This window comes from Streptomyces sp. NPDC001204, from assembly GCF_053598035.1.
Map to the genome: position 1 here is coordinate 1 of NZ_JBSFJL010000007.1, position 54483 is coordinate 54483.

At 71.4% G+C, this 54483-nt stretch carries 57 protein-coding genes, 1 rRNA gene and 1 pseudogene (1 of these 59 only partly in view); 33 read left to right on the forward strand and 26 right to left on the reverse strand.

Annotated elements, in window-relative coordinates; translation table 11 throughout:
- Both rrf and ACWC91_RS11865 read left to right on the forward strand, forming a co-directional pair.
- Positions 1-93: ribosomal RNA gene (gene rrf, locus ACWC91_RS11860) — 5S ribosomal RNA — on the forward strand; the annotation flags it as partial.
- A 68-nt stretch (positions 94-161) separates the two neighbouring features.
- Positions 162-728 carry a GNAT family N-acetyltransferase gene (locus ACWC91_RS11865; protein WP_225074478.1) on the forward strand — a complete coding sequence of 189 codons (567 nt, stop codon included), beginning with the start codon at positions 162-164 and terminating at the stop codon, positions 726-728.
- 9 nt (positions 729-737) lie between these two features.
- Here ACWC91_RS11865 and ACWC91_RS11870 read toward each other — a convergent pair whose 3' ends face one another.
- The 6 genes from ACWC91_RS11870 to ACWC91_RS11895 form a co-directional block, all read right to left on the reverse strand.
- The gene (locus ACWC91_RS11870) at positions 738-2324 is read right to left on the reverse strand and encodes a type IV secretory system conjugative DNA transfer family protein (RefSeq protein ID WP_450644603.1); all 1587 of its coding nucleotides are present in this window, start codon (positions 2322-2324) and stop codon (positions 738-740) included.
- A 13-nt stretch (positions 2325-2337) separates the two neighbouring features.
- Positions 2338-3762 (reverse strand): ATP-binding protein, encoded by a 1425-nt coding sequence (locus ACWC91_RS11875; protein WP_225074480.1) that lies wholly within the window; start codon positions 3760-3762, stop codon positions 2338-2340.
- A 14-nt stretch (positions 3763-3776) separates the two neighbouring features.
- Positions 3777-5336 carry an SCO6880 family protein gene (locus ACWC91_RS11880; protein WP_225074481.1) on the reverse strand — a complete coding sequence of 520 codons (1560 nt, stop codon included), beginning with the start codon at positions 5334-5336 and terminating at the stop codon, positions 3777-3779.
- Positions 5333-6670: a hypothetical protein gene (locus ACWC91_RS11885; protein WP_450644600.1), complete on the reverse strand. Its 1338-nt coding sequence runs from the start codon at positions 6668-6670 to the stop codon at positions 5333-5335. Before ACWC91_RS11885 ends, ACWC91_RS11880 begins: the two co-directional genes overlap by 4 nt.
- Positions 6660-7511 carry a hypothetical protein gene (locus tag ACWC91_RS11890; protein ID WP_225074483.1) on the reverse strand — a complete coding sequence of 284 codons (852 nt, stop codon included), beginning with the start codon at positions 7509-7511 and terminating at the stop codon, positions 6660-6662. Before ACWC91_RS11890 ends, ACWC91_RS11885 begins: the two co-directional genes overlap by 11 nt.
- A gap of 225 nt (positions 7512-7736) precedes the next feature.
- Positions 7737-8045, reverse strand: coding sequence for a hypothetical protein (locus ACWC91_RS11895; RefSeq protein WP_009189392.1), 309 nt, complete (start codon positions 8043-8045; stop codon positions 7737-7739).
- Between the two features lie 480 nt (positions 8046-8525).
- Between ACWC91_RS11895 and ACWC91_RS11900 the strand changes: the two genes are divergently transcribed.
- From ACWC91_RS11900 to ACWC91_RS11910, 3 genes are all read left to right on the forward strand, one after another.
- Positions 8526-9344, forward strand: a complete 819-nt coding sequence (locus ACWC91_RS11900) for a trypsin-like serine peptidase (protein ID WP_225074484.1) — start codon at positions 8526-8528, stop codon at positions 9342-9344.
- Between the two features lie 133 nt (positions 9345-9477).
- Positions 9478-10485, forward strand: a complete 1008-nt coding sequence (locus ACWC91_RS11905) for a C40 family peptidase (RefSeq protein ID WP_376502536.1) — start codon at positions 9478-9480, stop codon at positions 10483-10485.
- A 247-nt stretch (positions 10486-10732) separates the two neighbouring features.
- A complete protein-coding gene (locus ACWC91_RS11910; RefSeq protein WP_376502539.1) occupies positions 10733-11443 on the forward strand; it encodes a phosphatase PAP2 family protein in 711 nt (236 codons plus the stop codon).
- A 58-nt stretch (positions 11444-11501) separates the two neighbouring features.
- On the opposite strand, the gene ACWC91_RS11915 is transcribed toward ACWC91_RS11910, so the two are convergent.
- Positions 11502-13079 carry an FAD-binding oxidoreductase gene (locus ACWC91_RS11915; protein ID WP_376502541.1) on the reverse strand — a complete coding sequence of 526 codons (1578 nt, stop codon included), beginning with the start codon at positions 13077-13079 and terminating at the stop codon, positions 11502-11504.
- A gap of 444 nt (positions 13080-13523) precedes the next feature.
- Between ACWC91_RS11915 and pstS the strand changes: the two genes are divergently transcribed.
- The 4 genes from pstS to pstB all read left to right on the forward strand — a co-directional run bounded on the left by pstS (position 13524) and on the right by pstB (position 17657).
- On the forward strand, positions 13524-14654 hold the full coding sequence (gene pstS / locus ACWC91_RS11920) for a phosphate ABC transporter substrate-binding protein PstS (RefSeq protein WP_281156519.1): 1131 nt from the start codon (positions 13524-13526) through the stop codon (positions 14652-14654).
- A gap of 104 nt (positions 14655-14758) precedes the next feature.
- Positions 14759-15766, forward strand: coding sequence for a phosphate ABC transporter permease subunit PstC (gene pstC, locus ACWC91_RS11925; protein WP_225074489.1), 1008 nt, complete (start codon positions 14759-14761; stop codon positions 15764-15766).
- Complete coding sequence (pstA, locus tag ACWC91_RS11930; RefSeq protein ID WP_225074490.1) at positions 15763-16815, forward strand: phosphate ABC transporter permease PstA; 1053 nt, start codon at positions 15763-15765, stop codon at positions 16813-16815. The genes pstC and pstA overlap by 4 nt, the downstream gene beginning before the upstream one ends.
- A 65-nt stretch (positions 16816-16880) precedes the next feature.
- Positions 16881-17657 (forward strand): phosphate ABC transporter ATP-binding protein PstB, encoded by a 777-nt coding sequence (gene pstB, locus ACWC91_RS11935; RefSeq protein ID WP_225074491.1) that lies wholly within the window; start codon positions 16881-16883, stop codon positions 17655-17657.
- A gap of 130 nt (positions 17658-17787) precedes the next feature.
- On the opposite strand, the gene ACWC91_RS11940 is transcribed toward pstB, so the two are convergent.
- The 3 genes from ACWC91_RS11940 to ACWC91_RS11950 are packed head-to-tail and all read right to left on the reverse strand — an operon-like array spanning position 17788 to position 19646.
- Positions 17788-17988, reverse strand: a complete 201-nt coding sequence (locus ACWC91_RS11940; protein ID WP_141360038.1) for a DUF5988 family protein — start codon at positions 17986-17988, stop codon at positions 17788-17790.
- A 31-nt stretch (positions 17989-18019) separates the two neighbouring features.
- Complete coding sequence (locus ACWC91_RS11945) at positions 18020-19018, reverse strand: inorganic phosphate transporter (protein ID WP_141360039.1); 999 nt, start codon at positions 19016-19018, stop codon at positions 18020-18022.
- Positions 19019-19025: 7 nt separating this feature from the next.
- Positions 19026-19646 (reverse strand): DUF47 domain-containing protein, encoded by a 621-nt coding sequence (locus ACWC91_RS11950; protein WP_026252685.1) that lies wholly within the window; start codon positions 19644-19646, stop codon positions 19026-19028.
- Positions 19647-19861: 215 nt separating this feature from the next.
- Here ACWC91_RS11950 and ACWC91_RS11955 point away from each other — a divergent pair, with 215 nt between their 5' ends.
- Positions 19862-20215, forward strand: coding sequence for a metal-sensitive transcriptional regulator (locus tag ACWC91_RS11955; protein ID WP_281156521.1), 354 nt, complete (start codon positions 19862-19864; stop codon positions 20213-20215).
- 38 nt (positions 20216-20253) lie between these two features.
- Here ACWC91_RS11955 and ACWC91_RS11960 read toward each other — a convergent pair whose 3' ends face one another.
- Positions 20254-20469: a hypothetical protein gene (locus ACWC91_RS11960; RefSeq protein WP_225074493.1), complete on the reverse strand. Its 216-nt coding sequence runs from the start codon at positions 20467-20469 to the stop codon at positions 20254-20256.
- Between the two features lie 119 nt (positions 20470-20588).
- Positions 20589-21389, reverse strand: coding sequence for a hypothetical protein (locus tag ACWC91_RS11965; protein ID WP_281156522.1), 801 nt, complete (start codon positions 21387-21389; stop codon positions 20589-20591).
- A gap of 224 nt (positions 21390-21613) precedes the next feature.
- Between ACWC91_RS11965 and ACWC91_RS11970 the strand changes: the two genes are divergently transcribed.
- The gene (locus ACWC91_RS11970) at positions 21614-21805 is read left to right on the forward strand and encodes a hypothetical protein (RefSeq protein ID WP_225074908.1); all 192 of its coding nucleotides are present in this window, start codon (positions 21614-21616) and stop codon (positions 21803-21805) included.
- Between the two features lie 14 nt (positions 21806-21819).
- Here the strand turns inward: ACWC91_RS11970 and ACWC91_RS11975 are convergent, their stop codons facing one another.
- The 10 genes from ACWC91_RS11975 to ACWC91_RS12020 form a co-directional block, all read right to left on the reverse strand.
- A complete protein-coding gene (locus ACWC91_RS11975; RefSeq protein WP_225074495.1) occupies positions 21820-22248 on the reverse strand; it encodes an NUDIX hydrolase in 429 nt (142 codons plus the stop codon).
- 18 nt (positions 22249-22266) lie between these two features.
- On the reverse strand, positions 22267-23343 hold the full coding sequence (locus ACWC91_RS11980; RefSeq protein ID WP_225074496.1) for a CHAD domain-containing protein: 1077 nt from the start codon (positions 23341-23343) through the stop codon (positions 22267-22269).
- A complete protein-coding gene (locus ACWC91_RS11985; RefSeq protein WP_374113886.1) occupies positions 23324-25723 on the reverse strand; it encodes an RNA degradosome polyphosphate kinase in 2400 nt (799 codons plus the stop codon). The genes ACWC91_RS11980 and ACWC91_RS11985 overlap by 20 nt, the downstream gene beginning before the upstream one ends.
- Before the next feature lie 776 nt (positions 25724-26499).
- Positions 26500-27420, reverse strand: a complete 921-nt coding sequence (gene mshD, locus ACWC91_RS11990) for a mycothiol synthase (RefSeq protein WP_450642868.1) — start codon at positions 27418-27420, stop codon at positions 26500-26502.
- A 56-nt stretch (positions 27421-27476) separates the two neighbouring features.
- Positions 27477-28934, reverse strand: a complete 1458-nt coding sequence (locus ACWC91_RS11995) for a HAMP domain-containing sensor histidine kinase (protein WP_225074499.1) — start codon at positions 28932-28934, stop codon at positions 27477-27479.
- Positions 28931-29665, reverse strand: coding sequence for a response regulator transcription factor (locus ACWC91_RS12000; protein ID WP_225074500.1), 735 nt, complete (start codon positions 29663-29665; stop codon positions 28931-28933). Before ACWC91_RS12000 ends, ACWC91_RS11995 begins: the two co-directional genes overlap by 4 nt.
- Before the next feature lie 117 nt (positions 29666-29782).
- Positions 29783-30001 carry a hypothetical protein gene (locus tag ACWC91_RS12005; RefSeq protein ID WP_225074501.1) on the reverse strand — a complete coding sequence of 73 codons (219 nt, stop codon included), beginning with the start codon at positions 29999-30001 and terminating at the stop codon, positions 29783-29785.
- A 58-nt stretch (positions 30002-30059) separates the two neighbouring features.
- Entirely contained in the window at positions 30060-31190 is a 1131-nt protein-coding gene (locus ACWC91_RS12010; protein WP_225074502.1) for a S1C family serine protease, read from the reverse strand.
- A gap of 146 nt (positions 31191-31336) precedes the next feature.
- Entirely contained in the window at positions 31337-32359 is a 1023-nt protein-coding gene (locus ACWC91_RS12015; protein WP_225074503.1) for a LacI family DNA-binding transcriptional regulator, read from the reverse strand.
- Between the two features lie 85 nt (positions 32360-32444).
- A complete protein-coding gene (locus ACWC91_RS12020; RefSeq protein WP_225074504.1) occupies positions 32445-33221 on the reverse strand; it encodes a winged helix-turn-helix transcriptional regulator in 777 nt (258 codons plus the stop codon).
- Between the two features lie 241 nt (positions 33222-33462).
- Here ACWC91_RS12020 and ACWC91_RS12025 point away from each other — a divergent pair, with 241 nt between their 5' ends.
- The 8 genes from ACWC91_RS12025 (at position 33463) to ACWC91_RS12060 (ending at position 38857) form a co-directional block, all read left to right on the forward strand.
- The gene (locus ACWC91_RS12025; RefSeq protein ID WP_450642865.1) at positions 33463-34365 is read left to right on the forward strand and encodes an alpha/beta hydrolase; all 903 of its coding nucleotides are present in this window, start codon (positions 33463-33465) and stop codon (positions 34363-34365) included.
- Positions 34366-34402: 37 nt separating this feature from the next.
- The gene (locus tag ACWC91_RS12030) at positions 34403-34657 is read left to right on the forward strand and encodes a MoaD/ThiS family protein (protein ID WP_141360053.1); all 255 of its coding nucleotides are present in this window, start codon (positions 34403-34405) and stop codon (positions 34655-34657) included.
- A 3-nt stretch (positions 34658-34660) separates the two neighbouring features.
- A complete protein-coding gene (locus ACWC91_RS12035) occupies positions 34661-35995 on the forward strand; it encodes a hypothetical protein (RefSeq protein ID WP_376502553.1) in 1335 nt (444 codons plus the stop codon).
- 123 nt (positions 35996-36118) lie between these two features.
- Positions 36119-36856: an LmeA family phospholipid-binding protein gene (locus tag ACWC91_RS12040; protein WP_450642863.1), complete on the forward strand. Its 738-nt coding sequence runs from the start codon at positions 36119-36121 to the stop codon at positions 36854-36856.
- A gap of 210 nt (positions 36857-37066) precedes the next feature.
- Entirely contained in the window at positions 37067-37147 is an 81-nt protein-coding gene (locus ACWC91_RS12045; RefSeq protein WP_355139345.1) for a putative leader peptide, read from the forward strand.
- A 139-nt stretch (positions 37148-37286) separates the two neighbouring features.
- Positions 37287-38132 carry a sulfurtransferase gene (locus ACWC91_RS12050; protein ID WP_450642862.1) on the forward strand — a complete coding sequence of 282 codons (846 nt, stop codon included), beginning with the start codon at positions 37287-37289 and terminating at the stop codon, positions 38130-38132.
- A gap of 49 nt (positions 38133-38181) precedes the next feature.
- A complete protein-coding gene (locus ACWC91_RS12055; protein ID WP_100569102.1) occupies positions 38182-38469 on the forward strand; it encodes a DUF1416 domain-containing protein in 288 nt (95 codons plus the stop codon).
- A gap of 130 nt (positions 38470-38599) precedes the next feature.
- Positions 38600-38857 carry a DUF3099 domain-containing protein gene (locus tag ACWC91_RS12060; RefSeq protein ID WP_225074509.1) on the forward strand — a complete coding sequence of 86 codons (258 nt, stop codon included), beginning with the start codon at positions 38600-38602 and terminating at the stop codon, positions 38855-38857.
- Positions 38858-38882: 25 nt separating this feature from the next.
- Here the strand turns inward: ACWC91_RS12060 and ACWC91_RS12065 are convergent, their stop codons facing one another.
- The gene (locus ACWC91_RS12065) at positions 38883-39245 is read right to left on the reverse strand and encodes a DsrE family protein (protein ID WP_225074510.1); all 363 of its coding nucleotides are present in this window, start codon (positions 39243-39245) and stop codon (positions 38883-38885) included.
- A 283-nt stretch (positions 39246-39528) separates the two neighbouring features.
- Between ACWC91_RS12065 and ACWC91_RS12070 the strand changes: the two genes are divergently transcribed.
- From ACWC91_RS12070 to ygfZ, 6 genes are all read left to right on the forward strand, one after another.
- Complete coding sequence (locus ACWC91_RS12070; protein ID WP_225074511.1) at positions 39529-40257, forward strand: hypothetical protein; 729 nt, start codon at positions 39529-39531, stop codon at positions 40255-40257.
- Positions 40254-41069 (forward strand): hypothetical protein, encoded by an 816-nt coding sequence (locus ACWC91_RS12075; RefSeq protein WP_450642860.1) that lies wholly within the window; start codon positions 40254-40256, stop codon positions 41067-41069. Before ACWC91_RS12070 ends, ACWC91_RS12075 begins: the two co-directional genes overlap by 4 nt.
- The gene (locus ACWC91_RS12080) at positions 41066-42109 is read left to right on the forward strand and encodes a hypothetical protein (protein WP_450642858.1); all 1044 of its coding nucleotides are present in this window, start codon (positions 41066-41068) and stop codon (positions 42107-42109) included. The genes ACWC91_RS12075 and ACWC91_RS12080 overlap by 4 nt, the downstream gene beginning before the upstream one ends.
- Before the next feature lie 225 nt (positions 42110-42334).
- Positions 42335-42910 (forward strand): FABP family protein, encoded by a 576-nt coding sequence (locus ACWC91_RS12085; protein WP_225074514.1) that lies wholly within the window; start codon positions 42335-42337, stop codon positions 42908-42910.
- A 113-nt stretch (positions 42911-43023) separates the two neighbouring features.
- Positions 43024-43494, forward strand: a complete 471-nt coding sequence (locus ACWC91_RS12090) for a Fur family transcriptional regulator (RefSeq protein ID WP_225074515.1) — start codon at positions 43024-43026, stop codon at positions 43492-43494.
- A 10-nt stretch (positions 43495-43504) separates the two neighbouring features.
- Positions 43505-44470 (forward strand): CAF17-like 4Fe-4S cluster assembly/insertion protein YgfZ, encoded by a 966-nt coding sequence (gene ygfZ / locus ACWC91_RS12095; RefSeq protein ID WP_225074516.1) that lies wholly within the window; start codon positions 43505-43507, stop codon positions 44468-44470.
- Between the two features lie 36 nt (positions 44471-44506).
- Here the strand turns inward: ygfZ and dtd are convergent, their stop codons facing one another.
- The gene (gene dtd / locus ACWC91_RS12100) at positions 44507-44932 is read right to left on the reverse strand and encodes a D-aminoacyl-tRNA deacylase (protein WP_225074517.1); all 426 of its coding nucleotides are present in this window, start codon (positions 44930-44932) and stop codon (positions 44507-44509) included.
- Between the two features lie 172 nt (positions 44933-45104).
- Between dtd and ACWC91_RS12105 the strand changes: the two genes are divergently transcribed.
- The 4 genes and pseudogenes from ACWC91_RS12105 to ACWC91_RS12120 all read left to right on the forward strand — a co-directional run bounded on the left by ACWC91_RS12105 (position 45105) and on the right by ACWC91_RS12120 (position 48759).
- On the forward strand, positions 45105-45773 hold the full coding sequence (locus tag ACWC91_RS12105) for an RsiG family protein (RefSeq protein ID WP_450642855.1): 669 nt from the start codon (positions 45105-45107) through the stop codon (positions 45771-45773).
- Between the two features lie 210 nt (positions 45774-45983).
- Positions 45984-46097: pseudogene (locus tag ACWC91_RS12110) on the forward strand (asparaginase); the annotation flags it as partial.
- A gap of 90 nt (positions 46098-46187) precedes the next feature.
- Positions 46188-47447, forward strand: a complete 1260-nt coding sequence (locus ACWC91_RS12115; RefSeq protein ID WP_450642853.1) for a GNAT family N-acetyltransferase — start codon at positions 46188-46190, stop codon at positions 47445-47447.
- 394 nt (positions 47448-47841) lie between these two features.
- Positions 47842-48759: a winged helix-turn-helix domain-containing protein gene (locus ACWC91_RS12120; protein WP_281157050.1), complete on the forward strand. Its 918-nt coding sequence runs from the start codon at positions 47842-47844 to the stop codon at positions 48757-48759.
- A 42-nt stretch (positions 48760-48801) separates the two neighbouring features.
- Here the strand turns inward: ACWC91_RS12120 and ACWC91_RS12125 are convergent, their stop codons facing one another.
- Positions 48802-48990: a hypothetical protein gene (locus tag ACWC91_RS12125; RefSeq protein ID WP_225074520.1), complete on the reverse strand. Its 189-nt coding sequence runs from the start codon at positions 48988-48990 to the stop codon at positions 48802-48804.
- 182 nt (positions 48991-49172) lie between these two features.
- On the opposite strand from ACWC91_RS12125, the gene ACWC91_RS12130 reads away from it, so the two are divergent.
- From ACWC91_RS12130 to ACWC91_RS12140, 3 genes are all read left to right on the forward strand, one after another.
- Positions 49173-50051, forward strand: a complete 879-nt coding sequence (locus tag ACWC91_RS12130) for a winged helix-turn-helix domain-containing protein (RefSeq protein WP_225074521.1) — start codon at positions 49173-49175, stop codon at positions 50049-50051.
- A complete protein-coding gene (locus ACWC91_RS12135; RefSeq protein ID WP_450642850.1) occupies positions 50051-50800 on the forward strand; it encodes an HAD family hydrolase in 750 nt (249 codons plus the stop codon). The genes ACWC91_RS12130 and ACWC91_RS12135 overlap by 1 nt, the downstream gene beginning before the upstream one ends.
- 347 nt (positions 50801-51147) lie before the next feature.
- Positions 51148-53331, forward strand: a complete 2184-nt coding sequence (locus ACWC91_RS12140; protein ID WP_281157048.1) for an aminoglycoside phosphotransferase family protein — start codon at positions 51148-51150, stop codon at positions 53329-53331.
- Between the two features lie 50 nt (positions 53332-53381).
- Here the strand turns inward: ACWC91_RS12140 and ACWC91_RS12145 are convergent, their stop codons facing one another.
- Positions 53382-54005 carry a histidine phosphatase family protein gene (locus tag ACWC91_RS12145; RefSeq protein ID WP_450642848.1) on the reverse strand — a complete coding sequence of 208 codons (624 nt, stop codon included), beginning with the start codon at positions 54003-54005 and terminating at the stop codon, positions 53382-53384.
- Between the two features lie 163 nt (positions 54006-54168).
- On the opposite strand from ACWC91_RS12145, the gene ACWC91_RS12150 reads away from it, so the two are divergent.
- A protein-coding gene (locus ACWC91_RS12150) for a helix-turn-helix domain-containing protein (RefSeq protein WP_225074525.1) crosses the window boundary here: on the forward strand, positions 54169-54483 show its 5' portion. It continues 273 nt past the right edge of the window; only the first 315 of its 588 coding nucleotides appear in the window; its start codon is at positions 54169-54171; the stop codon falls past the right edge of the window.

Genomic DNA, 54483 nt, shown 5'->3' on the forward strand with positions numbered 1-54483 from the left:
ACGCCCGGTTACATTCCGAACCCGGAAGCTAAGCCTCACAGCGCCGATGGTACTGCAGGGGGGACCCTGTGGGAGAGTAGGACGCCGCCGAACAAATTTTAAGAAAGGGCCCACACCGAAAAGGTGTGGGCCCTTTTGTTTTGGTGCATTACCGTGGCCCCATGAGCAGCCCCAGCAGCACCGAACAGTACGTCGTCCGTGCCGTGCGCACCGAGGAGTGGCCCGCCGCGAAGGCGCTACGGCTGGTCGCGCTCCAGGACCCGGTGGCCCACCTCGCCTTTCTGGAGACGTACGACGACGCCGTGGCCAGGCCGGACTCGTTCTGGCAGGAGCGGACGGCGGGGGCCGCCGTGGGGTCGGACGAGGCCCGGCAGTTCGTCGTGGAGGGGCCGGACGGCGAGTGGGCCGGAACCGTGACCGTACTCGTGGAGGAGGCCGGCACGACGGACTGGGCCGGGTTCCCGGTCGAGCGGCGGCAGGGACATGTCGTCGGTGTCTACGTGCGGCCCGAGCACCGCGGGTGCGGGCTGACCGAGGTCCTGTTCGACGAGGCCGTGCAATGGGCCTGGGACACCGGCGTGGAGCGGGTGCGGCTGATCGTGCACGAGGACAACGGGCGGGCCCTGCGTTTCTATCGCAGGATCGGGTTTTTGCCGAGCGGGGTCACCGTGCCGCTGACGGCCGGTTCGGCGGAGTCCGAGCTGGAGTACGTCCTCGAACGCCCCTGAGGGCCCTGGTCATGCCGGGAGTTCGTCGTGCGGCCAGCGGGCGCGTGCCTGCTCGCGGGAGCGGAGCAGGGCCAGCGTGGGCAGCCCTTGGTCGGCTCCGTCGGCCAGCAGCCCCGGGAGCTGGGGCAGCGGGGCGACGGCGGCCACGTCGTCCAGGACGAGTGTGAGTGGTGGGTCGAGGCGACCGGAGGATGACCGTTCGGCCATGCGCCGGCCGCGCTCGACCACGCTTGAGGCGAGTGCCGTCAGGAGGGGCATCGCACCCGGGTTGGTCCGGGGATCCTCGAGGGATTCGCCGACCACATAAAGCGTGCCCCCTTCGTTCACGAAGGAATCCAAGGCGACGGCATCAGTTCGGTTTGGAGTGCAGGCCTCGCGGATGTTCACCGTGAACAGTGAGGCCAGCGCTCGACCGGTCAACTCCTGGGCAAGGTCCCGCCGTTCGGGGTGCGAGGTGAGTGAGGCCTCCAGCTCGCCGGCCGATCCGGCGGCGGCCTTGGGGTTCGTACGGAGGATTCGCACGGCCTCCTGGACCTGTGTGCCCTGCGCCCAGCGGTGGACGTGGCGGACGGCGCGGCCGTCTATGGCGGCGGCGTGCAGGAAGCTGCGCAGAAGGGTCTCCGCGGTGTCGCCGGTCGCCTGGTCGACCTTGGCGGTGGGGCGGACCGGGGCGAGCAGCGCGGCGGCCCTGGCGGCCGCCGTCGCCCTGTCCTCGCAGCCCGCCGTGGGGGACCAGTGGAGGCGGGCCGGGGTGTCGCAGAGGTGGACGGGGTCGTAGAGGAGGACCGGGCCCAGCTTGGCCCGGGAGTCCTTCGTGTCCTGCCACACGGCCGGGTTCGACGTGATGACGAGCGCTGGGCCTGCCGCGTCCCGGATCGCCTGCGCCGCGGCCGCCTGCCGGGCCTCTCGCGGCGCGATCAGGACCTTCTCCCGCCCGCCGGCCGGCCCGCCATGGCCGCCGGCGGCGAAGGGCACGAGGGGCTGTGCGAGGGGCGTCGCGGGTGCCGTCCGGTCCGCGGGCCGCGCTGCCTCGACCGGCTGCTGGACATCCACGGTCTGTGGGGCCTCCGCGGCCTGCTGGGCGGCCACGAGCGGCCGTCCGGGCTCCGGGGTCGTCCGCTGGGCGGGGACCTCCTGGGGAACCGGCGCAGGCACTACCTGCGGCTCCGGCGCCGCCGCCCGTTCCTGGGCCGCCTCTCTCTCCGCCCGTCTGCGCGCTCTCCCGGCTCTCCACCGGGCCACCGTGCCCAGCACGAACACGGTCAGCACGAACAGCACCATCAACTGGCCGATGAACAGGCCCCAGAACAGCCCGTATCCCGACAGCCGCTCCGGTGCGGTGTCCGGCCAGGCGCCGGGAATGTCGTGCGAGTCGGCGATGAGGTGGCGCATCGCCAGTGGCGTGCGGGCGAAGGCGACCCCGGAGGGCCAGGAGCCGTTGGCGAACAGGCCGGCGAGTCCGGTGGCCGTCCACACCAGCAGGGTCATGCCGAGCAGGAAGGCCAGGACGCCGACCAGCAGGCTGTCGGGAACGCCGCCCTGGCCGTCCCGCCGGCCCTGGCGGCCCTGTCCGTGGTCGCGGTCGTCCGGTCTCACGCGTGCGTCCCCTCTAGGCCACCGTCGACTCCGAGGAGCCGTCCAGGTCGGCGATGTGCTGTCCCATGAAGGCCGCCGCCCGCTCCTCGGCCTCCAACTCCGCGGCGCGCAGGGTGTCGTCGGAGTGGCGGTCGCTGGAGGACTCCGTCATGGCGCGGTCGGTGAACACCAGCGGCCGTTCGGTCTCGGTGACCAGGTGTTTGACCACCTGGACATTGCCGTTGACGTCCCACACCGCGATACCGGGCGTCAGGGTCGGGATGATCTCGACCGCCCACCTGGGCAGGCCGAGCACCCGTCCCGTCGCCCTCGCCTCGTCCGCCTTCTGGGCGTAGATCGTCCTGGTGGAGGCCATCTTCAGGATCGCCGCGGCCTCCTTGGCCGCCGCTCCGTCCACCACGTCGGACAGGTGGTGGACGACGGCCACGAACGACAGACCCAGCCGGCGGCCGAACTTCAGCAGCCGCTGGAACAGCTGGGCCACGAACGGGCTGTTGATGATGTGCCAGGCCTCCTCGACCAGGAAGATGCGCTTCTTGCGGTCGGGGCGGATCCAGGTGTGCTCCAGCCACACGCCGACGATCGCCATCAGGATCGGCATGGCGATGGAGTTGCGGTCGATGTGGGACAGGTCGAAGACGATCAGGGGCGCGTCCAGGTCGATGCCGACCGTGGTGGGGCCGTCGAACATGCCGCGCAGGTCGCCGTCGACCAGGCGGTCCAGGACCAGTGCCACGTCCAGGCCCCAGGCCCGTACGTCGTCTATGGCGACGTTCATCGCCTCGGCCGACTCCGGTTCGGGGTGCCGGAGTTGCTCGACGATGTCCGACAGCACCGGCTGGCGTTCCACGATCGTCTCGTTGACGTACGCGTGGGCGACCTTCAGCGCGAAGCCGGAACGCTCGTCCAGGCCGTGGCCCATCGCGACCTCGATGATGGTCCGCAGCAGCGCCAGCTGGCCCGTGGTCGTGATCGACGGGTCCAGGGGGTTGAGCCGGATGCCGTGGTCCAGGGCCGCCATCGGGTCCAGCCGGATCGGCGTTATCCCCAGCTCCTCCGCGATGAGGTTCCACTCGCCCACCCCGTCCTCGCCCTGGGCGTCCAGGACGACGACCTGGCGGTCGCGGAAGCGGAGCTGGCGCAGGACGTAGGTCTTCTCCAGCGCCGACTTGCCGTTGCCGGACTCGCCGAGCACCAGCCAGTGCGGCGCGGGGAGTTGCTGGCCGTACAGCTGGAAGGGGTCGTAGATGTAGCCCTTCCCGGAGTACACCTCGCGCCCGATGATGACGCCCGAGTCGCCCAGACCGGGCGCGGCGGTGGGCAGGTAGACGGCCTGGGCCTGGCCCGTGGACGTTCTCACCGGCAGCCGGGTCGTCTCCACCTTCCCGAACAGGAAGGATGTGAAGGCGTCCGTGAGTGCGGTCAGCGGGTCCCGCATCAGAGCATCAGCCCCTACCGTCGGATTCCGGTGGCGAACGGAAGCGTGTTCACGAAGGCGCGGTGGTGCTCGCGGTCGCACCACTCCAGTTTCAGGTAGGACTTTCCGGCCGAGGCTCTGATCGTCCGCTTGTCGCGGGCCAGGGACTCGGGGGAGCGGGAGGACACGGTGATGTAGCCGACCAGGTTGACGCCGGCCGCGCCGCTGGCGAGGTCCTCGCCGCGCTGGTCGAGGCGGCTGTGGGCGGCCACGTCGCGCGGGTCCACGGTGCGGTTCATCTTCGCGGCGCGGCTGGCCTCGGCGACGTCGTTGGTCTTCTCGGTCAGCATGCGCTCGATGGCGACCTCGGTGGGTTCGAGGTCCATCGTGACGGCGACGGTGCGGATGACGTCCGGGGTGTGGACGAGGAGGGGCGCGAGGAAGTTCACGCCGACCGGGGTCATCGGCCACTCCTTGACCCAGGCGGTGGCGTGGCACCAGGGTTCGCGGGTCGCCGACTCGCGGGTCTTGGCCTGGAGGTACGTCGGCTCCATGGCGTCCAGTTCGGCCGGCCAGGCGTTGCGCTTGGTCATCGCCTGGATGTGGTCGATGGGGTGGTCCGGGTCGTACATGGAGTGGATCAGCGAGGCCAGCCGTCCCTGACCGAGCGGCTGCCGTACGCGGATGTCGGCTTCCTGGAGCCGGGAGCAGATGTCGGTCAGCTCGCGGGCCATGACGACCGCGAGTCCGGCGTCCCGGTCCAGTCTGCGGCCCGCCTGGGGCCGGGCGGCCCGTGCCATGGCGTGGGCCTCGGCGGCGAGTTCGCGGGTGTAGTGCATGCAGGCGACGAGGTAGGCGCGGTGCTGCTCGCTGCTGGTGGACACCATGGACTGCAGTTGGTCGTAGGACCCCCGGAGCCACTGCGGCGCCCGCTCGTTCCCGCGTACGGTGACGTCCTTGGCGTGGGCGTCGGGGTCGGCGGGGAGGGTGCGGGCGAGCATCTGCAGGCGGGTGACGAAGCCGTCGCCGTTGGCCACGTGCTTGAGCAGGGTGCCGAAGCGGTCGACGAGGGCCTCCTGGTCCTCGGAGTCGCGCAGGCCGACGCCGGGGCCCTCGATCTCGATGGCGGCGGTGACCGTCTTGCGGTCGGCGTGCAGCAGTACGGCGATCTCGTCCGGTCCGAACGGCGCGGCGAGCCAGGTGATCCGGCCGATGCCGGGCGGCGGCCCGATCTCGACCTCGCGGCCGTCCAGGTCCGTTCCGGCCTCCATCACGCCCGAGCGGTAGACGGCGCCGCTCTTGACGGTGCGCTTGTAACTGCGGTTGATCTCGAACCACTTGTAGAACGTGCGGTGCCGGTACGGCACGTAGACCGCGGCCAGCGACAGCAGCGGGAAGCCGGTCAGCAGCACGATGCGCAGGGGCAGCACCGGGACCAGCAGGCCGCACATCATGCCGATGAACGCGCCCGCGATGATCAGGACGATCTCACCGGTCTCGCGGTTGCGGCCGACGATCGCGTTCGGCCGGGCGCGGCCGATCAGATATGTACGGCGGGGCGTGACCGTGTGGGACACATGGGAATCGGTCGTCAACGCCCTTCACCTCCCGTGCGGTTGGTACTGCTCTTGCGGGTGCTTCCGGCGTGGGGGGTGTTCACCGGGCTGGGTGCGCGGGGAGCGGGCGCGGCGGAGGGGACAGATCCGCCGCCGCCGTCCGGGACGCGCGCGCTGTGCGCGGCGACGCCGCCGGAGACCGGGTTGGCCGGGCGCGCGGACGACTGGCCGCCGCCACCGCCGTTGCTGTCGGCCCGGGTGCTGTGGGTCTTGATGCCCTGTGCGACCAGGCTGGCCGGGGAGCTGATGACCGCGGCGGCCTTGCCCTCGGCGCCCTGCATGATGCGGTTGTTGCGGCCGACTGCGATCTCGTCGCCGAAGCCCGGGACGAACCGGTAGATCATGGCGCTGGCGAAGATGGCCAGCAGGATGATCGCGAGGCCGGAGACGACCGCGGAGAAGGCGCCGGGTCCGTTGTCGCCCGAGGACAGCGCGCCGGCGAGCCCGAGCACGATCACGATGACCGGCTTCACCAGGATCACCGCGATCATGATTCCGGCCCAGCGGCGTACGTGCCCCCACAGGTTCTTGTCGACCAGCCCGGCGTAGACGACGGTGCCGAGCAGGGCGCCGACGTACAGCAGGGCGGCGCGGATGACGAGTTCCAGCCAGAGCACGCCGGCGGCGAGGATGGAGACCAGGGAGACGACTATCAGCATGATCGGTCCGCCGCCGATGTTCTCGCCCTTGGCGAGCGCGGCGGAGAACGTGCCGAAGAAGGTGCCGGCCTGGTCGCCGGTCGCCTTGGCGAGGACGTCGGAGACGCCGTCGGTGGCCGAGACGACCGTGTAGAGGATCAGCGGGGTGAAGGCCGAGGCCAGCACGGTCAGCCAAAGGAAGCCGACCGCCTCGGAGATGGCGGTGGACAGCGGCACGCCGCGCACGGCCCGCTTGGCCACGGCCAGCAGCCAGAGCAGCAGCGTGAGCACGGTCGACGCGGCGAACACGACGGCGTACTGCTGGAGGAACTTCTGGTTGGTGAAGTCGACGTTCGCGGTCTCCTGCACGGCCTTGCTGAGCTTGGTGACGGTCCAGGAGGCGGCGTCGGCACAGCCCTTGGCGAGGGAGGAGAGGGGGTCGAGGGTGGAGGTGGGGTCGGTGGTGAGGCCGTTGGACCGCTGTCCGCCGCTGCCCTTTTCGCAGTACTCCTTGGCAGGACCCCGGATCAGTCCGCACGGGTCCTTGCTGCCCGTCGGCGAGGGGCTCGGGTCGGGCGAGGGGTCGGCGGCGGCACGGGTGGCCAGCAGCACGGCAGCGGTCTGTACGGCGGCGACGGCGGCCGTCACCTTGAGCAAGCGGTGGTTAGCGCGCATACGTGAACCCTCCGTACTCCTCGACGGCCTTCGTCATGTCGTCGGCGGTGGAGGCCTTTTGGTCGCGGCCGACCGGCACGGGGCCGTCCTCCTGCTGGAAGTCGGTGATCTTCCAGTCGTTGTCGACCCACGTCAGCTGGTACGTGGTGGTGTACCAGCTCTCGGTGACGGGGTTGGTCGACGCCTCGCCGGACAGGCCGAAGAGCGAGGTGTACCAGACCGCTACGGTCGCCTCGCTCGAACTCACCGATGTGATCTTGGTACCTACCGGGACGACGCGGGAGATGAACGTCTGGCCGGCCGGTGCGGAGCCGTCCTTGTTGAGGCCGATGTTGCTGAGGAACTTCTCGCTCGAGTACGCGCTGTCCAGGTCCGACTGGCGACGGGTGGCGACCTCGGGGGCGTAGACGGCATTGACGATCCGGTGCCGCTGGTCGGCTCGGAACATGTCCGCCGAGCCGAGTGCCACCGAGTAATTCGCGGCAGCGCTCTGCGCCCCCTGTTCGTCGTGTGCGAACCCCGACGGGATTCCGTTCGTCTTCGTCTGCACCGGCTGTTTGCCGGTGGCCGCGGTCGCCGCCGCCTTCGGTTTGTCGGCGTTGCCGCCGGCGGCGGGGGAGCGGCCTCCCGAGCGGTTCGCGAAGGCGATCGCGGCGATGAGGAGGACGACCACGGCGACCACCGTGATCAGGCTGCGCGAGGACGAGCGGCCGCCGCGCCGCGCGCCGCCGTAGGGGTCGCCGGGCCGGTCCGGGAGCCGGGTGCGGGTCTGCCCGCCCGCGTACGGCCCGTCGTCGGCGCGCGCCGAATCGCCGTACCCGTGCCCGTCTGAGCGACTCATGCGCCTTCCGCCCCCTCGACCTCGTACCGGAATGCGTGGAAGTACGACGGTAGCCGTGCTGGTTCCCGCGTGGACGCGGTGTGGTGACTCGACATCAGGGAAACGCAACCTCGGCCGGTGGGCACGGTGGGTGGGTAGGGGCAGCGGGGGCACCGGGCGCGCCCGGAGGGTCCGGCCGGCGGTGCGCACGGAGCACCGTGCGCGGCATGCGCGGGTGTGCGCCGGTTACACGGCCATGCCGTACACGATGGTGAAGAGCGTGCCGAGTGAACCGATGATGAACACGCCCGTCAGACCGGCGATGATCAGGCCCTTGCCCTGTTCGGCACTGAACGTGTCGCGCAGGGCCGTGGCGCCGATGCGCTGCTTGGCGGCGCCCCAGACGGCGATGCCGAGGCAGAGCAGGATGGCCACGGCCATCACCACCTCGATCATCACCTTCGCCTCGTTGCCCAGGCTGCCGAAGGGGCCCCAGTTCGGAGCGATCCCGCCGATGATGGTGTTGATGTCTCCCTTGTCGGCCGCAAAGAGCATGTAAGTCACCGCCCCTGTTGGGTAGTTCCGCGTCCCCTGCCCTTGTGCAGAGGTCAGGCCCATTCTCGCCGACAATGACGCCGCCGTATGTCGACTTGGCGGCATTGCCTGGTGGGTTTCGTACGTATGGTCACTCTGTGTATCACGGCAGGTCACGCCGGGCAATGAAGTCCGAACGCAACCCGTGGTGTGGTTCCGTCGTTGACGTTTCTTCCGTGCCGGTACGGTTTCTGACGACCAGTCGGGTGAGCGGTCGTCCGTGGCCGATGGTCTCACGCTTTTCCGCGGCGGCACCGCGTTCGCGTGTCCGCCGGATCCGGCGTCGAGCGGGCCGTCGAACGGGCCGTCGAGCGGGCCGCGCCGGGAGGGGCAGGTCGGGAGGGGGTGTGAGGCCGGTCATACGATGAACGGGCGTTTCACAGGAGAATCTCAGGGAAGTCGGGGTCCGATTCTCACCCTCGTCCATCACAGTGGAGCCTGATGAAGCGCACCACAGGTATCAAGAGCACCGCTGATCGCGCACGGCCCGGGCATCGCCGGGCACGTGCGCGGGCGTTGTTCGCCGCTCTGGTGCTGCTGGCCGCGACCTCCGCTTCCGTCGCGGCCGCGCACGACGGCCCCGGCCGGCTCGGGGCGAGCGGGCCGCTCGGAGTGACCGCCGTCACGTCGAAGACCCCGCAGAGCGCCCGGGTCGGGGCGCTCTTCGGCGCGGACAAGGCCGGCGACCTCGCCGGCAACCACTTCTGCACGGCCTCGGTGGTGCACAGCCCCCACCGGAACCTCGTCGTCACCGCCGCCCACTGCCTGAGCGGGGACTCCGGCCTGGTGTTCGTGCCGGGGTACCGGGACGGCCGGGCGCCCTACGGCGTGTGGACGGTCGGGCGGCGCTTCCTGCCCGACGACTGGTCCGCGCACCAGGACGAGGACAGCGACATGGCCTTCGCCGTGCTCGCCCCGCAGGGCGGCAAGGGTGTCGAGGACGCCGTCGGTGCCAACCGCTTCGTCACCGGGGCGTCGACCGGGGCGACCACGGTCACCCTCACCGGCTACCCGGACTCCCGTGAGGCGCCCATCAGCTGCACCAACAGGCCGCAGGCGCACAGCGGCACCCAGCAGCGCATCGACTGCCCGGAGTTCACCGGCGGCACCAGCGGCAGCCCGTGGATCAACGAGCACCAGGAGGTCGTCGGCGTGCTCGGCGGCCACGAGGCGGGCGGTTCGACGGCGGACACCTCGTACAGCGTGGTCCTCGGGGCCGGCGCGGCGGAGCTCTACAAGCGCGCGACCGCCGATCCCTGATCCGCGGCGCGCTCCCGGCGGGGTCGCACGGCGGCCGGCCGCCGTGCCGCCCTGCGCCCGTGTGTGATCACCTCAAAAGCGCGGTGGGCACCTCTACACTGTCGACGGCGGACTCCCGTGCGACGAGGGGCGGTTGACGGTGCGTAAGGCATGGATCGTGGCGGCCGCCGCCGCCGCTTCCGGGCTCAGCTTCGTCACCTTGCTCGTCGTCGGTGTGTACGTCGTCGCGGGGAACATCTCGGGCGGGGCGGGCGGCGGGGCCGTGGGGCTCGCCAAGGGCGCCGTGCCGGCCGCGTACCAGTCCCTCGTGCAGAGGTGGGGCAACCTCTGCCCAGCGATCAACCCGGCTCTGCTGGCTGCCCAGTTGTACCAGGAGAGCGGGTTCAACCCGAACGCCAGGAGCCCCGCCGCGGCGCAGGGGATAGCGCAGTTCATCCCGAGCACCTGGGCCACGCACGGCATCGACGGCGACGGCGACGGGAAGGCGGACGTCTGGAACCCCGGCGACGCGATTCCGTCGGCCGCGTCCTACGACTGCGAACTCGCGTCGTACGTCAAGGACGTGCCGGGCGACTTGACCCACAACATGCTAGCCGCCTACAACGCCGGGGCCTACGCGGTGATCAAGTACGGCGGCGTGCCGCCGTACGCGGAGACCCGGAACTACGTGAAGACGATCACGACCCTGGAGAAGAGCTTCGCCGCCCCCGTCACCCGCGTCGATCCCTCCAAACAGGCCGCCGTGGCCATCTCCTTCGCGCAGAGCAAGCTCGGTACGCGCTATCTGTGGGGCGGGAACGGCACCGCTGAGCAGGGCGGACGGTTCGACTGCTCGGGGCTGACCAAGGCCGCCTACGAGAGCGTGGGGGTCACGCTGCCGCGGGTCGCCAACGACCAGTACAACGCCGGTCCCCATCCCAAGCGGGACGAACTGCTGCCGGGGGATCTGGTGTTCTTCTCCGACGATCCGACCAACTCGCGGGCCATCCGGCACGTCGGCATCTACGTCGGCGGCGGGTACATGATCGACGCGCCGAGACCGGGCGCCGTGATCCGCTTCGATCCCATCGACACACCCGACTACTTCGGGGCCACCAGGGTCACCGAGGATGGCGCGAAAGCGCTCCCCACCGCGGTGTGAACGGGCGCTGAACCAACTCCCTGAGCTGCGGCGACGAGTCTCTCTTCGATAACGTCTGCGTGATCATTCGGTGGAGTGCGGAACGCAGCCATCAGGGTCGTGCGTTGGTGTTGACGTAGCCAAGTGCGCGACCGGTGACGTGTGTGCCCTGCGCGCGCGGCGGAAGCGGATCTACGACCACGGGGGTGGGCAGGGGCGGCGCACGCCGGGTGCGCCCGCGACGACACGACGAAGGGGCCTCAGCAGGATGGCTGGACTCGCCGAATCCGGGTCGAACCCCGACGTCGACCTGCTCTACGACATCAACAGCCTGGCCAAGGACGCGCCGCGCTGGTTCGACCGGGTCATGGAGTACGTCGGTGAGTACGGGCTGCTGCTCGCCATGGTGCTGCTCGTGCTGTGGTGCTGGTGGTCCGTGCGGCGCCGGGGCGGCGAGGGGGCGGCGTCCGCCGTCGCCGCGCTGGTGTGGGCGCCGCTGGCGGCCGGTCTCGCGGTGCTCGTGAACGTGCCGATAAGGGGTTTCGTGCAGCGGCCCCGGCCCTTCCTGGACCATCAGGGCCTGGACGTCCTGGTGCAGGGGAAGACCGACTACTCCTTCGTGAGCGACCACGCGACCATCACCATGGCGATGGCGGTCGCGCTGTTCGTCGTCGACCGGCGCTTCGGCCTGGTGGGCATCGGGCTGGCGCTGTTCGAGGGGTTCTGCCGGGTGTACATGGGCGTGCACTACCCGACGGACGTGGTCGGCGGGTTCGCGCTGGGTACGGCAGTCGCGCTGCTGCTCTCCCCCCTGGCCATGGCTCTGCTCACGCCGCTGCTCAAGGCGGTCGAGAGGTCGGCGTGGGGCGGCCGGCTGGTGCGCGCGCGGGGTGCCGGTGCCGGTGCGGGCGACGCGGTGGTCTGCGACCGCCCCTCCGAGGAGCGGGCGTCGTCGGAGGAGCGGGACCTGGCGGCGTAGCCGGGCGCCCCGGGGCCCGTCGCGGCGCCCCGGCGGTACGGCCGTCCGCGGCCGGGCCTCACAGGCCCTGCGGGTACGAGAAGAAGTCCTGCGGGTCGTACTGGTGCTTCAGCTTGGTCAGACGGGCCGCCGCGTCGCCGTAGTAGGCCGTGCGCCAGTTCCTGAGGGTGGGGTCGCTGTAGTTCTGGTAGGCCGCGCCCGAGGCGTAGGGCCGCATGGCGTTGTGCGCCGACGTCAGCCAGGACTGGGCCGCCGAGCCGGTGGTGCCGGGGCGCCAGGAGGCGACGTACTGGGCCAGCATGCGGGAGCGGCGGTGGACGAAGGCCGTCGCCGTCGGGGAGACCCGGTTGACCGCCCCGCCGAGCGCGGTGAACGCGATGCTTCCCGCGCCGCCCCGCACCGAGCGCAGCCGGGCCAGCAGCGTTTGGATGCCGGCCGAGGACAGGGAGTGGTCGAAGAAGTCCGAGCGGGCCGCGTAGGTCTCGCGGCGGAGCTTGCCCTGCGGGGAGCGGCCGGGGGTCGTGCCCGGCAGGTGGCACTGGGCGTCCACCGGGAAGGACGAGCAGCCGGCGTAGGCCTCCATGGCCTGCTCGAAGGAGTGGCGCCTGAGCGACACGCTCGACGCCGGGGCGCCGACCGCCGAGGCCAGGCGGTCCACCGCGTTCTGCAACGCGCCGTAGGTGCCCAGGGAGAAGGCGGCCACGGACACGGTGGGCGTGCCGCCGGCCGGGCTCTCCAGGTGCAGGGACGACCAGATCTCGTCCGGCTGGCCGGGGCCCCAGTCCTGCCAGGCCTTCACGACCGCCGCCGCCTTCGCCCAGGGCCATTTCAGGTAGGCCGACACGGCCTGGGGCGCGGGGTGGGTCCTGAAGCCCAGTTCGGTGACGACGCCGAAGTTGCCGTTGCCCGCGCCGCGCAGCGCCCAGAACAGGTCCTTGTGCTGGGTGGCGTCGGCGGTCAGCTGCCTGCCGTCCGCGGTGATGAGGGTGGCCCGGGTCAGGCTGTCGCAGGTCAGGCCGTAGGCGCGGGCGACGACTCCGTGGCCGCCGCCGAGGACCAGGCCGGAGATGCCCACGGTCGGGCAGGAGCCGCCGGGGATCGTCACGCCCTTCGCGGTGAGCGCGCGGTAGATGTCGATGAGCTTGGCGCCGGCGCCGATCACCGCCGAGGAGCCGCTCGCCCGGACCTGGCTGAGCCTGGAGACGTCGATGATCAGCCGGCCGTCGCCGGAGGACCAGCCTCCGTAGGAGTGGCCGCCGTTGCGGACGGCGACGCGGACGTGGTGGGCGTGGGCGTAGGACAGGACCGTCCGGACGTCCTCGGCGTGGGCCACGTACGCGACCGCGGCGGGCTTGAGACTGTCGAAGCGGGTGTTGTAGAGCTGCTTGGCGGTCGTCCAGGAGGCGTCGCCGGGGCGGACCAGGGTGCCGTCCAGGGAGCGGGCGAGCGCTGCCCAGCCGGTCACGGCCGGGGGGCTGGTGGTTCTCGGCGCCGTACTCGCGGCGGGGGTGCCGGAGACCGCCGACATCCCCGTGGCGGTCGTCCGGGCCGTCACCCCGCCCCTGCCGCTGCACGCGCTCGTCGCGATCGCGGCGACCGCTGCCGCGCCGCCCCCCAGGAAAGTCCGTCGTTCCATGCCCGCACCTCCTGTCGTTCCTGCGGAACGAGACGACGAGGTGGCCCGGAGGGTTCCGGGGAACCACGCCGCAGGATTGCCACAGTACGGCGGTCGGAGCGTCACCGACACGCGAGCGCGGGCCGCATCGGTCGCGCGGGCCGCCGGCGCGGTGCAGTCTGCGTGGAGGGGAACTCGGCGGACTCCCCGGTGTCCGGCGCGCCCCCGTGTCCGTGGCGACCGGCCTTCCGGCCATGTCTCCTCCGTGGCCTCGACGTAAGCATTCCGTGACCTCACCGCACTGTCGGCAGGGGTTCACCCCGCGTTCACTTCCGGCAATCGGCGGCTTCACCTGTTCTGCCTAATTTCGGCCTTACCCGGTGCTGATGCGCAGGTCGGTGCATCGGTGTCGCTCACACCCTCGCACGCCGCCGGACAGGACGGCGGCTCTTGGAAGGAACTCAAGTGAAGCTTCAGCGCAAGACCCGGCGGGCACTCGCTCTCGGCGCACTCGCCGTCTCCGGCGCCCTGGCCCTCACGGCGTGCGGCTCCGACGACACCGGTGGCAAGAACAACGCCGGCAGCGACAGCAGCACCGCGGCCACCAACAGCTCCATCAAGTGCGACGACGCCAAGGGCCAGCTGCTCGCCGACGGCTCCTCGGCGCAGAAGAACGCGATCGACGCCTGGGTGAAGCAGTTCAGCCAGGCCTGTGGTGTGCAGATCAACTACAAGGGCGGCGGCTCCGGCGCCGGTGTCACGGCGTTCACCCAGGGCCAGGTGGCCTTCGCGGGTTCCGACTCGGCGCTCAAGCCCGAAGAGGTCACCGCCTCCCAGAAGGTCTGCACCGATGGCGGTCAGGGCATCGACCTGCCGATGGTCGGCGGCCCGATCGCGCTCGGCTACAACGTCCCGGGCGTGGACAACCTGGTCCTCGACGCTCCCACCCTGGCGAAGATCTTCGACAGCAAGATCAAGAACTGGGACGACGCGGCGATCAAGAAGCTGAACCCCGACGCCAAGCTGCCCAACCTCAAGATCCAGGCGTTCCACCGCTCGGACGAGTCCGGCACCACGGACAACTTCACCAAGTACCTGAAGGCCGCCACCCCCGAGAACTGGAAGTACGAGGGCGGCAAGGCCTGGCAGGCCAAGGGCGGCCAGGCGGCTCCGCAGTCCTCCGGTGTGGCCCAGCAGGTGAAGCAGACCGAAGGCGCCATCGGCTACTTCGAGCTGTCGTACGCCAAGGACATGTCCACGGTCGACATCAACACGGGCGCCGCGGCTCCGGTCAAGGCCACCGTCGAGAACGCCACCAAGGCCATCGCGGACGCCAAGGTCGTCGGCACCGGCAGCGACCTGGCGCTGCAGCTGAACTACAAGACCAAGGCCGAGGGTGCCTACCCGATGGTCCTGGTCACGTACGAGATCGTCTGCGACAAGGGCAACAAGGCCGACACCCTGCCGGCCACCAAGGCGTTCCTGCGCTACATCGCCAGCGAGGAGGGCCAGAACATCCTCACCGAGAACGACTACGCGCCGATCCCTGACGCGATCATCAGCAAGGTCCGCACCACCATCGACGGCCTGAGCTGATCCGAGTGCGGCCCGGTCCCCCAGCGGGGTCCGGGCCGCACCGTCCGGTGCACCGCCGCCAGGAGACGTACGCCCGCGTACGTCTCCGCAGACCGGAGATCCCGATGGACATATCAACGCATACGACAGGCGCCGACGCGCCTTCCCCACAGCCCGCCGAGGCCGAGCAGAAGCGTGCCGCCCGCGGCGCCAGCCGCCCCGGAGACCGGATCTTCCTCGGTCTCACCCGTGGGTCGGGCATCCTGCTGCTGGTCATCATGGCCGCGATCGCGGTCTTCCTCACCTACCGTGCCTCCCTGGCGATCAGCAAGGACCACGGCAACTTCCTGACCACCTTCGAGTGGAACACCAGCCTTCAGCCGCCGGTCTTCGGCATCGCCGTGCTGGCCTTCGGCACGGTGGTCTCCTCGATCATCGCCATGGTCATCGCGGTCCCCGTCGCGGTTGCCATCGCGCTCTTCCTCACGCACTACGCCCCCCGCCGGCTGAGCGGTCCCATCGCCTACGTGGTCGACCTGCTCGCCGCCGTGCCGTCCATCGTGTACGGCCTGTGGGGCGCGCTGATGCTGGTCCCGCACCTGGACGGACTGTTCGGCTGGCTGAACGACTACCTCGGCTGGACCGGCGTCTTCTCCTGGGAGGGCGGTGCCCCCCGCTCGATGCTCACCGTCGGCATCCTGCTGGCGATCATGATCCTGCCGATCATCACCAACGTCAGCCGTGAGGTCTTCCGTCAGGTCCCGCGGATGCACGAGGAGGCGGCCCTGGCCCTCGGCGCCACGCGCTGGGAGGTCATCCGCATGTCGGTGCTGCCCTTCGGGCGGTCCGGCGTGATCTCCGCCTCGATGCTCGGCCTCGGCCGTGCGCTCGGCGAGACGATGGCCGTCGCCACCGTGCTCTCCCCGGACTTCCTCATCCACGGCAGCCTGCTCGACCCGGGCGGCGGCACCTTCGCCCAGAACATCGCCAGCAAGTTCAGCGAGGCGACGGAGTACGGCCGTGACGCGCTGATCGCCTCCGGTCTGGTCCTGTTCGTCATCACTCTGCTGGTCAACGGCGCGGCCCGTCTGATCATCGCCCGCCGCAAGGACTACTCGGGGGCCAACGCATGAGCCACGCAGCCATCGCCGACAAGCGCTCCAGCAGTCTGCGCGGCGCCAGCCTGCCCAAGTGGTCCCCGTGGGCCATCGCCCTCGGCTCGCTCGTCGTCGCGGTCCTCATCGGTCTGGTGGGCGGCCTCCACAGCCGCGTCCAGTGGGGGCTGATCGCCGCCATCCTCTTCGTCCTCGGTACGTACGGCATCGCCGCCCGCGTCGAGGGCCGCCGCCAGGCCAAGGACCGGGTCGCGACCAGCCTCGTCTGGGTCGCCTTCCTGATCGCCCTGGTGCCGCTGGTCTCCCTGGTCTGGACGACCGTCCAGCGCGGTGTGAAGGTCCTGGACGGCTACTTCCTGACCCACTCGATGGGCCTGGTCGCCGACACCGAGCCGGGCGGCGGCATCTACCACGCCATCATCGGCAGCCTCGAACAGGTCGGCCTCGCCACCCTGATCGGCGCGCCGGTCGGTGTGCTCACCGCGATCTACCTGGTGGAGTACGGGAGCGGCAGGCTCGCCAAGGCCATCACCTTCTTCGTCGACGTGATGACCGGCATCCCGTCGATCGTCGCGGGCCTGTTCATCCTCAGCCTGATGCTGATCTTCAAGATGCAGCCGTTCGGCTTCGCCGGTTCGCTGGCCCTGGCCATCCTGATGATGCCCGTCGTGGTCCGCTCCACGGAGGAGATGCTCAAGCTCGTACCGAACGAGCTGCGTGAGGCGTCCCTCGCCCTGGGCGTGCCGAAGTGGCGCACCATCCTGCGGGTGGTCCTGCCGACCTCCATCGGCGGCATCACGACCGGCATCGTGCTGGCCATCGCCCGTATCGCCGGTGAGACCGCCCCCGTGCTGCTGCTGGTCTTCGGCAACCCCTTCATCAACACGAACCCCTTCGAGGGGGCGCAGTCCTCGCTGCCGCTGTACATCTACCAGCAGTACGCGAACAGCGCGGGCTCGGGCGCGGCGTACGACCGTGCGTGGGCGGCCTCGCTCACCCTCATCGCCTTCGTGATGATCCTCAACCTCGTGGCCCGCGGCATCGCCCGCTGGAAGGCCCCCCGTTAACGATCTGCGGCTGCTGCCGCGCGGGGCCTGTCAGCGACCCCCGGACTTTTGGAAGTGAAGTAGTCATGGCCAAGCGAATCGATGTCAGCGGGCTCACCGCCTACTACGGCGCCCACAAGGCGATCGAGGACATCTCGATGACGATCGAGCCGCGCTCGGTGACGGCGTTCATCGGCCCCTCCGGCTGCGGCAAGTCGACGTTCCTGCGCACCCTCAACCGTATGCACGAGGTCACCCCGGGCGGCCGGGTCGAGGGCAAGGTGCTCCTGGACGAGGAGGACCTGTACGGCGCCGGGGTCGACCCGGTGGCCGTGCGCCGCGAGGTGGGCATGGTCTTCCAGCGCCCGAACCCCTTCCCCACCATGTCGATCTTCGACAACGTGGCGGCGGGACTGCGGCTGAACGGCAACTACCGCAAGAGCGAGCTGAGCGACATCGTCGAGAAGTCGCTCAAGGGCGCCAACCTCTGGAACGAGGTCAAGGACCGCCTGAACAAGCCCGGCTCGGGCCTCTCCGGCGGTCAGCAGCAGCGTCTGTGCATCGCCCGCGCCATCGCGGTCGAGCCGAAGGTGCTGCTCATGGACGAGCCCTGCTCCGCCCTCGACCCGATCTCCACGCTCGCCATCGAGGACCTGATCGGCGAGCTGAAGGAACGCTTCACGATCGTCATCGTGACGCACAACATGCAGCAGGCGGCGCGCGTCTCGGACCGCACGGCGTTCTTCAACCTGGCGGCCGTGGGCAAGCCGGGCCGGCTGATCGAGATCGACGAGACCGAGCGGATCTTCTCCAACCCGTCCGTGCAGGCGACCGAGGACTACATCTCCGGCCGCTTCGGCTAGACCGCCGGTCCTCCCCGGATCCCTCGCGGTGCTGCATGGCGGTGCCACCGCGAGGACGCAGAAGGGCCCGCCCCCGGCTCCCGGGGGCGGGCCCGCGCGATTTCACCGGCCGGGGTGCGCGCCCGGCCGCTCACTCGGCGACTTCGGTGCGCTCCCACCACTGGTAGACGGTGACGTGTCCTTCCTTGCTGTCCTCGTGGCGCGAGGTGACCTTGTAGTGCTCGTATCCCCCGAGGTGCGGGATCTTCAGTTCCTGTCCGGGAGGGACCACCGGCACCACGGTGCCCGCGAGGTCCTCCGGCCCGCCTTCGAGGAGTGCCTTGCTCGTCATGGTTCCAGTGTCACCACACCGGGCCCGGCTGCTACAGGAACGCCAGTCTGATCAGCCAGAAGGCGCAGGCCGCCACGATCGCCGCGGCCGGCATGGTGATGAACCAGCCCAGGACGATGTTCTTCGCCACGCCCCAGCGGACGGCGTTGACCCGCTTCGTCGCGCCCACACCCATGATCGCCGAGGTGATGACGTGGGTCGTGGAGATCGGCGCCTTGAAGAGGTACGCCGTGGCGAACATGATCGACGCGCCGGTCGTCTCGGCGGCGAAGCCCTGCGGCGGGTCCAGTTCGATGATCTTGCGGCCCAGGGTGCGCATGATGCGCCAGCCGCCCGCGTAGGTGCCCAGCGACAGCATGAGCGCGGAGACCAGCTTCACCCACACCGGGATCGGGTCGCCGTACGTCTCGACGCCGCCGATGACCAGCGCCATCACCACGACACCCATGGTCTTCTGGGCGTCCTGCAGACCGTGCCCGAGGGCCATGCCGGCCGCGGACACCGTCTGCGCTATGCGGAAGCCGCGCTTGGCCTTGTGCGGGTTGGTGCGGCGGAAGATCCACATGATCGCCGTCATGACCAGGTAGCCGACGATCAGGCCGATCACCGGCGACAGGAACATCGGAGTGACGATCTTGTCGAGCACCCCGGACCAGTACACCGTCGTACCGCCCGCGAGGGCCGCGCCCACCATGCCGCCGAACAGGGCGTGCGAGGAGGACGAAGGAAGGCCGAAGTACCAGGTGACCAGGTTCCAGACGATGGCCCCGAGCAGGGCCGAGAAGAGGATGCCCATCCCCTTGCCGCCCGTGGGTGTCTGGATCAGACCCTCACTGACGGTCTTGGCGACCCCGCTGCCGAGGAAGGCGCCGGCGAGGTTCATCACCGCGGCCATCGCCAGCGCGGCGCGCGGGGTGAGCGCCCGGGTCGACACGGAGGTCGCGATGGCGTTGGCGGAGTCGTGGAAGCCGTTGGTGTAGGCGAAGCCGAGTGCGACCAGAATGGTCAGGATCAGAGCGAAGGTGTCCATGGACGCCTCAGGACTCCTTGACCGCGATGGTCTCCACCGTGTTCGCCACGTGCTCGAAGGCGTCCGCGGCTTCCTCCAGCACGTCCACGATCTGCTTGAGCTTCAGCACCTCGATCGCGTCGTACTTGCCGTTGAACAGGTGGGCGAGCAGCTTGCGGTGGATCTGGTCCGCCTGGTTCTCCAGGCGGTTCACCTCGATCCAGTACTCGGTGAGGTTGTCCATGGTCCGCAGATGCGGCATGGCCTCGGCCGTCAGCTCCGCCGCCCGGGCCAGAACCTCGATCTGCTGCTCGACGCCCTTGGGCAGTTCCTCGACGTTGTAGAGGACGACCAGGTCGACGGCCTCCTCCATGAAGTCCATGATGTCGTCGAGGGACGACGCGAGGGAGTAGATGTCCTCGCGGTCGAAGGGCGTGATGAACGAGGAGTTCAGCTGGTGGAAGATCGCATGCGTGGCGTCGTCACCTGCGTGTTCCGCGGCCCGCATACGCTCTGCGATCTCGGCCCGGGCGGAAGCGTCCGCCCCGAGCAGTTCCATCAGGAGTTTCGAGCCCGTGACGATGTTGTCCGCGGACGCGGCGAACATGTCGTAGAAGCTCGTCTCCCTGGGGGTCAGACGAAAGCGCACGTGGGGTCCTCGGGGTGCTTCGGTTCGGGTCAGGGTGATGTTAAGCGCATCATCCGGCCACGGCTAAGGGGCCGTCCCCCAGTGTCGCCCATGAGCCCCCGTGCTCGGTACGGGGGCATGCCAAGGCTGCTGCCGCCCGGCAGAATTCGTTACGATATACCCGCCAGGGGTATGTCTCCTCGGTGTGTACCGAGAATTCCGAGAGCGAGGACGCGATGACGACCACCGAGGCCGGCGCGACGGCGACCTCCGAGAACGTGAGCGGAATCACCGGACACGAGCCCGTCACGCACGGTTACCACAAGCAGAAGGACGAGCACCTCAAGCGGCTCCGCCGGATCGAGGGCCAGATCCGCGGGCTCCAGCGGATGGTCGACGAGGACGTCTACTGCATCGACATACTCACCCAGGTGTCCGCCTCCACGAAGGCTCTCCAGTCCTTCGCCCTGCAACTGCTGGAGGAGCACCTGCGGCACTGCGTCGCCGACGCGGCCCTCAAGGGCGGGTCGGAGATCGACGCGAAGGTGGAGGAGGCCACGAAGGCGATCGGGCGGCTGCTGCGCACCTGAGGCTCACCGGTCCGGGCGGCTGCCGGGGTACGTGGGGCTCACCTGCCGGGAGGCTTCCGGCGGGCCCCCGGCGTTCTCCGGCCCGTGCAGGCCTCGCGCTCCTCGGCCACCCGCAGCACCTCGTCGATGCTCTCCAGGCTGAGCCGCTCCTCGGCGGCCGAGGCCGCGATGATCAGCTCGCCGCACAGCTCTATCTCGGCGAGGGCCACGTGGTCCTGGACTGCCGTACCGCCGAGCGGAGCCACGCGCGTCACCTCTTCCCTGCCGTCTGCCGCTGCCGACTTCCTAGGGTAGGGAGCGGCCCGCGCGCGGCGCATGGCACCAAAGGGCTAGTTCGCCGGTCATTTCTCGGCCCGTTCGGGTCCGTCCCGGCTCACTCCTCGGCGATCCGCCCGGTGTAGATGTCCTGCGGCCGCGGCAGCGTCACGGTCACCGGCGTCCCGAAGGCGTACAGCAGCGTCGTGGAGAAGACGGCGACGGTGCGCCCCAGCTGCCCGTTGACGAAGGCGAAGCTCTGCCGGAGCTTGCGGATGCGGCCGTGGTCGTCGAGATAGACGTCGAACGGGACCGAGGTCGTGGCGAACCCTTTCGCCGCCGCGTTCAGTGCCTCCTCGTCGGCCGCCGTGGCGCTCTTCGCCGCCAGGGCGAGATCGGCGGTGCCCCGGTAGTGCCGGACCGGTACCCCAGCGACCTCGGTCCTCTCCACGTACGTGGCCGTGCGCGTGCCGCGCAGCACCTCGGCGGCGGCGAACGGGTCGGTGGCGCCGCCGGTGACCAGGTTGCCGTCGACGAGGGTGGCCGTGTCCACCCGCACCCACTTGTCGGCCGGCACGCCCGCTCCCCGGTTCTTCATGAACAGGGCGCCCGGTGCGAGGAGTTCGGTGATCGGCACGTGCTCGGCGGCCCCGGCCGGGTCCTGCGGCAGCACCAGCGTCAGCCGCCCGCGCTGCCCGCGGAAGTCGTAGCCGCCCTCGCCGCGGATCGTCACACGGGTCCCGCCGGTGGCCATCTCCATCGACGTACGGGTCTGCGCGCTGCCCGCCTCCAGCAGCACGTCCGGCGCCTGGCGCAGGGTCTGCACCGGATCGGTCGCGGCGCGCGCGTCCTCGGCGGCCGCGCCGCCGCCGGAGCATCCGGTGGCGCACGCGCCGGCCAGGACGGCTGCCGCGAGCACCGCGCCGCCCGTCCCGGCCCGCGCGCCCGGCCTCACCCGAGCACGAGCAGGAGGGACACCCAGCCGCCGCCGCACCGCCATCGCCCTGCCTACCCCCAGCTGTTACGTCCGTCACGGGCCCCTGTCGTCCGGTCAACGACGAGTGGGTGGCCCCCGTCACGCACGCACCCGATCCACAGGGGCCGGTAACGTCCCGTTCACCTGGCGTGGGTACGTTTGTCGACGTGGTGCAGCATGAGGGCCTGAGCCCCGCCCAGGAGGACCGTAGGAGCAGGGACGCCGTGGGACACCGTGCGACGACCGTCGAACAGGGCCGTTTCTGCCTGGCCCGCTGCAGCTGCGGCTGGCGCGGGCCGGCCCGCCGGGCCCGCAGCCTGGCCCGCACGGACGCGCTGGGGCACGAGGGCGGCGCCTGACCGCACCGGCACGCTCAGCCCTGGCGCAGGGCCGCCGCCAGTTCGTCCGCCAGCTCGCGGTCGCGGAACTGGGTCAGCCGGTTCCGGGCTTCGGCCGGGGACAGCCACAGGACGCGGTCCACCTCCTTGTTCGGGGTGAAGCGTCCCGCGACGGCCTCGGCGGCCCAGTAGCGGACCTGTTTGGGCCGGCCGCCCGCCATGTACGTCACGGTGCTCAGCTCGACGCCGGCGACGGCGACGAAGCCCGTCTCCTCCGCCACCTCGCGCAGCGCGCCCGCCAGCGGGTCCTCACCGCGCTTGAGCTTGCCCTTGGGGTGGGACCAGTCGTCGTACTTCGGCCGGTGGACCAGGCACAGCCGGAGCGTGCCGTCCAGCGGCGAGCGGCGCCACAGCACGCAGCCGGCCGCCAGGACGGGCGTGTCGTTCGGGTCGGGTTCGGTCACCGGTGTTCACCCGTCCTGTCAGCCGGCGCCGACGGCCTGCTTCTGCCACGACTGCTGGAAGGCGAACCTGGCCGCCTCCACCTCGTGCCGCTGGTCCGCGTGCAGCACGCCGAGCGCGTACGCCGTCGCCGGGGCGATGCGCGGGGTGCGGGCCGCCGAGGCCGCGGCGGCCGCCGCCTCCGAGGCGTCGCGGTGCCGGTCGAGGGCCTGGCCGGCCGCCAGCAGACGCACGATCACGGGCGAGTCGGCTCCGTCGAGGACCTCGCGGGCGTACCGGTGCAGGCGCAGCAGCAGGCGGACCTGGTGCCAGGGGGCGTCCTGCGGGTGCGGGGACGGGTCCGGGGACAGGCCGTGGACCAGGGCCTCCGCGTTGTACGGGTTGCCGGCGGTGACGAGCGGGAGGGCGGCGACGGCGTCCGTCAGGCGCTCCCGGGCGGCGGCGGCCAGCGGGCTCAGGTCCGCGGTGGCGGCGGCTGGGGTGAGGGGGACGTCACTGGCGAGTACGGCCACCTTGTCCGCGACGGCGTGGAAGCGCGCGGAGCCCAGTGCCTGGAGGGCGGTCGAGTGCGCCCGGGTCCGGGCCAGGGTGAGCTGGCGTTCCAGCAGGGCGCCCGCTTTGGCCGCGCCCACGGTGAGGTTGCCCCGGTCCACGCCGCGGCCGCCCGGGACCTCCTCGGTGGGCTGGGCCGGCAGGACCGCTGTTCCGGAGAGCCGGTGCAGGGCCAGCAGCAGCCGTTCCAGGCAGGACTGGCAGGCGTGTTCCCGGGCCAGGGTGCCGGACAGCCACGCCAGTTCCGGGCACAGCTCCGCCGACCAGGCCTCCTCGAGCAGGGGGCGGAACGTGTGCACGCTGCCGCTGATGCGGCGGGCCGAGCGGCGTAGGGCGCGCGCGGCGTCGGCGGACTCCACCGTGCCGTGCCCCGAGCCGCCGGTCTCGCGGTGCAGGCGCAGCGCGCGGAGGAACTCCGTGGCCTGGGCCCGCAGATAGCACGCGAGAGCGTCGGCGGTGGGGGCACCGCCCTGCTCCAGCGCGGTCGGCGACTCGGGGGAACTCCCGGCCGTGGAGTCCGTCGGGTCAAGGTGTTGCTGTGCCACGCCGGCGCCTCCGGGCGTCTATGAGCATCTCCTGGATGTTGCGCAGGGGTTGGCCGTCCGAGTCGGTCGCGTGCCGGGTCCACTCGCCGTCCGGGCCGAGGTGCCAGGAGGAGGTGGTGTCGGACATGCCGGTCTCCAGCAGCCGGTTGAGGGCCGCCCGGTGGGCCGGGTCGGTGACCCGGACCAGGGCCTCGATACGGCGGTCGAGGTTGCGGTGCATCATGTCGGCGCTGCCGATCCACACCTCGGGCTCGCCGCCGTTGCCGAAGACGAAGACCCGGGAGTGTTCGAGGAAGCGGCCGAGGATCGAGCGGACGCGGATGTTCTCCGACAGGCCGGGCACGCCGGGGCGCAGGGCGCAGATGCCGCGCACCCACACGTCGACCGGCACACCGGCCTGGGAGGCGCGGTAGAGCGCGTCGACGACCGCCTCGTCGACCATCGAGTTCACCTTGATGCGGATGGCGGCGGGGCGCCCGGCGCGGTGGTGCTGGATCTCCTTGTTGATCCGGGCGATCAGCCCGTCGCGCAAGGACTTGGGGGCCACCAGCAGCCGGCGGTAGGTCTCGCGGCGGGAGTAGCCGGAGAGGCGGTTGAACAGGTCGGAGAGGTCCGCGCCGACCTGCGGGTCGGCGGTGAGCAGGCCGAGGTCCTCGTAGAGGCGGGCCGTCTTCGGGTGGTAGTTGCCGGTGCCGACGTGGCTGTAGCGCCGCAGCGTGTCGTCGCCTTCCTGGCGCACCACCAGGGACAGCTTGCAGTGGGTCTTCAGGCCGACCAGCCCGTAGACGACGTGACAGCCGGCCTCCTCCAGCTTGCGCGCCCACTTGATGTTGGCCTGCTCGTCGAAGCGGGCCTTGAGCTCGACCAGGACGAGGACCTGCTTGCCCGACTCGGCGGCGTCGATGAGCGCGTCGACTATGGGGGAGTCGCCCGAGGTCCGGTACAGGGTCTGCTTGATCGCGAGCACGTCCGGGTCGGCGGCGGCCTGCTCCAGGAAGGCCTGGACGGAGGTCGAGAAGGAGTCGTAGGGGTGGTGCAGGAGCACGTCCCGGCTGCGCAGCGCCGCGAAGATGTCGGGGGCCGAGGCGGACTCGACCTCCGCCAGTTCCCGGTTGATGCCGGCGACGAACTTGGGGTACTTCAGCTCGGGCCGGTCGAGGCCGTGGATGCGGAAGAGGCCGGTGAGGTCCAGGGGGCCGGGCAGCGGGTAGACCTCCGCCTCGCTGATCTTCAGCTCGCGCACCAGCAGGTCGAGCACCTCGCGGTCGATGGACTCCTCGACCTCCAGGCGCACCGGCGGCCCGAAGCGGCGCCGCATGAGCTCCTTCTCCAGGGCCTGGAGCAGGTTCTCGGCGTCGTCCTCCTCGACCTCCAGGTCCTCGTTGCGGGTGAGCCGGAAGGTGTGGTGCTCCAGCACCTCCATGCCCGGGAACAGCTCCTCCAGGTGCGCGGCGATGACGTCCTCGAGGGGGACGTAGCGGCCCGGGGAGCTCTCCAGGAACCGGGACAGCAGCGGCGGCACCTTGACGCGGGCGAAGTGGCGGTGGCCGGTGACCGGGTTGCGTACGACCACGGCCAGGTTCAGGGACAGGCCGGAGATGTACGGGAAGGGGTGCGCGGGGTCGACCGCCAGCGGGGTCAGCACGGGGAAGATGCGGTGCCTGAAGAGCGTGAACAGGCGGGCCTGCTCCTTCTCCGTGAGCTCGCTCCAGCGGACCAGGTGGATGCCCTCCTCCGCGAGTGCGGGGGCGACGTCCTCGTGGTAGCAGGCGGCGTGCCGGGCCATGAGCTCGCGCGAGCGGGCCCAGATCATCTCCAGCACCTCGCGCGGTTGCAGCCCGGAGGCGGACGGGGTGGCGACGCCGGTGGCGATACGGCGCTTCAGTCCTGCGACCCGGACCATGAAGAACTCGTCCAGGTTGCTGGCGAAGATCGCGAGGAAGTTCGCGCGCTCCAGCAGGGGTGTGCCGGGGTCCTCGGCGAGTTCGAGGACGCGCTCGTTGAAGGCGAGCCAGCTGCGCTCCCGGTCCAGGAAACGGCCGTGCGGCAGCAGCTCCCCCTCGGCCGGTGCCTCCACGTACCCGTCGAGGTCGGCGTCGATGTCCGGTTCCAGGTCGGAGACCGTGGCCGCCACGGTGTGCGGGCGGTGCGCGGCGATGGAGCCCACGGAGGGCTGCGGGTTCTGTGCGGTGGCAGGGCCCGCGGGGCCTTCCACGAGGGTGGTGGGAGCCGACGGGGTCTGCGCTGCCTGGGTGTCTGGCTGGCTCATGAACCTATTCTTCCGCGCCTGCGGCGGGACAGGCGCGTCGAAGGGCACGCGCGGGAGCACGGCGGCGGTCCCCTCGCGGGGCGGCTCGGGCTCTGGCGCGGCGGGCTTCACCGCCAGAGCGTCGCAAGGCCGTCTGAACCAACGGTTACGGACACATGACGTGCGGGACACCGTGGGGCGGCCCACCGGGAACGATACGAGCCCCCACCGGGCTGAGGGACACCGGAAACCGGCTCGGGACCGGCGGGCGGCCGCGCGGGTGGTGCGACGGCGCGCGGCTGTTCGGCGGGGCGTGCAGGCGGCGGGTGCCGCGGTGTGTGCGGCACGGCCACGCGGGAGCTGGGTGGCCGGCCGTTGGGAAGCGGGCGGCGGGCCCACGGACCGAGAGTATGCGGAGGGCGGCGCGCGCAGGCGACGGGGGGCCGGTCAGTGGGTGGCTGAGTGGAAGGCGCGCGGGTGGTGGTCTGCCGGTCCGCGGGTGGCTCGGGCCCGTGGTCGATGGTGGCGGGCGTGTGGGGCCTAGGCGGACGGCTGCTGGGCGGAGGGCGCCTCCGCGCCGGGAGTACGGATCCGGCGGGCGCGAGGGTGGCCGGTGGCGCGGTTGCTCGGTGGCGGGCGCGTGGGCAGGAGGCGGCTGGCGCCTTGAGGCCGGTGGGTGACGGGTCGTCCGCGGGTCGGGTGGGCGGACACGGCGTGCGGTGGCCCGTGGGTGTCGGCCGGTCGGTGGGAGCTGGGCGGCGGGCGCGCGAGAGGTGGCCTGCCGGTTCCTGGGAGGCGGGCGGTGGGCCGCCCGCGGGGCGGGACGACGGGCGTGGTGGCCGCCCGGCCCGTGGGTGGTGGGCGTGTGTGGGGCGGCCGGCCCGTGGGTGGCGGGCGCGTGGGGGTGGTCAGGTTTCCGTGCGGTACATGAGGTCGGTTTCGTATGTGGTGAAGCCGAGGCGTTCGTAGACGGAGACCGCCGCCTTGTTGTCGGCGTCGACGTACAGCATCGCCGTCGGGAGGCCCTGTGCGGCCAGGTGGCGCAGGCCGATCAGGGTGAGGGCCTTGCCGAGGCCGCCGCCCTGGGCGCCGGGGCGGACGCCGAGGACGTACACCTCGCCGAGGCGTTCCTCCTGGTGCACCTTGGTCCAGTGGAAGCCGATCAGCCGGCCCTCGCGCTCGGCGAGGAAGAAGCCCCGCGGGTCGAACCACGACTGCGCCTCGCGGTCGTCGAGGTCGCGCTGGGTGAGGGAGCCCTGCTCGGGGTGGTGGGCGAACGCCTCCGCGTTCACCTCGAGCCATGCGGCGTCGTCCCGGCCGGGCACGAAGGGCCGTACCGTCACGCCCTCCGGCAGCGCCGGATCGGGCAGGTCGAGGTCTTTCAACGGCCGCCGCATCTGCCGCAGTTCGCGGAACAGGGTGAGCCCGAGGACCTGAGCCAGATGCCGGGCTGCGGACTGCCCCCCGTGCGCCCACACCCGCAGCCGCTTGCCGGAAGCGGCCAGCAGCGCGGCCCCGAGCGCCCGCCCGTGCCCGTGCCCGCGGTGCTCCGGATGGACGACCAGTTCGGCGGCGGGCGCCTCCACCGGATCGGTGTCCTCCAGCTGCGCGTAGCCGACGAGTTCGCCGTCGACGGCCAGCAGCAGATGGGACACGCCCTCGCGGGCCCCGCCCCGCAGCTGGAGCCGGCCCTGCTCGGACACCGCCTGCCGTCCGTCGGCGCGGGCAGCCGCCTCCAGCAGCCCGAGCACGGCTTCGGCCTGGTCCGGAGCGAGCTCGGCGAGGGTCTCCAGGGAGCGGGCGGTCGGTGCGGTGTCGTCGCTGGTCATGGATATGAGGGTACGGGGTTCCCCCGCGGCGTGACCGGGCCTTCCCGCGCCGGGCCTCAGCTGACGCCAGGCGTCTCCGGGGGCGGAACGGGCGCCCCCGGCAGCCGTACCGTCGCCACCGTGCCGCCGGCCTCGGCCGGGGTCAGGGTGACCTCGCCGCCCGCCCGTTGGACGGTGCGGGCGACGATGGACAGGCCGAGTCCCGAACCGGGCAGGGCACGGGCGCCCGGGGAGCGCCAGAAGCGGTCGAAGACGTGGGGGAGTTCGTCGGCGGGGATGCCGGGGCCGTGGTCGCGGACGGTGAGGACGCCCTGGTCCAGGACCACGTCGATCGTGCCGTCCCTGGGGCTGAACTTCACCGCGTTGTCCAGGATGTTGACGATCGCCCGCTCCAGCGCGGACGGCTCGGCCCGTACGTACCAGGGGTCCAGGTCCGCCGTTATGGTCAGCTCCGGGCCGCGCAGCCGGGCACGGCGCAGCGCCGCCTCCACGGTGTCCTGGAAGGCGACCACCTGGACGCGTTCGCCCTGCTGCCCGTCCGAACGCGACAGCTCCTGCAAGTCGCCGATCAGCGAGGCCAGTTCGGTCATCTGGGCCTTCACCGAGGCGAGCAGCGCCTTGCGGTCGGCCTCGGGGAGAGGGCGGCCCGTCTCCTCGCTGCGGGTGAGGAGTTCGATGTTCGTACGCAGTGAGGTCAGCGGGGTGCGCAGTTCGTGACCGGCGTCCGCGATCAGCTGCTGCTGAAGGTCCCGGGAACTGGCCAGGGACGAGGTCATGGAGTTGAAGGAGCGGGACAGACGGGCGATCTCGTCGTCGCTGTCGTCCTCCACCGGGATGCGGATCGTGAGGTCCTCGGTGCGCGCCACGTGCTCCACCGCCTCCGTGAGCTTGTCCACGGGGCGCAGCCCGGCGCGGGCGACGGCGAGGCCGGCGGCTCCGGCGCCGAAGACTCCCACGCCGGAGACGAAGAGGAGCAGCAGGGCCAGGTCGCTGAGGGTGTTCTCGGTGTCCTTCAGGGAGAGGCCGAGCATGAAGGCGATGCCCGGGTACGCCTCGGAGTTGGGGCCGGGGCCGGTGGGGACGGCGACGGTCATCACGCGGATGTTGTTGCCCTGGCTGTCCGTGGTGGTGTGGAAGGTGCGCTCGCGCACATCGGGGTTGGCGGCCACCCCCTTGTCCAGGGCCGTGACCTTGATGACGCCCGGCGACCGGGTGTCCACGCAGAACTTGCCCTGGGCCGTCACCAACTGCACGTAGAGGTACGAGCGCTGCATGTCGCCGGGCGAGTCGTCCGTCGTCTGCGTGCAGTTGGCGGCCATCGCGGAGGCCGTGGTGGCGGTCACCCGGCCGTAGCTCGCGAGCCGGCTGTCGACCTCGTCGTACAGCTTCCCCTGGACGATGAACCAGCAGGTGAGGGAGACCGCCGCCACCGCGAACGCCACCGCCGCCGCCACCAGCAGCGCCAGCCGGGAGCGGATCGGCAGCGCACGGAAACGGCGCAGCGCCTTCTTCACTCCGCGCCGCCCTGCCGCAGTACGTACCCGACCCCGCGGACCGTGTGCACGAGGCGGGGCTCGCCGCCGGCCTCGGTCTTGCGTCGCAGGTACATGACGTAGACGTCGAGGGAGTTCGACGAGGGTTCGAAGTCGAAGCCCCAGACCGCCTTGAGGATCTGTTCCCGGGTGAGCACCTGGCGCGGATGCGCCATGAACATCTCCAGCAGGGTGAACTCCGTCCGGGTCAGCTCCACCTGCCGGCCGCCGCGGGTGACCTCGCGGGTGGCGAGGTCCATGCGCAGGTCGGCGAAGGTCAGGGCCTCGTCCTCCTGGGCCGCGCCCGCCACGGCCGCCGCGTAGGTGCTGCGGCGCAGGAGCGCCCGGATGCGGGCGAACAGCTCGTCCAGCTCGAAGGGCTTGACCAGGTAGTCGTCCGCTCCGGCGTCCAGGCCGGTGACCCGGTCGCCGACCGTGTCGCGGGCGGTCAGCATCAGGATGGGGGTGGTGTCGCCGGCGCCCCGGATGCGCCGGGCGGCGGTCAGGCCGTCCATCCGCGGCATCTGGATGTCGAGGACGAACAGGTCCGGCTGGTACGAGGCCGCCTTGCCCAGCGCGTCCGCGCCGTCCACGGCGACCTCGGTCTCGTACCCCTCGAAGGCGAGGCTGCGCTGGAGTGCTTCGCGTACCGCCGGCTCGTCGTCGACGATCAGGATGCGCTGGGGATCACGGTCGCCATCGGCGGGACTCATCGGTCGTCGTTCCTCGGGTCGCTGGGGCCGCGGGGACCGGTCGGTCCCGGGCTGGACGCTCTCAGCCTCGCATGTTTCGGTGCTGCGGGGTGCGGCGTGCGGGTCGCGCGCCGCAGCTCAGGCCGCGATCGCGGTGATCCGGCGCAGCGGGACCTTGTGCCGGTGCGGGCGCTCGGCGGAGGTGCGCAGGCCCATCAGCTGGGGGACCACGGCGGCCTCGGGCACGCGGTTGGCCGGGCTGTGCGGTCCCTTCGTGATGGGGCGGGTCAGGCTGAGGCCGGCGGTGGCGGTCAGGTCGATGGTGTCCGTCGTCTCGTGCACAACGTGCTGGATCATGTCGTACTCCTTGTCGAACGGTGCCGGACGCTGTCCGGGCGCCTGCCGGTGCCGCGCCTCAGCTCTGGGAGCCGGAGCGCAGGGTGGCCAGGTCGGACTTGACGGTGTTGATGGGGATGGCGAAGCCGAGGCCGACGCTGCCGGCGCTGGACGAGTCCGACGCCTGCGTGGCCGAGTACATCGCCGAGTTGATGCCGACGATGTTGCCGCTCGCGTCGATCAGCGCGCCGCCGGAGTTGCCGGGGTTGAGGGACGCGTCGGTCTGTATCGCCTGGTAGGTGGTGGTGGAGGAGCCGGTGTCGCCGTTGAACTGGCGGCCGCCGAACTGGAAGGGCCAGCCGCCGCCGCCACCCTGCTGCCCCTGGTTCTCGTTGGTGGAGACCGTCACGTCCCGGTGCAGGGCGGAGACGATGCCGCTGGTGACGGTGCCGGTCAGGCCCTCCGGGGAGCCGATCGCGACGACCTGGTCGCCGACCGTCAGTCCGTCGGAGTCGCCGAGGACCGCCGCCTTGAGGCCGGAGGCGTCCCGCAGCTTGATCAGGGCGAGGTCCTTGGAGCTGTCGGTGCCCACGACCTGCGCGGTGTACGAGGTGCCGTCGCTGGTGCGCACCTTGATCGAGGAGGCGCCCGCGATGACGTGGTTGTTGGTGACGACCTCGCCGTCGCTGGTGACGACCACGCCGGAACCGGTGGACGTGCCGTTGTCGAGGGTGGCGTTGATCTCGACGACGCTCGGGGTGACCGCCTTGGCGATCGCGGCGATGCTGCCGCGCTGGCTGGAGGCCACCACATTGGTGGTGGTGCTGGAGGCGACCGTGTCCGTGCCGGTCAGCTCCTGGAAGGCGAACGCGGTGCCGCCGCCGACCACGGCCGAGGCGATCGCCACCGCGGCGAGCAGGGCGAGCGGTCCCCTGGCGCGCTTGCGCGACCCGGAGGCGTGCGAGGGTCCCGCCGGGACGGCCGGGAAGACGGCGGTGCCACCGCCGCCCGTGCCGCCCTGACCGCCGTGGGCGCCCGGGCCGGCCGCGAACGGCTGCGCCGGGATGTACGGCGGCGGGGGCGGCCACTCCGGATTCACCGGGGCGGAGGCCCGCTGCTGGTCCGCCGACTGCACGGAGTCGGCAGCCGGGGCCTGCCCGTCACCCTGGGGGTGTTCGTACTCGCCGCTGCGGCGGATGCTCTCGGTCATGACATTGAGAATGTCCCGGGATCATGAGAGCTTCCTGAGTCCCCGCTGAGAAGCCCGACAGAAGCTCGTATGCCCGATATAAGCAAGTTCCCCGGAAGGGTCTCCCGCGGTGGGAGAGTCTCGGGGGAGAGTCGAGGAATGAGGGGCTAGACGCAGCCGCAGGACGAGCGGACCACGAGCCGTGACGGGAACAGCTTCAGCCGCTCCCGGCGCGAGCCGGCGACCCGCAGCCCGTCGTCCAGCACCAGGTCCACGGCCGCGCGGGCCATCGCCGACCGGTCCGAGGCGACCGTCGTCAGCGGGGGGTCCGTCAGCGCCGCCTCCTTGATGTCGTCGAAACCGGCCACCGCCAGCTCGCCGGGGACGTCGATGCGCAGCTCGCGCGCCGCCCGCAGCAGGCCGATCGCCTGGTCGTCGGTGGAGCAGAAGATCGCCGGCGGACGGTTCGGACCCGAGAGGATCTCCAGGCCGATCCGGTAGGCGTCGTAGCGGTTGTACGGCGCCTCGAACAGGCGCCCCTCCGTCGGGACGCCGGCCTCCGCCATGGCGCGCCGCCAGCCCTCGACGTGGTCGGAGACGGGGTCGCCCACGGCGGGTGTCTCGGCGGTGCCGCCCACACAGGCGACGTAGTCGTAGCCGTGCTCCAGCAGGTGCCGTACGGCGAGCTGCGCGCCGCCGAGGTCGTCGGTGACCACGGCCACGTCGTCGATGGCCTCGGGCCGCTCGTGCAGCAGTACCACCCGGGCGTCCCAGGCGTCGATCTCGGCGGCGGCGAGGTCGTTCAGCGCGTGGCTGACCAGGATCAGGCCGGAGACGCGCATGCCGAGGAACGCCCGCAGGTAGTGGACCTCGCGCTCGGCGACGTAGTCGGAGTTGCCGACGAGGACCATCTTGCCGCGCTCGGCGGCTGCCCACTCGATCGCGTGCGCCATCTCCCCGAAGAAGGGCTGGCGGGCGTCCGGGACGATCAGGCCTATGAGGTCGGTGCGGCGCGAGGCCATGGCCTGGGCGACCCGGTCGGGCCGGTACCCCAGCTCCTTGATCGCGGCGAGGACCCGCTCGCGGGTGGCCGGGGCGACCGGCCGGGGTCCGTTGTTGATCACATAGCTGACGACGGCAGTCGACGTCCCCGCCAGCCGCGCCACGTCGTCCCGAGTCACCTTGGCCACGCGCGGAGTCTACGCGGATGGACACGCTCCCGGCAGGGCTTGCCGGAGCGTGGACGGGTATGGGACGCGCCCGGGGGAGCGCGCCTCACCTCTCCGCGCGGGCCCTCCCCGCCGCGCTGTCCTGATTCTCCGGATTTGGCTGGACGGCCCCGGCCTTCTTCTCGTCCGCGGCGTCCCCGGCGCGGTCGGTCTTCTCGGGAGTAACGAATCGGTAACCGACATTGCGGACCGTCCCGATCAGCGATTCGTGCTCGGGGCCGAACTTGGCCCGCAGCCGCCGTACGTGGACGTCGACGGTCCGGGTGCCGCCGAAGTAGTCGTAGCCCCAGACCTCCTGGAGCAGCTGGGCGCGGGTGAAGACGCGGCCCGGGTGCTGCGCGAGGTACTTCAGCAGCTCGAACTCCTTGAAGGTGAGGTCCAGCGTCCGGCCCTTGAGCCTGGCGCTGTAGGTCGCCTCGTCCACGGACAGGTCGCCGCTGCGGATCTCCATGGGGGAGTCGTCGTTGGCGATCTGCAGTCGGCCCATGGCCAGCCGGAGGCGGGCCTCCACCTCGGCGGGACCCGCGGTGTCCAGGAGCACGTCGTCGATGCCCCAGTCCGCGGTGACGGCCGCGAGGCCGCCCTCGGTCACCACGAGGATCAGCGGGCAGCCGAGACCGGTGGAGCGCAGCAGCCGGCACAGGCCGCGCACCTGCGGCAGGTCGCGCCGCCCGTCGACCAGGACGACGTCGGCGCTCGGGGTGTCCACGAGCGCGGGCCCCTCCGCCGGCGCCACCCGCACGTTGTGCAGCAGCAGGCCGAGGGCGGGGAGCACCTCGGCCGACGGTTGGAGGGCGTTGGTGAGCAGCAGCAAGGAACTCATCGCGCGCCTCCCGCAAGCTCTCGGCCGCGCCCGAGCAGGGGTGACCCCCATGCCAGGGCCGTCGTATGTGCGTGCACCGTTCGCTCGTCCATGGCGTCTGGTTCCTCCTCGGGTCCCTGCCCATTGCGCGATCAACGGGCCGTACACCTGCGGTTTCCCGCGCCGTATACAACGCTTCCGAAAGCACAAAAGGACCCGGGGGCTGCGCTGCCCGAGTCCTCTTCGCAGCAGAATAGCCGATATGAGGTCGGGATCGGCAGGTCGAGTGGTGCGTTCGACGGACGTTCCGGAGGGCGGGACGCCGCCGGGCACGGGCGCCGGGGGTGCGGTCAGGACGTTCCTGCGCACGGCGGACGGGGTGGCGCTCGACGCCGTGTACGAGCCGGGCGCGGCCGCGCGGGACGGCTCCGGCGGCGATCGCGGCGACGGCCCAGGCGACCTCGTGTTCGTGATCGCGCACGGCTTCACCGGCGACCTGGACCGGCCGCACGTGCGCCGGGTGGCGCGGGTCCTGGCCCGCTACGGCGCCGTGGTGACCTTCTCCTTTCGCGGCCACGGGGCCTCCGGCGGGCGCTCGACCGTCGGCGACCGCGAGGTGCTGGATCTGGCGGCGGCGGTGGCCTGGGCGCGCGGGTTCGGGCACGCGCGCGTGGCGACCGTCGGCTTCTCCATGGGCGGCTCGGTGGTGCTGCGGCACGCGGCCCTGCACGGCGGCCCGCGGGACGCCGCACCGGGCGAGGGGCGCGCCGACACGCGTACGGACACCGTGGTCTCCGTCAGCGCGCCCGCGCGCTGGTACTACCGGGGCACGGCCCCCATGCGCCGGCTGCACTGGCTGGTCACACGCCCCGAGGGTCGCCTGCTCGGCCGCTACGGGCTGCGTACCCGGATCCACCACCGCGACTGGGACCCCGTCCCGCTGCCGCCGTTCCAGGCGGCCTCGCGCATCGCTCCCGTCCCCCTGCTGATCGTGCACGGCGACCGGGACGGTTACTTCCCCCTCGACCACCCCCGGATGCTGGCCGCGGCCGCCGGTGACCACGGGGAACTGTGGCTGGAGCCCGGCATGGGCCACGCCGAGAACGCCGCCGCCGACGAACTCCTGCACCGCATCGCGCGCTGGACCCTCGCACAGGCGGGCTAGCCTGACCCTGTTCATAGACGAGTGATCGAGGGACGGGATGGCAAAGGTCACGGTGCGCTACTGGGCGGCGGCGAAGGCCGCTGCCGGGGTCGCCGAGGAGCCGTACGAGGCGGAGACGCTCGCCGAGGTGCTCGACGCGGTGCGCGGGCGGCACTCCGGTGAGCTGGACCGCGTTCTGCGGCGGTGCTCGTTCCTCATCGACGGTGACCCGGTGGGGACGCGCGCACATGAGACGGTACGGCTGATTGAGGGCGGCACGGTCGAGGTGCTCCCCCCGTTCGCAGGAGGGTGAGCGATGACCGACCGGCCGTATGAGGGGTCTCCCGGGTCTCCCTACGACAACCCCTACAGCGGGTACGACCCGTACGCGGGGCAGTACCCCCAGCAGCCCGCCGCGCAGCAGCCGTACCCGCCCGCCCAGCCGCAGGCGCCCGCCGCTCAGCAGGCCTACCCGCCCGCCCAGCCGCAGGCGTGGCCCGCGCAGCCGCAGGCGTACGAGGACCCGCAGGCCGCCGACCAGTACACGCAGCAGTGGCAGGGGCAGACCTGGGACACCCAGACGCACGCCCGGCCGCCGGCCGCCGCCGCGGAGACGGCGTACCTGCCTCCGGTGGGGCACCAGGAGCCGGTCGCGGCTCACGGGGTCCAGGGCGGCGGGGGCCACGGCGCGCAGGCGCCTTCCTACACACCGCAGCCGCAGCCGCACCCGCAGGCTCCGGCCTCGTCCGCCGCCGCGGAGACGGCCTACCTGCCCCCGGTGGGGCATCACACGCCGCAGCCGCAGGCGGCCGCCCCGGCCGCCGCCGCGACGGCGGCCGATCCCGAGGGGGACGGGCCCGCCTACGGTCGCGCGACCCTCGCCGGCAACACCCGGGTCACCGACGCGCAGCGGGCCCGCGCCGAGGGACGCTCGCCGATCATCGAGCCCGGGATGCAGCCGGCCGCGCTCACGGCGCTGCTGGGGCTGCTGCTGGCCGGCACGGCGGAGCTCGGTGTCTACGGGCTGCTCGTGCCGCTGGTCGCGCTCCAGGGCGTGACGGCCGCGGGCTGGTTCCGGCTGAACGGCATGTGGCCCGCCCGGCAGGGCATCGCCCTCGGCTTCGCGGGCGCGCTCGCCGCGGACGTGGCGGTGCTCGCCGCGGGCCGTGAGCACGCGCCCGGGGCGATCCTGGGCACGCTCGGGGTGTGGGTGCTCCTCACCCTCGTCCTCCAGCTGCGCTCCCACGCCGATCCGGACGAGCGCATGTACGGCCTGATGGCGACCGTCGCCGCGGCGGCGCTGGCGATCGTGGCCACCGGCTACCTCGCCGCCCCGCCGGACGCGGTCGCGGTCGGCGCGGCAGCGGTCGCGGTGGCCGTCCTGGCGCGGGCGCTGCCGCTGCCCACGGCGGCCTCGGTGGTCGTCGCGCTGCTCGCGGCGGCGGGCGCGGGCATCGCGGTCGGCGGCATGACGGACCTGGGCGCCAAGGGCGCGCTGCTCGGCGCGGGCGCCGCGGTGTGCGCGCTGATCGGGCACCGCGCGGCGAGCTACGACTATCCCTCGCGCTTCGTGCACTTCACGGCCGGTGTCGCCCTGCCGCTGTCGGCCGCGGCACCGGTGGTGTGGGTGCTTGGACGGGCGCTGGGATGACCGCGCCCCGGACCGGGCCCGCTGTCACAGCCGCTCAACAAACCCCCGGCCCGGTCCCGGGGGAGGTTTACGCTCGCGCGTGACGGCCATCCGGTTGTGGAGGACCGCTGAGGGGGGAACCGGTTGCGAGCGCTGAGAGTACTCCTGATCGTCGTCGTGGTCCTGGGTGTGCTGTTCGCGGTGGTCGACCGGGTCGCGGTGCACTTCGCGGAGGGGCAGGCGGCCGACAGGCTCAGGACCACGGAGAACCTGTCGAGCACCCCGGACGTGTCCATCGAGGGCTTCCCGTTCCTCACCCAGGTGGCCGGCGGCGAGCTGGACGACGTCCGGGTCGGCATCAAGGACTACGAGGCCGCGACGGGGAACGGCGGCCAGAAGATCCGTATCGCCGGCATCGAGGCCGACATGCGCGGCGTGAAGTTCTCCGGCGACTACAGCTCGGCCACCGCGGCCACCGCCACCGGCACCGCGACCATCGCCTACGAGGAGTTGCTGAAGGCCGCCAAGTCCGAGCCGACGCCGGTCCTTCCCGGCGTCACCGCCCGTGTGGTCGGCCTGTCCGACGGAGGCGACGGCAAGGTCAAGGTCGGCCTCGAGGTCGAGGCCCGGGCGCTGGGCATCAAGCAGACCTTCTCCGTGCTCAGTTCGGTCGCCGTGCGGGGCAAGAAGGTGGAGGTGAGCGCCGACGACCTGCCCGTGGTGGGCGGCCTGCGCCTCCCCGAGAGCCGGATCCGGGCGATCACCGACTTCCAGCAGGCGATCGAACGGCTGCCCGGCGAGGTACGGCTGGACTCGGTGCGGGCGGCGAAGGACGGCGTCGGGATCACGGTGAAGGGTTCGGACGTCAGGCTGGCCGGGTAGGCAGCATGCGGGGAACGGAGAGGGTGTCCGAGTAGCGAGACACCCCTGTCCGCACCGTAGATGCGGGGCGCGGCCGGGAACGGACACGGGCGCCCGGAGGGCGCGGGACGACGACCCGGACGGCCCTCCCTTCCCACATCCCGGACGATCGTGTCTCAGCATCCGACACGCCGGTGACATGTCCGCCTTTCCCTCCCTACGATCGACACCATGCAGCGACAGGCGGATCTCACGAAGCGGCGGGCAGTGGACCTGTGCCGTGTTGCCGCCATGCTCTGTCGCACTTCCTGAGCGGGAGCCCTCTCCCGTATCCCCGCCCCGCCACGACCCGGGGCCCCATCGCGCGCCGTGTACGCCGGCATCGAACGCGTACCCGCGCGCCCCTTCGCACTCGCACGCCCCGCCGTACCTGCCCCGGAGGAGATTGAGCATGAGCCGCAGCGACGTCCTGGTCGACGCCGACTGGGTCCAGGAGCACCTGGACGACCCGAGCATCGCCATCGTCGAGGTGGACGAGGACACGTCCGCGTACGACAAGAACCACATCAAGAACGCCGTCCGGATCGACTGGACCCAGGACCTCCAGGACCCGGTGCGGCGTGACTTCATCGACCAGGCCGGCTTCGAGAAGCTCCTGTCGGAGAAGGGCATCGCCAACGACCACACGGTGATCCTCTACGGCGGCAACAACAACTGGTTCGCCTCGTACGCCTACTGGTACTTCAAGCTGTACGGCCACGAGAACGTCAAGCTCCTCGACGGCGGCCGCAAGAAGTGGGAGCTGGACGCCCGCGAGCTGGTCGACGGCACCGACGTGCCGGAGCGTCCGAGGACCGCGTACCAGGCCAAGCCGCAGGACGCCTCCATCCGCGCCTTCCGCGACGAGGTCGTGGCCGCGATCGGCAAGCTGAACATCGTCGACGTCCGGTCGCCCGACGAGTTCTCCGGCAAGCTGCTCGCCCCGGCCCACCTGCCGCAGGAGCAGTCGCAGCGCCCCGGCCACGTGCCGACCTCCCGGAACATCCCGTGGTCCAAGAACGCCAACGACGACGGCACCTTCAAGTCGGACGAGGAGCTCAAGGCCCTCTACGAGGCCGAGCAGGTCGACCTGGCGAAGGACACCATCGCCCTGTGCCGCATCGGTGAGCGCTCCGCGCTGACGTGGTTCGTGCTGCACGAGCTGCTCGGCGTGCAGAACGTCAAGAACTACGACGGCTCCTGGACCGAGTACGGCTCCCTGGTGGGCGTGCCGATCGAGCTCGGCTCCGGCAAGTAAGCAAGACGGTTCAGACCGTTTCGACCTCATCGAACCTCTGGAGAAGCACATGTGTGGAGCGAAGGCCGGCGGCCCGGACGCCTCGACGATCAAGCCCGGTGAGACGACGATCCAGGGTCAGGTGACCCGCGACGGCGAGCCGGTGACGGGCTACGTCCGTCTGCTGGACTCGACCGGCGAGTTCACCGCGGAGGTCCCCACCTCCGCCACGGGCCAGTTCCGGTTCTACGCGGCCGAGGGCACCTGGACCGTCCGCGCCCTCGTCCCCGGCGCCAGCGCCGACCGCACGGTCGTCGCCCAGCAGGGCGGCCTCGCGGAGGTCGCGATCGCGGTCTGAGCGGTCTGCTCGGGCGGTCCGGGCACGGTACGGCCGAAGGGCCGCACCCCACGGGTTGGACACCCGGGGTGCGGCCCTTCCGGCGTTCCCGCCCCGGCACGCCGGGCCCCCGCGGACCTACCCTGGAAGCATGTACGCACGACGTCGGCATGTGTACTTCGCCATGATGGGGGTCTGCATCGGGCTGTTCGTCCTGGCGTGGGGTGTCGTGCGCATCTGGTCGGTTCCCGCGGCCGTCGGCATGTGCCTGGTCGCCATGGTGATCCCGCCGGTCGCCGCGATGGTCGCCAACCGGCGGGGGCCCGAGGACCGCTGGTGGGACGACCCGTCCGGCGACCCCAAGTCCGACGAGTGGTGGGACGAGCTGGACGGCAAGAAGCGGCGTTAGCTCCCTGCGGCGCTCCTCGGTCCGTTCAGTAGACGAGCGCCTGCGTCCCGTCCGCCAGTGCCTCCTGGACGAAGACCTGCGCGCCCGCGATCCGCACGCCCTCGATGACGTCCTTCTCCGTGATGTTCCGGCGGGCCGCGCACTGGGTGCACAGGGTGAGCCGGCCGCCCGCCAGGATCGCGTCCAGCAGATCCGGCAGCGGGGCCGCGTGCGGCAGCTCGAACTCGGCGGCCCGCCCCGGCAGCGCGAACCACGAGGACTCCCCGGTCAGCCACAAGGACACGTCGACTCCGCTGGCCACGGCCACGGAGGCGACGGTGAACGCCTGGGAGCAGCGCTCGGGCGCGTCGGTCCCGGCGGTCACCTTGATCACGAGCTTCTTCGCCATGTGAGGAAGGTTAGTGGGTCCGCGAGCAGAGTCCCCGCAGTGCCGTGGGGGTGCGGGAGCGGGTTCGGGTGTGAGCACCGGGGGGCGCCAACCTCCCCGTCGTCCTCGTCCGGGACGGCAAGGACGGGGCCCGTACCCCTCTCGTCCTCGCCGGCACGGCCTGGTCCGTGTTCGCCGGCTACATCAAGTCGTAATCAAGTTCCCGCACAACCACGGGCGTTACCCGTGAGTCTGCTGTGAGGTGCGGATACGGAATCCGCGCTTCACGTTCTGGGGGGACGTTTTGGAAGTACCCGACATACCTGATGCACCCCGCGCGCGGCGCCGCCGCGGCCGTACGGCCCTGCTGCTCGCCACCGCCGCCGTGCTCGGGCTCGTCGCCGGCACCTGCGCCGGCTGTCTGATCCAGGCCGACCGGAAGCCCACCGCCCTGCCCCCGCTCTCGCAGCCGGTGCTCGATCAGGCGAAGGGCGAGGGGCCGGAGCCGCTGTCCGCCGCTCAGGACCGCAAGGTGAAGACGGACGGCGACCTGCGCAAGCTGCTCGTCGCGCGGCCGAAGGGGGCGAAGAAGCCCGACTCCGAGCCCGGCAAGGACGGCTGGCTGAACATGGCCGAGTACGCGGACCAACTCGTGGACGAGGACAGGGAGTTCGCCAGCCTCGCGGAGGCGGAGTTCCGGCGCGCGGCGGGCATCGCCTGGACCGAGCACGGCACGGAGTCCGTCGAGGTGCGGCTCGTGCAGTACCACCAGGAGGAGAGCCTCGGCGCGTCCGACCGGGCCGGCAACTGGGACACCTTCGAAACCGACAGCTGGTCCGTCCCCGGCACCGGCGACGGCAGGGTCTACATCAGCACCGAGCCCGAGAGGGAGCCCGGTTATCTGCCGGTGTACAAGGCGCAGGCCACGGCCTGGCGCGGTGACATCGCCATGGAGATCTGGATCTACGACACGAAGCCGATCCCCAAGTCGAAGATCATGGATTTGGCCAAGCGGCAGATGGAGCGGCTGTGACCGAGAACCCTGGAACCGAGGAAGGGGCCGAAGAAGCGGTCGTCCTCGCCGAACCCGTGCCGGAAGCCCCCGCGAAGAAGAAGCCGGTGCGACGCGGCCGGGTCGCCGCCGTCGCCGCCTCCGTCCTGCTCGCCGTCGCCGTCGCGGGTGGCGCGGGCTACACGGTCGTGACCGTCCAGAACGCCGACCGTGACGCCGGCGCCCCCGTCTGGAAGTTCCCGAAGGCCGCGACGAGCGAGTCCGGGAAGACCAAGGGGGCCACCTCGCTCGCCACCATGCTCGTGCCGTTCGGCACCGATGGCTGGCGCCGGGGACCGGACATCGCCGGGTTCGGCTCCGACGCCGCCCTCAGCGGGGGCGAGGCCGCCGCCCTGCGCAAGGAGTCGGTGCGCGCCCTGCCCCGCTCCCAGCGGCGGCAGATCGAGAAGCAGATCGACAAGCAGCACACCAAGGGCATGGCGATGCGCAGCTACATCAGCACGGACGACGGCACCGTCACCGTGAGCGTCGAGCTCGTCCAGATCCAGGACAAGGCGGCGGTGCGGAACATGTCGGTGTTCCAGAACGAGTTCCTGGCAGCCCTCAAGATCTTCCGCAAGGGGCCGGCCGTCCAGGGACACAAGAACGCCAAGTGCTTCCTGCCGCCCAAGGAGCGGAAGAAGAAGCTCGACATGATGCTCTGCTCCGCCTACCGGGGCGACATCCTGGTCACCGCCACGGCGTACGGGGCCAAGCCACTGCACACCAAGGCGGTCGCCGGGCTGCTGCGCGAGCAGCTCGACCGCGTCGCCGAGCCGGGGGAGGCGGTATGACCGAGCAGACCGAGTCGGTGAACGGGACGGAACCGGTCGAGCCGACCGCGCAGGACACGCCCCAGGTGTCGTCCGCGCCGACGGCCGAGACACAGCCTGTGCCCGAGACACAGCCGACGCTCGAGACACAGCCTGTGCCCGAGACACAGCCGACGCTCGAGACACAGCCTGTCCCGGGGACGCAGCCTGTGTCCGAGGCGCCACCCCTGCCCGGCACACCGCCCCCACCCGTGGAACCGCAGACGTTCCAGGCGGCGCCCGAACCCCGGCCGAAGAAGGACCGCCGTGTCCTGCGTGCCGTCCTGCGCTGGACCGCCGCCGTCGTGGTCTTCGGGGCCGTCGGCGCGTCCGCCGCGTACGGCATCACCCGCATGGAGCGCACCGACGTACCGGGCCTCGCGACCGAGTCGGACGGGCGCTGGGACTATCCGAACCTCGTCAAGCCGCCGCTGCCGTCCGGCAGCCCCGGGCCGTTCGCCGAGGCCAACAAGTCCGGCACCCACTACGCGGACCTGCGCGAGCTGCTGCTGCCCGCCCCCGAGGGCGCCAGGGCCGACGCGGCGCTGCGCGGCAAGGACGGCTGGCTGCCGACGAAGACGTTCCTCGCGCAGTACGCCGACGAGACGGAACGCGGCACGATCGCACAGTTGCTGACCGACTACGGCCTGCGGCACATCGCCGCCCGCGGCTGGACCACGCCGGACGGCACCCGTACCCGGATCTACCTGCTCCAGTTCAATACCGCGGCCGTCGCGGACGAACTGTTCTCCGCGAAGCTGACGAACTACAGCTTGCCGTCCTACCGGGTGCGCGGCGCCGACGTGTCCGAGCGGGACGAGGACTTCCCGCCGAGCGCGGAGGTCGACGACGTCGAGAGCGCCCCCTACGTGGAGAGCAAGCCGTACGGCGCCGAGCAGGTCAGGCAGGCGTACCTCTCGGCCGGGGACACCATCGGCGTGATCGTCCAGTCCCGCAAGGGCACCGCCCCCGCCGTCCCCTTCCAGCAGACCGTGACCCTTCAGAGCCAGTTGCTCGGCTGACGCCCGTCGCGGAGCACCCGCAGGGAGGCCGGGGCCCCGGCCGACTAAGCTGGGGTCCGGCCCCGTGTACGTACCGCACCTGCTCAACCGAGGAGCACCCCGTGGAGATCTTCTTCGAAACCCTGCTGGTCCTGGTCTGCGTCGGCGTTCTCGCCTTCGCCTACCTGACCGTGAAGAAGCTGTACCAGGGCCAGCGCTGACGACGACATCCAGGAACAGCTGCTCATGATCGAGATTCCGTCCGACCTCCACAAGGACCTGGTTCCCCTCGTCTTCCTGCTCGGCGACTGGGCCGGAGCCGGTGTGCACGACTTCCCGGGCGCCGAGAAGTGCAACTTCGGCCAGGAGCTCAGCTTCACCCACGACGGCCGGGACTTCCTCGAGTACCACTCCCGTACCTGGGTGCTGGACAACGACGGCAACAAGGTGAAGCCGCTGGAGACCGAGTCCGGCTTCTGGCGGATCGACGCCGACCGCAAGGTCGAGGTCACGATGACCCGCGACGACGGCGTCATCGAGATCTGGTACGGCGAGCTGGCCCACAAGAAACCGCAGATCGAGCTGGTCACCGACGCGGTAGCCCGCACCGCCGCATCCCGCCCCTACACCGGCGGCAAGCGGCTGTACGGCTACGTCAAGAGCGACCTGATGTGGGTCGGCGAGAAGCAGACCCCCGAGGTCGAGCTGCGCCCGTACATGTCCGCCCACCTGAAGAAGGTCGTCACCCCCGAGCAGGTCGAACGCTGGGCCAAGGCCCTCCCGGACGACCTCCCGGACGACGGCATCGCCTTCTTCAAGTGAGCCCGGACGGGCCACGGCCTCAGGGCCTCTCGTTTGGATCATGCCGGGCTCGCGGGCCCCGGCACCGCTTCCTGATCCGGCGTGATCCAAACGAAAGACCCTAGACTTGAGGTGTGGTGAGCACCGACTGGAAGAGTGATCTGCGGCAGCGTGGCTACCGGCTGACCCCGCAGCGGCAACTCGTGCTCGAAGCCGTCGACAGCCTGGAGCACGCGACACCCGACGCCATCCTCGGCGAGGTGCGGAAGACCGCGTCGGGGGTGAACATCTCCACGGTGTACCGGACCCTGGAGCTCCTGGAGGAGCTCGGGCTGGTCAGCCACGCCCATCTGGGGCACGGCGCGCCGACGTACCACCTGGCGGACCGGCACCACCACATCCACCTGGTCTGCCGGGACTGCACCAACGTCATCGAGGCGGACCTGTCGGTGGCGGCCGAGTTCACCGCGAAGCTGCGGGAGCAGTTCGGCTTCGACACGGACATGAAGCACTTCGCGATCTTCGGGCGGTGCGCGGACTGCGCGCGCAAGGGCGCGACGGCTTCGGGCGCCTCGGCCGGCGGGAGTCCAAGTACCGAGTCGTAGGCTTGTGTTCATGAAGAGCCCCCTGTTGTCCCTGCCCGGCGCCGTCCAGGCCGAGGGCGTGGACGAAGGCGTCGCCGCCCATTACGGCGACCTGTTCCGCGAGCAGCGCGCCCTCGCGGACGGCACCGGATTCGTCGACCTCTCGCACCGCGGTGTCGTCACCGTCTCCGGCGAGGACCGGCTGAGCTGGCTGCACCTGCTGCTCACCCAGCACGTCAGCGAGCTGCCGGCCGGCCAGGCCACCGAGGCGCTGATCCTGTCCGCGCACGGCCACATCGAGCACGCGCTCTACCTGGTCGACGACGGCGAGACGGTCTGGGCCCATGTGGAGCCCGGCACCCAGGAGGCGCTGATCGCCTACCTGGAGTCGATGAAGTTCTTCTACCGGGTCGAGGTCGCCGACCGGACCGCCGACTTCGCCGTCGTGCACCTGCCGGCCGGTTCGATCGCCGACACGCCCGAAGGGGCCGTCGTGCGGGAGACCGCCTACGGCCGCGACCTCTTCCTGCCCCGCGCGGACCTGGAGTCCTACGCGGACCAGGCCGGCCCGCCGGCCGGGATCCTCGCCCACGAGGCCCTGCGCGTGGAGCAGCACCGGCCCCGGCTCGGCTTCGAGACCGACCACCGCACCATCCCGCACGAGCTGGGCTGGATCGGCACGGCGGTGCACCTCCAGAAGGGCTGCTACCGCGGTCAGGAGACCGTGGCCCGGGTGCAGAACCTGGGCAAGCCGCCGCGCCGCCTGGTCTTCCTGCACCTCGACGGCAGCGAGGTCCACCTGCCGGTGCACGGCACCGGGATCCACCTCGCCGACGAGGGCCCGGACGGCCGCAAGATCGGCTTCATCACCACGTCCGTACGGCACTACGAGCTCGGACCCGTCGCGCTCGCCCTGGTCAAGCGGAACGTGCCGGTGGACGCACGGCTGATGGCGGGCGAGACGGCGGCGGCGCAGGAAGTGGTCGTGGAACCGTAGCCTCCCCGGGGCCCACCACTCCGGCAGGCCCCGGGCTCACATCTCCAGCAGGACGGTGAACGGGCCGTCGTTCGTCAGCGACACCCGCATCCGCGCGCCGAACCGGCCCGTCGCGACCGTCGCGCCCAGGGAGCGCAGCTGCGCGACCACCTCGTCCACCAGCGGCTCCGCGACCTCGCCGGGTGCGGCCGCGTTCCAGGTGGGGCGGCGGCCCTTGCGGGCGTCGCCGTACAGCGTGAACTGGCTGACGACCAGCAGCGGGGCGCCGGTGTCGCTGCACGACCTCTCGTCGTGCAGCATGCGGATCGACCAGAGCTTGCGGGCCAGCTGCGCCGCCTTCTCCTTGGTGTCCTCGTGGGTGACCCCGACGAGGACGCACAGCCCCTCGCCCTCGATGGCCCCCACCGTCTCGCCGTCCACGACGACGCTCGCGCCGTCCACCCTCTGCACCACTGCTCGCATGCCGACCATGATGCCTCTCGGCCGTCCGGGTGCCGTGAGGGGTCCATATCGTGCTTCTTTCAGCTCCGTAACCCCCCATCCGGGGCCGATCGGGCGCACTCGGTCACATCCCGGCCACTGAGGGTGGCACGATGCTGTCGTACGCGCCGGTCGAGGGGACGGTTGAGGCGCCATGAGCACATCGAGTACCGAGCGGGAGCCCGTGGCGGCCTCGCCCATCCTCGAGGATGTCACCGAGGCCCACCGGCCGCCCGTGCAGCGCACCGACAGCCCCGGGCCGCCCGCGGTGGACCCCGAGCCCAGCTCGTCGAACACGGGGTACGCCCGGCATCCCGACCTGACCGTGCTGAGCCTTCCGGAGCTGCGCGCCCTGCGCCGGCAGGCACAGCGGGACGAGGCCGACCTGAGCTACGTGCGGCGGCTGCTCCAGGGGCGGATCGACATCCTGCGCGCGGAGCTGGCCCGGCGCGGGCCGGAGTCCGTCCTGGGCGCCGGGCAGGTGCCCGCGCCCGAGCAGGGGTCCGTCGTCGAGCGGCTCGCGGAGATCCTCAAGGACGCGCCCGCCCGGCAGCGCTCCTCCGCCCGGCATGTGACGCTCGGGACGCCGCACGGCGAGGAGTACCGGCGGCTGGCCGCCCAGATGCTCGCCGAGGTCGAACTGTCGGACCTCGGGGCGCGTACGGACCGGGAGCTGGGCGCGGCGATGGGGCGGCTCGAGCGGTACGAGCAGCAGGTGTCCGGGCGGCGGCAGCAGTTGCAGCGCACGGCCGACGGATGCGGCACGGAGATCGCCCGCAGGTACCGTGAAGGGGAAGCGCAGGTCGACGACCTGCTCATCTGACGCGACGCCCGCGCAGACCCCGGGACCGGCGCGGGGAGGGGGTTCCCCTCGTCCCCGCCCGTTCCACCGTCTTCGCCTGTCGCCCGGAGGGCCACCGCCGACGTCCGCGTCCACAGTCCCCTCCGCCGTGCCCCCTCCGCCCCGGCGTCCGCGTCCGGCGCGTCGGGGACGCGGTGCCGCCCGTGCTCGCCGGGGTGGGCCCGCTCGGGATTCGTGGAGGGGCGGCACCGCGGCAGCCCGGTGGTGCCGGCCGCGGACGGTTCGGTGGAGTGCGCGCTGGGGGACGTGAGCGCGCCGGTCTTCCCACGCTCGTCGGACAAGCCGACGCGCGCGGCGGGGGGCCGGGACGAGATCGGGATGGCGGGGCCGGGAAAGCGCCGCGACACCCCGCCCCCGGCCCCCTACTGTCACCCCATGACTGCCGCCAGCCCCGACATCGACGTACGTCCCATCACCGATGCCGAGATCCCCGACTGGGTCCGCGCCCTGAACACCGGCTTCCTGCGTCCCCCCGGCGTCTCCGACACCGAGATCGCCGACCGGCGGACGTACATCGAGCCGTCCCGCACCCTCGGCGCCTTCGACGCGGGCCGGTGCGTGGCGACGTTCCGGTCCTTCCCGCAGGAGCTCACGGCCGTGGGCGGCGCGACCGTTCCCGCCGACGCCATATCCAACGTGACCGTCACCGCCACCCACCGCCGCCGCGGCCTGCTGACCCGGATGATGGCCCAGGACCTGTCCGCCGCGAAGGAGCGCGGTGACGTCGTGGCGACCCTGATCGCCGCCGAGTACCCGATCTACGGCCGTTACGGCTTCGGGCCGGCCACCTGGGTGACCGAGTGGACGATCGACGTGCCCCGGGCCGGACTCGACCCGCGCCGGGCGGGTCCGGAGGACGGCGGCCGGGTCGACCTCGTGGACGCCGACGACGTGCGCAAGCTCGGCCCGGAGCTGCACGAGCGGCTGCGCCGCGCCCAGCCCGGCGCGATCGACCGTCCCGAGCGCTGGTGGCAGGTCACCACCGGCGCACTGCGCCCGGAGGGCCGTCCCTGGACCGAGCCCTTCCACGCCGTCTACCGCGCGGCGGACGGCACGGTCGAGGGGCTGGCGGTGTACCACTGCGACGAGACCTGGTCGAACGCCAAGCAGCCGCTGAACACGGCCACGGTGAAGAACCTGATCGCGGTGACCCCGGCCGCCGAGCGCGCGCTGTGGCTCCACCTGTGCTCGATCGACTGGATCACGAAGGTCAGGAGCGGCTGGCGGGCCCCCGACGACCTGCTCCCGCACTTCCTGCCGGACCCGCGCGCCGCCACCCCCACCACGCACGCGGATTGGCTGTGGGTGCGGATCCTCGACGTCGTACGGGCCCTGGAGGCGCGGACGTACGAGGGCACGGGGACGCTGGTGCTGGAGGTCCTGGACCGGGCCGGAATGGCCGGCGGGCGCTGGAGGCTGGAGGCGTCGCCCGCCGGAGGGATCTGCACGCCGACGACCGGGAGCGCCGATCTGACGCTGGACGTGGCTCAGTTGGCGACCCTGTGGCTCGGCGACGAGTCGGCGGTGCGGCTCGCCGCGCTGGGACGGGTCCGGGAAGAACGAGCGGGCGCCGCCCGAGGGGCGGACGCCCTGCTGCGTACGTCCAGGCGGCCTTGGTGCCCGGACATGTTCTGAGCGCTCCTTCCTGCCGGTGGCGGGTGACAGGTATGACGCATCCGTAGCCTGCTGTTCGGTTGTGGCTGTACGAGACGTTCTTCAGTTGTGGCTGTGCGGTGTGTTCGGTTGTGGCTGTGCCGACCGTGCCGGCGGTGCGCCGGCTGTTCAGTTGTGGCTGTGCCGTGCGGCGCCGGACAGCCGGCTGCCGCTCCCCGTTGGCGCTCCGACCGACCGGGCTCCCGGCTCCCCTCCGGAAGGGAGCACGGTCGGTTCTCCAACCGTCACCCTGGTGGCCAACACTTGGAAAGTTTGGCCATGTCGCTCAAGTTGGCTACCAACTCCACTGCTGTTATCTCCGCTTGGAAGCGACTCATAACCACCTTTCAACGAACTGCCGGAAGATGGCGGGAAGTTGTACTGTTTTGCCGTGGACCCGGAACACGCCTCCGCCAATGGGCGGAAGAGGTCACAGCGGCCACAGAGGTCACACCGCGAGGTGGCCGACGAACTGCGGCACCGGATCAGGACGGGAGTGCTGCGGCCGGGCCAGCGCATGCCCACCCAGGCCGAGCTGGCCGGCGAGTTCGGTGTCGAGCGCGGAGCCGTGCGCCAGGCCCTGCGCATCCTCCAGTCGGAGCAGCTGCTCACCAATGTGTCCAAGGGGAGCCCGGCGACCGTCGCGGCCGGTCCGGTGGGGGCCCTGACCGGCCCCGCCGCCCCGCCGCTGCCCACCACGGCCGCGCTCGCGCCCCGTATCGCGGCCGCCTTCGGCGCCCCCCACGTCGAGATCGACGCCCTGTGCCTGACCGCGATCTCGCTCACCCTGGCCATCGGCGAGCCGCTGCGGCAGATCCACGCCGGGCGGCTGAAACCGGCCAAGATCGACGTCCGCGTGCTGCTGCCGAGCCGGGACATCGACCTCGCCTTCCCCGCGCCGGTGGACGCCTCCGACGCCGGCCGGCTGCGCGGCCGCTGGCTGGCCCAGCGCAACGCCCAGGGCCAGGTGCTCAAGCACAACCTGCTGGCCCTGCGCGCCACCCACGGCATCGACGTGCGCGTGAGCTTCCGCGCGCTGCCCTTCACCCCGCCGGTCAAGCTGTACCTGCTCAACGACCGGGAGGCGCTCTTCGCGTACTACACGCTGCGGCGGCGTGAGCAGGAGATCGACCACGAACACCTGGAGCTGTACGACGCGGAGGGCACCCGGTCGATCCTCTTCGCCTTCGAGCAGGGCACCGACCCGCGCGACACGACCTTCGTCGAGCAGTCCCACGTGTGGTTCAACGCACTGTGGGAGACGATCAGTTCGGAGCTGCTGCTCACGAGCTGACGCCTCCCACGGGGAGCGGCCCGGACGCTGGGGGTCCGTGTGTCACAGGGCGGGCCCCGCGAGCAGGACCGCCAGCACCACGGCCCCCACGGAGCTGAGGGTCGGGTTCTTGGCCTTGATGCCGACGGTGAGCATCAGCAGGCCGATCACGCCCATCGCGCCGTACTTCCACTGCACGAGTTCCTCGAAGCCGATGACGAAGATGGCTGACACAAGAGCGAGAGCAGGCACGGTGATTCCCCCTTCGGACGGTTGCGGGCCGGTGCGGGCGTGGGGGGTGCAGGGGGAGTGGGCAGAAACTTCCACCAACTCCATCGAGTTGGTCGCCAAGTCTTCCTTAGTTGTCCCCACTTGGCTGCTATCTATAAACAAGTTTCAAACAACTGCCCTTAGATGGATCGAAGTTGTACCGTTTGGTTGTGACCCAGGAGAGCGTGGCCGTGAACGGCAGCAGAAGAAGCTCACCCCAGGAGATCGCCGAGACCCTGCGGGAACGGATCCGCACCGGCGAACTCCGGCCGGGTGACCGCCTGCCCACCCAGGCCGAACTCGCCGGGGAGTTCGGGGTGGAGCGCGGAGCCGTGCGCCAGGCCCTGCGAGTGCTCCAGGAAGACGGCCTGCTCAGCAACGTCACCAAGGGCAGCCCGCCGCGCGTCGCCGCACCCGTCGCCGCCCGCGCGGAGCCGCAGCCGACGATGGTCGGCCTCGCGCCCCGGCTCGTGGAGGCCTTCTCCGCCCGGCAGGTCAGGATCGACGCGGCCTGCCTCACGGCCGAGACCCTGATGGTCGCCGTCGGCGAGCCCCTGCGCCTCATCCACGAGGGCCGGCTGCGCCCGGAGTCGATCGACGTGCGCATTCTGCTGCCGTCCCGCAACATCGACCTGGCCTTCCCGATCTCGGTGGACCGGCCGAGCGAGGACGACCCCGTCCACCAGCGCTGGCTGGCCCAGCGCAACGCCCAGGGCCACGTCCTGAGCCACAACCTCAAGTCCCTGCGCGCCACCCACGGCATCGATGTCCGCGTCACCTTCCGCGCGCTGCCCTTCACCCCGCCGGTCAAGCTGTACCTGGTCAACGGCGCGGAGGCGCTGATCGCGTACTACATGATCACCCGTCGCGAGGAGCGCGCGGACGACGGGACGCTGGACATGTACGACGTCCTCGGCACGGAGTCCCTGCTGTTCTCCTTCGAGAAGGCGACCGGGCAGCGCGACGCCGCGTTCGTGACGGAATCGCAGAAGTGGTTCGACGCCCTCTGGGAAACCATCACGTCGGATCTGACACTCTCCTAGTGACTTCTGATACGACGCAGACCGAAGCGGTGACAGCTGAGACCGGAAACAAGACCGAGGAACTGCGGAACCTGATCGCGGGTGCCCGTGTCGTGCTCTGGGACTTCGACGGGCCGATCTGCCGGCTGTTCGCCGGGCACTCGGCGGAGCGGGTGGCGACCGAACTGGTGCGGTGGCTCGAGAGCCGGGGCCTGCACGGCCTGCTGACCGGCTCCGAACGGCAGTCGCTCGACCCGCAGGTCGTCCTGCGTGCCGTGGACCGCCGGCACCCCGGAAGCGACCTCGTCACGGAGCTGGAGGCACGGCTGACCCAGGAGGAACTGCGTGCCGCCGCCTCCGCGATGCCCACTCCGTACGCCGACCCCGTGATACGGACCTGGAAGGCCCTGGGCTCGCGCCTGGCCATCGCCACCAACAACTCGCCCCTCGTGGTGCGCGAGTACCTCGCGGGCCGCGACCTGGGCCTCTGCTTCGCCCCCCACGTCTACGGACGCACCCAGGACCTGAAACACCTCAAGCCCGACCCGCACTGCCTGAACCGCGCCCTGACCGCCACGGGTGCCTCCCCCGCGCAGGCCCTGATGATCGGAGACACGCCCACGGACCACGAGGCCTCCCTGCGGGCCGGCGTGCCCTTCCTCGGTTACGCCCGCAACGCCCGCAAGGAGAAACTGCTCAGGGAGGCGGGCGCCACCGTGGTCGTGGACTCCCTGGAGCCGGTGCTGCGGATCCTGCGGGATCAGGGCTGAGCGCCCAAGTGCGGGAGTTCCACCGGGTGTCGGGGGGACCGCGGGACCGGATGGCGGAGTCATCGAGGCCGGTGAGGAGGGCAGGGCGCTCGACGTGCTGGGGCTCGGGGCGACGTGCTGTAGCATGCCCGCACCGCGTGAGCAACAGCTCCGTTTCACACGTACAGCACGCAAGAGGTGGCGCGCAAGGCGACCTCGAAGGTGCGACACAGGCCGGACGCACTGATAGGGGCACACCACCCGTTGTGCCGACGTCGGGTGCGCTCGACTCGTATCCGTTATGACTCTTGGCGTACCTTTTGTCGTATCGTCGTTCTCGCCTGAGCACTTGAGCAACTGGAGCGGCCGTGGGCGCACCTCCCCCTCCCCGTCCCTTTCTGGGGGAGCACGCCCTCCGCGTCGTCCGGGAGTTCGTACGGCTCGCCGCCGAGCTGGGTGAGAAAGGTGGCGGCCGCCACCACCGCGACCATGTGCTCCCCCTGACGGAGCACATGGCCCGGCTGCTGCACCGGGAGGCCGGTACGCCGGTCACCGTGCGGATCCACCGCGCCGAGGCGCCGCCCGTGGCGATCAGAACCTGGCAGCGCGAGGCCGAGATCGTCGACGCTGTCGCAGGGGTGCTGCCCGACGTCCCGCGGTGCCTGGTCGACCAGGATTCCTTCACGATCCACGACCACGTCGAGGGCGTGTCCCTCTCCAGCGTGTGCCCGAACGGCAAACCCGTCGACGCGCTCCACGTCAGGGCGCTGGCGCAGATGCTGGCCCGGATGACGCAGGTCCGGCGGGAGGCGCTGCCCGCGCTCCCCCCGGAGTGGCCGCGCAACGACAAGGACGGCCAGGCCTTTCTGCGGATGCTGGCGTGTCGTGCGGACCGGCGGATCAGGCAGCCCAACTGGCACACCTTCGGCGGGCTGTTCGCGGCCCTGGGCATTCCCGAGGACGCCCTGGCCCAGCTGGCCCGACGCGTGCCCGCCATGGCCAGGCGGCCGTACAGCCTGCTCCACGCGGACCTGCACCGCGACAACCTGATCGTGCCGAGCGGCGGTGATCCGGTCCTCGTCTGCGTCGACTGGGAACCGGCGACCTACGGAGACCCCCTGCACGACCTCGCGACACACCTGGTCCGCATGCGGTACCCGGGCCATCAGCGGGACGAGGTGATCGACGCCTGGGCCGAGGCCATGACCCGGATCCGTCCCGCGGCCGTCAACGGCATGGTCAGGGACCTGCGGCACTACGTCGCCTTCGAGCGGGCCCAGTCCGTCTACCCCGATGTGATGCGGGCGGCGAAGGCCCTGGAGGACACGCCCGGCCAGGAGGGACTGGACGACGCGACGGCGTCCGTGCGCAGGGCGCTGGAGGCGGCCGCCGCGCCGCTGGGTCTCAGGAACGTTCCGGGCACGGCGCAGATCGAGCGCGTCCTGTTCCGCTGGCGGGCCGCCCGGACGGCGGTCAGGGACGGCGGCCCGGGCCGGGTGGCGGAGGCGATCCCGTGGTCGTGGGACCCGCGGCTTCCCGAACGCCCCGAATTCCCGGCCTCCGCCGTCGGTCACGCCCTGGTCGCCGAGGGGATGGCGCCGGCCGGCCGGGTGTTCAAGGGCACCGCGCACCTCAACTCGGTCGTCCGCGTACCCGAGGCCGATCGCACGGTCGTGGTGCGGCGCGAGGTGGCCAACCTCTGCCGCAGCGAGCCGAGCTTCCTCAGCGAGCACGCCGTGCTGCGGGCCATCGAGCAGTCGGGGGTCCCGGTGGCGGCGCCGAGGGTCCTCGCCCTGGGCCGTGGCTACCGGGGGGAGCAGTTCGCCATCCACACCTACGTCGGGCCCGAGGACACCGACCGCCCGCCCGGCCACCCGGTGCACGGCCTGCTGCCGCACGAGGCGGACGGGCTCGTCGACCAGTTGTGCGCGCTGGCGGACGTCGACTACGGAGGGCTCGACCCGGTCGCGGGCAAGGAGACCTTCTTCACCTGGCTGTGCGACCAGCTCGTACTCCTGGTCGGGAGCCTGCCGAAGGAGTCGCAGCAGCTGGCCCGGCTCCTCGGCCTCCCCGACGCCTCCCGGCTGGGGCAGATCCTGTCCCGGTACTGGGTGAACCCACGCGAGCCGGCCCTCCTGCACGGCGACCTCAACCCGTGGAACCTCGTACGCCGCGACGACGCCCTCGCCCTCACCATCATCGACTGGGAGATGGCTCTGGTCGGCGACCCGCTGTACGACCTGGTCCGGCACATGCACCTGACCCCGACCCGCCCGGAGATCCGCGAGCGCATGTTCCGGCGCTGGGAGCGCCGGCTGCCCGCCGGGCACACGGCCGGCTGGCGGCAGGACTGGACGGTGTACCGCCGGCTCGAGACCGTCCGCTCCGCCTACGTGGACCTGGACCGCCTGGTGACCGGCGCGAGCCTGGACGCCCCCAACGTCCGCCGCGCCGTCGAGTCCTACGCGATGACCCTCGCGGCGGCCACCGGCTCCCTGGGCCTGCCGGTCCGCCGGGACGCGAACCCCTATCTCGCCCGGGGGATGGCCTAGGCCAGGCCCAGGCCCTGCCGTCACCGCCCCGGTGAGCCCGGTGGCCGGTCTCAGATGCGGAGTTCGGGCGGGAAGCCGGTCCAGCGCAGTTCGGCGGGCAGGTGCCGCATGTCGTTGTGGACGAGTACGGAGGACGGCCTGCCGGGTGCGTAGCGGATGACCGTCAGCGCCGCGTTGCCGTGGTTGAGGCCCATCCAGCGCCACTCGGGCGCGTCGAGGGCGGCTCGGACCAGCCAGCCGATGAGGAAGCTGTGCGTGACGACGAGTTCATGGCGGGGGCGATCGCCGTCGACCGGACCCGTGAATTCCGCGAGTGCTTCCCGGGCCAGCGCCGGACCGCGCTCGCGCTCCGCCTCCGGGACCTGGGCGAGGAAGCCGAGCATGGCGTCGGCCGCGTCCGGCGGCAGTTCCTCCTTCGCCGGGAGATGAGGGATGTAGTCGCCGGCCGGCTCCGACTGGTGCAGCGGGACGTCGCCGAGCTGTGCGCCGATCAGCTGGGCCGTCTGCCGCGCCCGGGGCAGCGGGCCGTGGTGGATCGCCGCCAGCGGGGTGCTCCGGAGGCGTTCACCGAGCAGGGAGGCTTGGCGCCGGCCGCTCTCCGTCAGGGTCGTCTCGTCCGCCGACACCTCACCGTGCCGGGCGAGATAGAGGTATCGAGTGGCAGCGCTCGTCATGTCCCGGGCCTCCGTCGGCAGCCGTGATCTTGTGTCACGGAGGGACGCCGGGTCCTTCGCGCACGGTTCCGTCGCACCCCGCAACCTCGTTCCCGACCACCGGGAAACACTCTTGCAAGCAGGTTGCTTGCAATTGTTAGCGGGGGTGGTGCAAGGTGGAGGCATGGCATCGCTCAACGTCGGCAACCTCGGTGAGTACCTGCGCGAGCAGCGCCGCAACGCGCAGTTGTCGTTGCGGCAGCTCGCCGACGCCGCCGGCGTGTCCAATCCGTACCTGAGCCAGATCGAGCGCGGGCTGCGCAAGCCGAGCGCGGAGGTGCTCCAGCAGGTCGCCAAGGCGCTGCGGATCTCCGCCGAGACGCTGTACGTGCGGGCCGGGATCCTCGACGCCGAGCGGGACCGGGACGACGTGGAGACGCGCGCCGTCATCCTCTCCGACCCGTCGCTGAACGAGCGACAGAAGCAGGTGCTGCTCCAG

What these genes read in the sequence shown, in the direction of transcription:
- ACWC91_RS11865 (WP_225074478.1), top strand. Translation starts at nt 162, where the DNA reads ATGAGCAGCCCCAGCAGCACCGAACAGTACGTCGTCCGTGCCGTGCGC.
- ACWC91_RS11875 (WP_225074480.1), bottom strand. Translation starts at nt 3,762, where the DNA reads ATGCGGGACCCGCTGACCGCACTCACGGACGCCTTCACATCCTTCCTG.
- ACWC91_RS11885 (WP_450644600.1), bottom strand. Translation starts at nt 6,670, where the DNA reads ATGCGCGCTAACCACCGCTTGCTCAAGGTGACGGCCGCCGTCGCCGCC.
- ACWC91_RS11890 (WP_225074483.1), bottom strand. Translation starts at nt 7,511, where the DNA reads ATGAGTCGCTCAGACGGGCACGGGTACGGCGATTCGGCGCGCGCCGAC.
- ACWC91_RS11895 (WP_009189392.1), bottom strand. Translation starts at nt 8,045, where the DNA reads ATGCTCTTTGCGGCCGACAAGGGAGACATCAACACCATCATCGGCGGG.
- ACWC91_RS11900 (WP_225074484.1), top strand. Translation starts at nt 8,526, where the DNA reads ATGAAGCGCACCACAGGTATCAAGAGCACCGCTGATCGCGCACGGCCC.
- ACWC91_RS11910 (WP_376502539.1), top strand. Translation starts at nt 10,733, where the DNA reads ATGGCTGGACTCGCCGAATCCGGGTCGAACCCCGACGTCGACCTGCTC.
- ACWC91_RS11915 (WP_376502541.1), bottom strand. Translation starts at nt 13,079, where the DNA reads ATGGAACGACGGACTTTCCTGGGGGGCGGCGCGGCAGCGGTCGCCGCG.
- pstC (WP_225074489.1), top strand. Translation starts at nt 14,759, where the DNA reads ATGGACATATCAACGCATACGACAGGCGCCGACGCGCCTTCCCCACAG.
- pstA (WP_225074490.1), top strand. Translation starts at nt 15,763, where the DNA reads ATGAGCCACGCAGCCATCGCCGACAAGCGCTCCAGCAGTCTGCGCGGC.
- pstB (WP_225074491.1), top strand. Translation starts at nt 16,881, where the DNA reads ATGGCCAAGCGAATCGATGTCAGCGGGCTCACCGCCTACTACGGCGCC.
- ACWC91_RS11940 (WP_141360038.1), bottom strand. Translation starts at nt 17,988, where the DNA reads ATGACGAGCAAGGCACTCCTCGAAGGCGGGCCGGAGGACCTCGCGGGC.
- ACWC91_RS11945 (WP_141360039.1), bottom strand. Translation starts at nt 19,018, where the DNA reads ATGGACACCTTCGCTCTGATCCTGACCATTCTGGTCGCACTCGGCTTC.
- ACWC91_RS11955 (WP_281156521.1), top strand. Translation starts at nt 19,862, where the DNA reads ATGACGACCACCGAGGCCGGCGCGACGGCGACCTCCGAGAACGTGAGC.
- mshD (WP_450642868.1), bottom strand. Translation starts at nt 27,420, where the DNA reads ATGACCAGCGACGACACCGCACCGACCGCCCGCTCCCTGGAGACCCTC.
- ACWC91_RS12000 (WP_225074500.1), bottom strand. Translation starts at nt 29,665, where the DNA reads ATGAGTCCCGCCGATGGCGACCGTGATCCCCAGCGCATCCTGATCGTC.
- ACWC91_RS12005 (WP_225074501.1), bottom strand. Translation starts at nt 30,001, where the DNA reads ATGATCCAGCACGTTGTGCACGAGACGACGGACACCATCGACCTGACC.
- ACWC91_RS12010 (WP_225074502.1), bottom strand. Translation starts at nt 31,190, where the DNA reads ATGACCGAGAGCATCCGCCGCAGCGGCGAGTACGAACACCCCCAGGGT.
- ACWC91_RS12020 (WP_225074504.1), bottom strand. Translation starts at nt 33,221, where the DNA reads ATGAGTTCCTTGCTGCTGCTCACCAACGCCCTCCAACCGTCGGCCGAG.
- ACWC91_RS12025 (WP_450642865.1), top strand. Translation starts at nt 33,463, where the DNA reads ATGAGGTCGGGATCGGCAGGTCGAGTGGTGCGTTCGACGGACGTTCCG.
- ACWC91_RS12030 (WP_141360053.1), top strand. Translation starts at nt 34,403, where the DNA reads ATGGCAAAGGTCACGGTGCGCTACTGGGCGGCGGCGAAGGCCGCTGCC.
- ACWC91_RS12035 (WP_376502553.1), top strand. Translation starts at nt 34,661, where the DNA reads ATGACCGACCGGCCGTATGAGGGGTCTCCCGGGTCTCCCTACGACAAC.
- ACWC91_RS12045 (WP_355139345.1), top strand. Translation starts at nt 37,067, where the DNA reads ATGCAGCGACAGGCGGATCTCACGAAGCGGCGGGCAGTGGACCTGTGC.
- ACWC91_RS12050 (WP_450642862.1), top strand. Translation starts at nt 37,287, where the DNA reads ATGAGCCGCAGCGACGTCCTGGTCGACGCCGACTGGGTCCAGGAGCAC.
- ACWC91_RS12055 (WP_100569102.1), top strand. Translation starts at nt 38,182, where the DNA reads ATGTGTGGAGCGAAGGCCGGCGGCCCGGACGCCTCGACGATCAAGCCC.
- ACWC91_RS12060 (WP_225074509.1), top strand. Translation starts at nt 38,600, where the DNA reads ATGTACGCACGACGTCGGCATGTGTACTTCGCCATGATGGGGGTCTGC.
- ACWC91_RS12065 (WP_225074510.1), bottom strand. Translation starts at nt 39,245, where the DNA reads ATGGCGAAGAAGCTCGTGATCAAGGTGACCGCCGGGACCGACGCGCCC.
- ACWC91_RS12080 (WP_450642858.1), top strand. Translation starts at nt 41,066, where the DNA reads ATGACCGAGCAGACCGAGTCGGTGAACGGGACGGAACCGGTCGAGCCG.
- ACWC91_RS12085 (WP_225074514.1), top strand. Translation starts at nt 42,335, where the DNA reads ATGATCGAGATTCCGTCCGACCTCCACAAGGACCTGGTTCCCCTCGTC.
- ygfZ (WP_225074516.1), top strand. Translation starts at nt 43,505, where the DNA reads ATGAAGAGCCCCCTGTTGTCCCTGCCCGGCGCCGTCCAGGCCGAGGGC.
- dtd (WP_225074517.1), bottom strand. Translation starts at nt 44,932, where the DNA reads ATGCGAGCAGTGGTGCAGAGGGTGGACGGCGCGAGCGTCGTCGTGGAC.
- ACWC91_RS12105 (WP_450642855.1), top strand. Translation starts at nt 45,105, where the DNA reads ATGAGCACATCGAGTACCGAGCGGGAGCCCGTGGCGGCCTCGCCCATC.
- ACWC91_RS12115 (WP_450642853.1), top strand. Translation starts at nt 46,188, where the DNA reads ATGACTGCCGCCAGCCCCGACATCGACGTACGTCCCATCACCGATGCC.
- ACWC91_RS12145 (WP_450642848.1), bottom strand. Translation starts at nt 54,005, where the DNA reads ATGACGAGCGCTGCCACTCGATACCTCTATCTCGCCCGGCACGGTGAG.